A 57,671-nucleotide genomic window follows, 5' to 3' on the forward strand; every position below is an offset into this window, starting at 1 on the left:
GAGGTGTTGAGCTCGGGGATCGGCATCATCTTTTCGGACAGCACGGTGATCAGCGTATCCTGCACGTCCGAACCCATGCGCGTCAGTTCCTCGAGGCGGCAGAGCTTGCCGCCTTGCATGGCGCGATAAAGCGGTGTCGGCACCAGCGCCTCCTCGCTCGGGCCCTTGGCCAGGAGCTGTGCGTAGTTCCAGCCATAGCGGATCTGGTTTTCGTCGGTGCCGGCGGTGCACTGCACGATCAGCGTCGAGTCGCCCATGATGGCGGCGGCGAGATGCTCCGACACCCAGGATTTGGCTGTCCCGGGAACACCAAGCAGCAGCAGGGCGCGGTCGGTTGCGAGCGTCGCCACCGCGGTTTCCATCAATCGGCGACGGCCGACATATTTCGGCGTAATCGGCGTGCCGTCGTCGGCTTTTCCGCCGAGGAGATAGGTCAGCACCGCCTTTGGCGACAGGCTCCAGCCGGCGGGCTTTTGCCGATCGTCGTTACGCGCCAGCGCCTGCAACTCGCCGGCATAGGCCTGCTCGACCGGAAGACGGATGACTGCGTTCATTTGCTGTTCTCCGGATTTGATCATTTTCGAGATTCGGACTGATATTCGGCCAGCGCCGCGTTGAGGCGCAGCAAGCCGAGCGAAGGGGCTGCCGGCGGCATGCCGGCTGTTACCATCTCGTCGATCAGCCGCTTTGCCGTGGCTGACGTGGCAAGAAAGCCAAGCATTTCGAGGACGTTGTCGGCGGTCCGCCTGGCGGCGTCATCGCTTCCGCCAACGGCCGGACGCAGCGCCTGCAGGACCTGCCCAAGGTCGCCCCACTCCACCCAGCCCGCCTCGGCGGCTTCAAGCAGGCTGAGCGAGGCGAGATATGCTGCGTCTTTCAAGATCAGCCGGACGAGGACCTGTTTTCTTCCGGTATCCAGGCGCGGCATCAACTGGAGCACGAAAAGCGCCGGCTTGCCGCCTTCCGCGACAAGCGTGTCGGCCATGTGCGCCACCGCGCCATCGCTGCCCGAGGCGGCCACCATTCGCGCGAAAAAGATATCGGCATTGTTGTCGGCGCCGAACTGCCAACCGGCGATGAATTCGGTTTCGCCAACGCCAAAGCGTGCGGCGAGATCGACGAGATTGCAGGTGCCGAACAATTCGGCGCGGCGCTGGTCCTGCGCCGGGGATTTTGGTTTCACCGGCGTGTAGGTCGCGCGACGGCGGATGAACCCGGATTTGCCCGCGCTGACGAAGGCAGCAAGTTCGGTGACCGGATCTTCGCCTCCGCCCTCACCTGGAAGGCCGTGCTGACCCAACCTTGCCAACAGCCGGCCGGCGAGTTCGCGCACCTTGCCTGAGCGATCGGCGGAGAGCCCCTTCAGAAACGGCACGTCATACGGCCCCAGCCCGAAATGCATGAGTTGGATAAGGGCAAGCCTGATCTCCGCAGGCTCGCCGGATCCCTTGGTCTCGATCAGCAGCCGGGCCGAAGCCGGTTCGCGGCGGCGCATCTCGGCCAGTGCCGTACGCCGCGCCGCGGGGTAGAAATCATCCCAGTTTTGCGCCGTCAGCCTGTCTTGGCTGATATGGCTCTGCCCTTCGACGCCCGCCTGCCAGTCGACCCAGGGGGCATAGACATCAGGACTGTCCTGATCCGACGCGGCCGGCATCCAGTCCATTGGATGCAGCACCAGGCCATGGCTGGCGACAAGCGTCACCACCCGTGCCTTGCCCCTTGTGTCGGTCGCCTGTTTGAGTGCGGCCCTGACAAGCGGCCGCAGCCGGTCGGGCAACATCGGCAAAGCGAGTTCTGGTAACGGGGGGCGGCGTTTCAGCGCCGACGGCGCGGCGGGCCGCAAGGCGATTTCAAGCGCCTGCGCGGCGATCGCCAGCAGCCGGCGCTCCTTCTCGTCGGCGTCCGTACCGCCGGCGATTTCCCGCCACGCCACCGGGGCCAGGTCGAAGCTCGCTCCGCCGGTGATCCAGCAGTCACGCATCGTCGCCAAGCCTATCTGCTCAAGCTCGTTCACGACAGGTCAAGCCTCCCGAAACTGCTCCGCGCCGCCAGGAGGTCGAGCCGGCTGCCATTCCAAAGCGCGACCGTGGCCGCGAGATCGATGCCGAGCAGGGTTGGACTGACAGCCTCGTTGATCGGCAAGGCGATGCCGTTCGGGTCGCCAGCCGCCTGCCACCAGGGCGCGCCCCGGTCGTCGAGCAGGATCGCACCTGGCGGCAGCATGACAGGACAATCGGTGAGCCACGGCGCGGCGTCCTGACAGGCAAGATGCGTAGCGAGCGGATCCGGTTCGCTCGATGCGACAGCAGGCCATTCGCCCGACGAAACCTCACCCCTGCGGTCCATCACCAGGGCACGCAGCGGCTGGCGTGACGGATAGAAGATCAGCCGCGCGTCGAAGCGGTCGCCTGGCGTGAAGGCGTTGGACCGGCGGCCGGCCGAAGCAGGGAAATAATCGAGCAGAAGCGCGAATTGCGGAGCGGCACTCCTGATATCGAGCAGCCAGGTCGAATGGCTGACGAGGCCATCGCGGCGGGTTTCGATCTTCTCGCCGAGAACCTCCCATGCACTTTCGACCTGGACCGCGTGGGGGCTGGCCAGAACCTGCTCGCGCGTTTCGGAAGTCGACACCAACCGCTTCAGTTCGGGATCGTCGGGCGCGGCACGCCAGGCCTTGGCCAGCAGCACCAGCTTGCCAAGTTCGCGGATCGCCGCATCGGGCCGTTCTTCGCTGCGCAGCGACATCAACCGCGACGGAATCTCATCGAGACGGCCGGCAAGGGCCGTCGCCTTCATGTCGACCAGCCGCGCGGCAATCCGGCGGCAACGGTCGCTGCTGTTGTCGACAAATCCGGCAAGACCAAGCCGCAACTGATCCGATATCCACTGGTCCATCTCGTCCAGCGCCGCCGACACCGAAGATCGTGTCTCCTCGGCCCGCTTGCGCTGTGCCGCTTCGCGGCGTTCCACGGCCGCCGTGTCTTCCACCTCGGTGCTCTCGTCGGTCCGCGCGGCTTCACCGATGCTCTTGCCGCTGGCACCCGAGGCCTGTTGCGTGGGCGGCGGCGTGGTCTTCCTGCGGCGGCCAAGCCAATCATTCACCCACTCCGGCGTCGAATCGGCCGGGGTAAAACTGGTCGGCACCGTGGCGGCGATCCACATCAAGGCCAGGCTGTGCTTGCAGGGGAATTTCCGAGACGGGCACGTGCATTTATAGCCATGATCGCCGGTGTCGACGACCACACGATAGGGATTGGAGCCGGATCCCTGACACTCGCCCCACATAAGGGCCAGCGCTTCGTTCTTTTCGAGGCGTGGCCAGTTCGATCGTTTGGTCAGCTTGGAAGCGGCGCTCAGCGATGCCTGGTCAGGGGCAAGCGCCTCGATCGTTTTCAAGTCAAATTCCAAGCCGCGCCTCTGGTCGCCAGAACGAATGCCAGTTGCCAGTATAGATGGCCGTCTGTGACGGATTCTTGTAGCAGCGGCGGACTGGAGATCAATACAGGCGCTGCGTGCCGATTGTCCCTACCAGCCCGCTGCGCACGCAAAAAGGCGATATTGGCGAGGCCGCCAATAAATCCTATTGGAGGATTCGTGTGGGCGCGTGGCCTGGATGGTCCCGCGCCATATCGGCATGGACCTCCCCCTCGGCCAGCGAACGATCGAGCCCCGTCGCCACCACTGAGACCCTGAACCGGCCTTCCATGCTCTTGTCGAAGATGGCACCGACGATGATGTCGGCGTCCTCGTAGACTTCCTCGCGGATGCGCGTGGCCGCCTCGTCGACCTCGAACAGGGTCATGTCCCTGCCGCCCGATATCGACACCAGGACGCCCTTGGCGCCCTTCATGGACATTTCGTCGAGCAGCGGGTTGGCGATCGCGGCTTCCGCCGCCTTCATCGCCCGTCCGTCGCCGGACGCCTCGCCGGTTCCCATCATGGCGCGGCCCATGCCGCGCATCACCGATTTGACGTCGGCGAAGTCGAGGTTGATCAGGCCTTCCTTGACGATGAGGTCGGTGATGCAGCTGACGCCGGAATAAAGCACCCGGTCGGCGATCACGAAAGCGTCGGCGAAGGTGGTCTTGGCATCGGCGATGCGGAACAGGTTCTGGTTGGGGATCACGATCACCGTGTCGGCGGCCTCGCGCAGCCGCTCGATGCCCTCTTCGGCCATCTGCATGCGGCGCCTGCCCTCGAAGGTAAAGGGCTTGGTGACGACGCCGACCGTCAGGATGCCGGCCTTGCGCGCCGCCTGGGCGATGATCGGAGCCGCACCCGTTCCGGTGCCGCCGCCCATGCCGGCGGTGACGAAACACATATGGGTGCCGGCCAGATGATCCATGATCTCGTCGAGCGATTCCTCGGCCGCGGCACGCCCAATCTCGGGCAACGAGCCGGCGCCAAGGCCTTCCGTGACGTGCGCGCCAAGCTGGATCAGCCGCGTCGCCTTCGACATGGTCAGCGCCTGCGCATCGGTGTTGGCGGCAATGAACTCGGTTCCCTGAAGCTGTTCCACGATCATGTTGTTGATCGCGTTGCCGCCACCGCCGCCGACGCCGACAACGGTGATCTTGGGTCTCATCTCGGAGATTTCCGGCTTCTTGAACTCGGCCATGCCTGCTTCTCCTTCGCCAATTGCGTGCGCTTCACGACCCACAAGCAGACTGCCCGTAGGACATTGCAATCGAGCGGCATGACGCGAATCAGTCCGTTCGGATGGGTATCCCAAAAAGCCAGAGAGCGGCCGCACGTGCAAGTGTGTGAAGGTCAAGTTTTGTGATGAAGAGGCCGACCTGCGAGAACGCGATTGTCCGGTCCCGGGTGATCGCGATACTGTCGTCGCGGATCAGGCGCCACGACGGATGCCTGGCGATGGCCGGGCGGAACCCGCCTTTGCCGATCGTCTCAATGGCCAGGACGAGATCTCTGCGGAGTTCGACATCAATCAAAGCTGGAGGGGTATATCTCCCTTCCAGAACCCAAAAAGGCATGAAAGAGTTGTCCAGTTTGCCACCCATGAGATTGCGTCAGCCGGGATTGCGGCGCGGACTTTCGCGGCGATGAAACGCCTCGTCGATCACGGCGCCATGGCCGTCTCAGGCTACACCGTTCCCTGGCATACAGCGGCCGGAACACCGGTCGCCCTTCATGTCTCGTCGTCGCGGCAGCTACGCGACGTGCAGGTCGTGCGGCTCGACACGCCCGCGGCCGAGCCGATGGACTGGCGCGTCGAGCCGACGGGAAATGGGGTGTCCCACCGCGATTTCGATCATGGATCCTTCCTGAAGATCGCGGCGGCGGAACTGGCCAAGGCCACCGAGATCGAAGGCGTCGCCTTCGAAGTGTATTTGACGCGCAACGATGGCGCCCGCGTTCTGTTCGAGAGCGGAAACCTGCGCCTGGGCTTGCAGGACGGGCGGCTCACGTCAGGCCACGACGGCAAGCCGCTCGAAACCGACTTGGCCTTGCCGGCAAAGACCTGGCTCAAGGTCGAGATTTCGGCAAACGACGGCGTGACCGTGCTGCGCATCGGCTCGGACGATCTCCTGTCGCCGTTTCGCCTGCATCGTCAATTCGACCTGCCCTGGCGGCCCCTGTCCGGAGACATGGTCTTCGGGACCAGCGCGGCAAACGACCTCAGGTCGCTCAACGCCAAGTTCTCGGCAATCGCGCTGCGAACCGCGGCCGGTCGCATCGCCTGGGCGTTTCCTACTCTGCTGCCGAGCGGCCCGCTCGCTTCGACAGGCGCCGATCGCGGCCTCTTGCTGGAAACGGTCAACCAGCCCGCTTTCTGCATGACCTCGCGGCGCTGGGACGGGTCGAGTTTCGACCCCCGCCTGGTGCCGTCGCATTACGACGCCGTGCATTGCCACGACGACGACATGGGCGCGCTGCAGTGGCCCGCCTCCCACCAGTTACAGGTTCCCGCCGAGACGCCGTCCGGGGTCTATGCCTTCGAGGTCGGTCACGATGCCGGATCGGAGCGCGTCGCCTTCTTCATCACTTCGTCGGTGCGCCGGGCGCCACTGTTGTTCCTGGTGCCGACGGCCACCTATCTCGCCTATGCGGATGAATTCCTGCCGGCGCATCTCTACGAATGGATGTGCGAGGATCGCGGCCATCGCTTCGCGATCGACAACAATCTGAAGTCGCTCTACGACTACCACAGCGATCTCAGCGGCGTGTCTATCTGTTCCATCAGGAAGCCGAAGGCGACGCTGCGCGACGACTACAATTATCCGCTGTGCGGCTGCCCGCACAATCTGCCGGTCGACCTGCACTTTCTGCGCTTCTGCCACAGCAACGGCATTGCCTTCGATCTCATCACCGACCGCGATCTGCATGAGCGGGGCCTTGCCGGCCTGCAGGATTATCAGGCTGTCATCACCGGCAGCCATCCCGAATATATGTCGGTCGAGATGGAGCATGCGCTGCGCCAGTTCGCGGCGGCGGGCGGCAGCATCGCCTATCTCGGCGGCAATGGCTTTGCCGGCAAGGTCGCATTCAAAGACGATCTGATGGAACTGCGCCGCTCGCCGCTCGAGGCGGGCCGGACCTGGGACGGCCCCATCGCCGAACAGTCACTGTCGATCACCAACCAGCCGGGCGGCTATCTGCGCGCCAGTGGGCGCGGTGAATTCTCGCTGACCGGCGTCGCCATCTCGCTGATGGGTTTTGACGGCGCGCGACCCTTCACACGCACGCCGGAAAGCCATCAACCCTCGGCCGCGTGGTTGTTCGACGGCGTCACCAGCGAGACCTTCGGCGACGAGGGCATCGTGCTTGGCGGCGCCGCCGGCTACGAAGTCGATGCCACCGATCCGCATCTGGGCACGTCCCCCGACACCATGGTCATTGCCCGCGCGACCGGCTTCCCGGACAGCTTCGTCCATGATGCCACCCGTTGGTACGAGGGAGGTGACAGCGAGCGCGACGGCCGCCGCTGCGCGGAGATGACGCTGCGCCATCTGTCTTCGGGCGGCCTGATCTTCTGCGCGAGTTCGGTCGCCTGGTGCGGCGCCTTGCCGGCGGGCGATGCCATGAACGACGTCGGCCGGATCACCAAGAATTTGCTGACGCATCTGGCGGCGGAAAAGAGCCGGCAGGCCGGGGATCGATAGCCCGGAAAGGAAGGCAACCCACCGCACCGCGCCGGTTGGGGCAGTTGGCTTGCCGCGCAACGACCGAAGCGTCTATCATGCATGATCAATCGGCGGCTTGGGTGTTCCCGCCGTGCCCGGCTCAAGGTTTGTCCGCGGCGCGTGTCGTCAGGTCAATTTCAGAACGCATGAAGCAACGCCCCCGCCAATGGCCGACAGAACACATTTCGGTTTGACCGCCGTCGACACCGTGCCCTTGCACGAGAAGGTCTATCTGGAGCTCGTGCGGGCTTTGATGTCAGGGCAATTCCTGCCCGGCCAGAAGCTGACCTCGCGCAAGCTTGCCAGGGAACTGGGCACCAGCGACATGCCGGTGCGCAGTGCCTTCATGCGGTTGCAGGCCTTGCGGGCGCTGAGCCCGATGCCGAACGGCAGCGTCGAGGTGCCGGTGATCTCGGCCGAAAGGTTCTCGCAGTTGACCGCCGTGCGCACGATCCTCGAAGGCCCGGCGACCGAGCTTGCGACAAAACTGATCAACGGCAACAATCTGCGGGCGATCCGACGCCATTGCGCGGAATTGACCCTGGCCGCCCGCAAGGGCGACATCGGCGACTATCTCAGGAAGAACCACGATTTCAAATTCTCGATCTACCGTCATTGCGGCAACGAGCAGATGGTCTTCCTGATCGAGACGGTGTGGATGCAGGTCGGCCCGTTTCTCAGAAACCTCGCCATGGGGTTCGAGGACGACCTCTCCTCCATTCTGGACATCGACTATCACGAGGAAGTCGTCGCGGCGATCGAGGCACAGGACGGCGCGCGGGCGCGCGCGGCCATCGTTCGCGACATCGACGAGGGCGCCGCGCATATCCTGCGGCAGGCCAGGTTTCCGGAAGCGAGGAGCTAGACCAGGGTCTCCTGGACCCGTCACCAGATGCCACTTGGCTTTCCCTTGCCTTGCCGCTATGTTGCGATCGCAAATCGCGCAATTGGTTCCTGAAATGCCTCCTGACATCCCGGCTAATGATCTGAAAAAATGAAGGAAATTCTTCCGACTGATGTCGGAGATGCCTTCATGAACTCATCAGCTGTCTTGTCGTTAAATAGGGTGGCCGCCTCAGGCGCGGCACCGCAGGGAACCAGAGGTAACGGAAATTGAGCGATGCAATTGCGGACGTTCTGAGCTGGCTTGAAAGCAGAAACGACATCCAGAGCCTGAGGGCGGCGGTGTGCGACCTCAACGGCGTCATGCGGGGAAAACGCATCCCGGTAGAGCAGGCCCGCAAGGCGCTCGAAGGCAAGCTGCGCATGCCCTACTCGCTGATCGGGCTCGACATCTGGGGCGAGGATATCGAAGGCAACACGCTGGTTTTCTCGACCGGCGATGCCGACGGCCTTTGCCAATGGACGGGACGCGGCATCCTGCCGGTGGACTGGACCGCGCATCCGACCGCGCTTGTCCCGCTCTGGCTGGCCGACGAGAGCGGAGCGCCCTATCTCGGCGATCCCCGGCGCGCGCTTGCCCGTATCCTCGACCGTTACAAGGCGCTCGGCCTGACCCCGGTCGCGGCGACAGAACTTGAATTCTATCTGGTTGATCCGCAGTCGCAGCGGCCGGTCGGACCTGTCTCGCCGGTCACCGGGCGGCGTCTCGATTCCGACGCGGCATTGTCGATCGACGAGATCGACGATTTCGAGGCCTTCATCCACGACGTCTACGAGGCCTGCCGGGCGCAAGGCATTCCCGTCGACACGGCGATTGCCGAAAACGGCGTCGGCCAGTTCGAGATCAACCTCAACCATGTCGCGGACGCCCTGCGGGCCGCCGACGATGCGGTGTTGTTCAAACGCACGGTGAAGGGCATTGCCCGCAAGCATGGCTTTGCCGCCTGCTTCATGGCCAAGCCCTATGGCGACCGGGCCGGCAACGGCTTTCACGTCCATTTCAGCCTGGTCGACGCCGACGGTCGCAACGTGTTCGACGACGGCACCGATCAGGGCTCCGAAACCATGCGCAACGCGGTCGGCGGGCTGCTGGCGGCGATGGCCGAGAGCACGCTGGTCTTCGCACCGCACTTCAATTCGTATCGCCGCCTTCGCCCGCGCTCCTATGCACCGACCGCGGTCGCCTGGGGTTACGAGAACCGCATGGTCGCGATCCGCATTCCCGGCGGCCCGACCGGGGCGCGCCGCATCGAGCATCGCGTGTCGGGGGCGGATGCCAATCCCTATCTGGTGCTTGCCGCCATATTGGGAGCAGCCCTGATCGGCATTGAAAGACAGATGTCGCCGGGCGAGCCTACCGGGAGCGATGGCCAAGGCGCGGCGCCAGCCAAGCTACCGCCGGACTGGGCCTCCGCGATCGCCACTTTCGAAGGTGGAACGCATGTGGCGGAGATCTTCCCGGCGATCCTGCGCGACTCTTTTGTCGCCTGCAAACGCCAGGAGTTGAACACCTTTGCCCTCAATGTCAGCGACTTCGAGATCGAGACCTATCTCGAAAGCGTCTGAGTGTTTACGGCGATCATCCGGCCTTCAGCACCGAGACCGCCGCCTCGCTGTTGTGGACATAGTCGTTGGCGTCCGGCTGCCTCTGTACCAGCAGGATGAACAGAAGGTCGGTCAGCGTCAGCTGCGCGTCGCGCGCGGTGATGGAGGAGGAGCGCGCACGTTCCTCATCGGCGATGGTGTAGAGGCGGATGTCGGCGACGCGGCTCAGCGGATTGTCGTGCAGGCCGGTGACGGCGATCACCGTCGTGCCGCGCTTGGCTGCAAGCTCGGCGATGCGCAGGGTTTCGATGCTGGCGCCGGAATAGGAGAGCGCGAACAGCACATCGTCAGGACCCAACGTCGAGGCGTTGGCCATCTGGATGTGACTGTCGCTGTCATGCAGCACATTGCGGCCGAGCTTCATCAGCTTGTAGGAGAAGTCGCGCGCCACCAGCGAGGAGGCGCCGACGCCGACCAGATGGATGCGGCGCGCACCATCCAGCAGTTCCAGCGTCCGGGAGATGATGCGCTCGCTGTTGGCGGCGACGGTCTGCTGCATCGACAGCAGCTTGCTGCCGATCAGCTTCTTCAGGATGACCGGAAAGTTGTCGCCGACCTCGATCGAACCATGGATGACACCGGCCGGCACCTGCCAGTCCTGCGCCTTGGCCTCGCTGACGGCGAGCTTGAGCTCCTGGTAGCTGGCATAGCCGAGCTTCTGGCTGAACTTGACGACACTCGACTGGCTGCGGCCGATCTCGGCCGCGAGCGCCGCCGTCGACAGGCGCAGCATCTGGTCGGGATTGTCGACGATGTACCGGCCGATCTCGCGATCGCCGGGCGCCATGCCGTCGAGCTTCGCATTGATCCTGCTTAGGACGGACACGGGAATTCCTCGCTGTTCAGACTTGCAAGCCGAGGAATAAATTATTCCAATTTCGATTGACAGCCAAGAATGCAGAATTAATTCTCAACTCGACCCGGATCAATATCCGGGATTCGGAGCAGGCTTTCCCAGGCAGATCACGGGCGTGGCCCTCATCGTCAAGGTTTCAGTCATGGACAGATTGCGGATCGTCGGCGGACAGAGACTGCAAGGCGCCGTCACCATATCGGGCGCCAAGAATGCCGCTTTGCCGCAGATCGCGGCTTCGCTGCTCAGCCCCTACCCGCTGGAACTGACCAACCTGCCCGATGTGACCGACGTCGAAAACATGCTCGGTGTGGTACGGCTTCACGGCGCCGACGTGACGCGGTCCGCCCATGCCGCGACCATCGACACCAGTGCCGCCGTCTCCAAGGAGACGTCCTACGACACGGTGCGGAAGATGCGGGCGACGGTGCTCGTCCTGGCGCCGTTGCTGGCGCGGTTCGGCCATGCGCGGGTTTCGCTGCCGGGCGGCTGCGCGATCGGCGCGCGGCCGGTCGACATGCATGTCGCCGCACTCGCCGCACTCGGCGCCAGGATCGCCATCGAGAACGGCCTGGTCGTTGCCTCGGCGCCGAACGGATTGACCGGCACCCGCATCGTGCTCCCCTCGCCATCGGTCGGAGCGACGGAAACCGCCATGATGGCGGCGACCACGGCCAAGGGCGAAACCGAAATCCTCAACGCCGCGCGCGAACCCGAAGTGGCCGATCTCGCGGCTTGCCTCAACGCCATGGGTGCGCGCATCGATGGCGCCGGCACGCACCGCATCCTGATCGCGGGCGAAACCAGCTGGCGCCCGGCCAGGCACGACATCATCCCGGACCGCATCGAGGCCGGCACCTATGCGATCGCCGCGGCGATCACCGGCGGCCAGCTCGAACTCACCCATGCCCGGCTCGAACACATGGCCTCGGTGGTGCAATTGCTGGAAGCGACGGGGGTCAGCGTCTGGCCGGGCGATCGCGGCCTGATCGTGTCGCGCGACCGGCCGCTCAAGGCCGCCGACCTGACGACCGAACCCTATCCCGGTTTTCCGACCGATCTGCAGGCGCAGTTCATGGCGCTGATGTGCTGCGCGGAGGGTGCGTCGCTGCTGCGCGAGACCATCTTCGAGAACCGCTTCATGCATGTGCCCGAACTGATGCGGCTCGGCGCCAACATCAAGCTGCAAGGCACCATGGCGCTGGTGCGCGGCGGCGCGAAGCTCCATGGCGCGCAGGTGATGGCCACCGACCTGCGCGCTTCGGTGTCGCTGGTGCTGGCGGCGCTGGTCAGTGAAGGCGAGACAACAATCAACCGCGTCTATCACCTCGACCGCGGCTATGAGCAACTGGACCGCAAGCTGCGCCTTTGCGGTGCCGACATCGAGCGGCTGGGCGCATGAATACCGAGGCGCATTATTTCCTCGGCGTCGATGGTGGCGGCACCGGTTGCCGCGCCCGCCTCGAGGACGCGCAAGGCGTGGTGCTGGGACAGGGCCTGTCCGGCCCGGCGACGACGCGGCTCGGTATCGAGGCAGCCTGGGCCTCGATCGCGAAAGCCTTCGGCGCGGCGGTCGAGGAAGCAGGTTTCGCGCCAGCCGAGACCGCCCGGATCCATGCCGGCATCGGCCTTGCCGGTATCGGCCGCAAGGGCGCGCTGGAGGCGCTGCGGGCAATCGCGCATCCCTTTGCCAGCATCGATTTCGTCAGCGACGGCGTCGGCGCCTGCCTTGGCGCGCACTCCGGCAAGGACGGCGCCATCGTCATTGCCGGGACAGGCTCGATCGGCCTTGGCTTTGTCGAGGGCCGCGACCTGCGCGCCGGCGGCTATGGATTTCCGATCTCCGACGAGGGCAGCGGCGCCGACCTCGGACTGAAAGCCGTGCAATTGGCATTGCGCGCCCATGACGGCCGGCACGAACGGACCGCGCTGCTGGCGGAGGTCATGCAGCGCTTCGCCGGCGACCCGATGGAGGCCGTCACCTGGATGGACCGCGCCAGCGCGACGGACTATGCCGCGCTTGCACCCATGGTGATGCGCCATGCCGACCAGGGCGACCCTGTCGGACGCCGCATCGTGCAAAGCGCCGCCGAACAGATCGACACACTGGTGCGGGTGCTGTTCGAAAAAGGCGCGCCGCACGTGACCTTGCTCGGTGGCCTCGCCAGCCCACTCGAACCCTGGCTTTCCCCTGACGTGCGCCGACGCCTGAAGCCCGCCGACGGCGACGCCGTGTCCGGCGCGATCATTCTTGCCAAGAGGTCGGTTGGCGGAGGCTAGGTCGACAAGATAGGAATAAAATATTCCAAACTTCGATTGACGATGTGAATATTGAATTCTAAAAAGTTAACAAAGAAAACTGCGATGGCGGACCCAGGATCCGGACCCGCTCCGCCCGTCGAGCGATGCCCGGCGCCGTGCAGCATGATTTTGAAAGGCTGGAATGACCGAGCAAGGGTTGATGTCTGAGCTGGACCGGCTGGTTTCCGAAGGCCGGAACCCAAGGACCGTCGACATCGACCTGTTGCCGACCATCGACGTCCTGCGCAGGATCAATGACGAGGACAGGCTTGTCCCGGCGGCCGTCGATAAGGTCATGCCGGAAATCGCCGCCGCGGTGGATCGCATCGTGCTCGCCTTCCAGAAAGGCGCGCGCCTGATCTACATCGGCGCCGGCACCAGCGGCCGGCTTGGCGTGCTCGACGCTTCGGAATGCCCGCCGACCTTCGGCGTACCCGAAGGCATGGTCGTCGGCCTGATCGCCGGTGGATCCGACGCGCTGGTGCGCTCGACGGAAGGCGCCGAGGATGATCCGAAGATGGGCGCCAAGGCCTTGCAGGACATCGGGCTCACACCCGATGACGTGGTGGTCGGCATCGCGGTCAGCGGGCGCACGCCCTATGTGATCGGCGGCCTGACCTATGCCAAGCAGTTGGGCGCGGCGACGGTCGCGCTGTCCTGCAATCCGGCATCGACCATTACCGGCATCGCCGACATCGCCATCTCGCCTGTCGTCGGCCCGGAGGTTCTCACCGGCTCGACGCGTCTGAAATCGGGCACCGCGCAGAAGCTGGTGCTCAACATGCTGACCACGGCCTCGATGATCCGCATCGGCAAGAGCTACCAGAATCTGATGGTCGACCTGAACCCGTCGAACCGGAAACTGGTCGCCCGGGCGATCAGGATCGTCATGCAGACGACCGGCTGCACCGCGCCGCAGGCGCGACAGGCGCTCGACCGGACCGGCAATGACGTCAAGCTGGCGATCCTGGTGACGATTACCGGCCTCGACGTCGAAGCGGCGCGGGCCGCGCTGTTCAAGGCCGGAGGGTTCCTGCGAAAGGCGATCAGCGACGAAGCGGCCCGAGGCCGCCCGGGACATGACGGCTGAAAGCCGCTTTAGACATGACGGCAAGAAGCCGCATGGGACAAGACGGCGTCAAGCCGCATAGACTGGGCCGATACTCCAAAGCATGTGTGCCATGGAAGCGGCCGACGGAAACTGCAAGGCATCGAGTTCAATAATGGGAGACGAGAATGGTTCATCTTACAAGAAGGCTGCTTTCGGGCATTACCCTTGGCGCGATGCTGGGCATCGCGACGGTTTCGACGCAGGCGGCGACGCTGCACATGGCTTGGTCGCAGGACGCCACCGGGCTTGACCCGCACAAGCAGACGGCGTTCTCGTCGCTGCGGCTTTTGGAGCTGATCTACGAGCCGCTGGTGCGGGTCGATGCCAGCCTGCAGATCATCCCCGCCATCGCCAGCTCCTGGGAGTTCTCCAAGGACGGCAAGGAGCTGACCTTCAAGCTCGATCCCAAGGCGAAATTCCAGGACGGCACGGCCGTGACCTCCGCCGACGTCAAGGCCTCGTTCGAGCGCATCCTCGACGAGAAGACGGGTGCCGCCGCCCGCGCCAACTTCCTGTCTATCGCGAGCATCGACACGCCGGATGCGGCGACCGTCGTGTTCCACCTCTCGCAACCCGACGTGCCGATCCTGACGGCGATGAGCGACGTCAACGCGGCCATTGTTCCGGCGGCCGAGATCAAGGCCGGTTCGATCGGCACCAAGGCGGTCGGTTCCGGCCCGTTCAAGCTCGACAAATGGGACCCCAACGCCAAGGAAGTTCTGAGCGCCAACAAGGACTGGGCCGGGGGTGCTACCGGCGTCGACGGCATCGAGATCAGCGTACTGCCGGACGAAGCGGCGATCCTCGCCGCCATGCGTACCAAGCAAATCGATTTTGCCCTGCTCAATGATCCGCTCGTCGCCACGCTGGTGCCGAAAGAACCCACCCTGCAGCTCAACCGCGTGCCGGTGCTGGCCTATCACGTTCTGCAGCTCAATCCGTCGCGCAAGCCGATGACCGAGCTCAAGGTGCGCCAGGCGATCTCATGCGCCATCGACCGGCAGGAGGTGCTGGACACCGCTTCGCTCGGCGAAGGCAAAGTCACCGGGCCGCTGACCATCCCGGCGCTCGCCACCGATCCGACCCAGTTGTTCTGCTACAAGCGCGATGTCGAGAAGGCCAAGAAGCTGATGGCCGAGGCCGGCTTTGCCGACGGCTTTTCGGCGACCGTGATCGGGGCCACCGGCGAGCCGCCGACGGCGGCGGCGGAAGCCCAGGTCATCCAGTCGCAGCTCGCTGAAATCGGCGTCAAGCTCGACATCAAGATGATGGAGCTCAACGTCTATGTCGACGCCTGGCTGAAGGGCGATTTCGACATGGCGATCGCGCTCAATGGCGGCCGTGCCGACCCTTACACCATGTACAACCGCTACTGGACCAAGGCGGGCAACCTTCAGAAAGTGGCGAACTACATCGACGACACGCTGGACAGCCAGATGCAGCAGGGCCGCGCCGAGACCGACCCGGCCAAACGCAAGGCGATCTTCGCCGCGTTCGAGAAGCATCTCGCCGAGATGTCGCCCTGGATCTGGCTCTACACATCCTACAGCTATACGGCCCAGCAGAAGAACATCGCCGGGTTCGTGCCGACGCCGACCGGCACGCTGTTCAGCCTGAGCAAGGTTGCCATCCAGCAGTAGCCACCTCAGGCATTGGACGAGAGGACTTCTTCGCGTGGACTATCTCTTGCGACGGCTGGCGACGTTTCCTCTCGTCCTGCTTGGCGTGTCCATCCTGGTCTTCGTCGCGATCAGGATGGTGCCCGGCGATTCGATCACGGCGATGCTGGGCACCGAAGCCGGCCTGCTGACGCCGGCACAGCGGGATTCGCTCGCCGCCTATTTCGGCATCGACCAGCCTTGGTTCATCCAGTACTGGCGCTGGGTCGGTGGCATCCTGCACGGTAATTTCGGCATCTCCGTCACCTATGGCAGGCCGGTTCTCGACGTTATCCTCGAGCGCTTCCCGCTGACGCTCGAACTGGCTCTGCTGTCGATGGTCATCGCGCTCGCCGTCGGCATGCCCGCGGGCATCTACGCGGCCACCCACAATGAGAAGCCGTCCGATCTCGGCGTGCGTATCGTCGCCATGATCGGCCAGTCGACGCCGAGCTTCGTGCTTGGCCTGCTGATCATCTACACGCTGTCGGCCGGCTTCGGCGTGCTGCCGGCGATGGGCGAATTCGCGCCGCTTTGGCGGGATCCGTTGCGCAATCTCAGCCAGCTGATCCTGCCCGCCATCACGCTTGGCTTCGCCTTCGCGGCGTCCGTCACCCGCATAGCGCGCTCGGCGATGCTCGACGTGTTGAGCGACGACTATGTGCGCACGGCCCGCAGCAAGGGCGCTTCGGCAAGCAGCGTCATCTGGCGGCACGCTTTGCCCAACGCGCTGATCCCGGTGGTAACGCTGAGCGGCATAGAATTCGGCTACCTCCTCGGCGGCGCCGTCATCGTCGAGCAGATCTATGCCCTGCCCGGCCTCGGGCGCATGGTGCTCGACGCCATCCTGCAGCGCGACTACGCGCTGGTGCAGGGAAGCGTGCTGTTCATCGCCTTCAACTTCATGATCGTCAATCTTCTGGTCGACCTCGCCTATGTCGCGCTCGATCCACGCATCCGGCTGGGGGAACCGTGATGCGCATCCTGCGCGCCGTCTTCCGGCATGGCAGCGGCCGCATCGGCGGCGGCATCGTCTGCGTCTATCTGCTGCTCGCCATCCTTGGCCTGCTCGGGCTGACGCCGCACAATCCGATCACGCAATACCGCATCGACCGTCTGCACGCGCCGAGCGCCGGCTACTGGATGGGCACGGACCTGTTCGGCCGCGACGTCGCCAGCCGGCTGATGGCGGGCATCGGCCAGTCCTTCACGGTCGCCTTCTTCTCGGTTGCCTTCGCCACCCTTGCCGGCACGGTGCTGGGGCTTGCCGCCGCCTGGCTCGGCCGCCGCTGGGACGGCGTGGTGATGCGGGTCATGGATGTGCTGCTGGCCTTCCCGGCGATCCTGCTGGCGCTGCTCATCGTTACCGTTGCCGGGCCGGGCACCTGGACCAGCGTGGTGGCCATCGGCATCGTCTACACGCCGATCTTCACGCGGGTGGTTCGCGGCCCCGCGCTGTCGCTCAAGACACGCGAGTTCGTCGATGCGGCGCGTACCTTCGGCAGCAGCTCGTCCTACATCGTGACGCGGCATCTGCTGCTCAACCTTGTGGCGCCCTTGACCGTGCAGGTGACGCTGGCGCTCGCCTGGGCGTTGCTGACGGAAGCCGGCTTGAGTTTCCTTGGCCTCGGCACGCAGCCGCCCGCCGCCTCGCTCGGCCTGATGCTGAGCGACAGTCGCAATTTGATGGAGACAGCGCCCTGGCTGATGATCTTCCCGGGCCTGGCGATCATGATCAGCATTCTGGGCTTCAACCTGCTGGGCGACGCCTTGCGCGACATTCTCGACCCGAAGATGCGAAGGGCGTTGGCATGACCCTGCTCCTCTCGGTTTTAGACCTGCGCGTCGGCTTCGGCCGCAATCCCCAGGCCAACGAAGTGGTGCGCGGCGTCAGTTTCGATGTCGCCGACGGCGAGACGCTGGCCATTGTCGGCGAGAGCGGCTCGGGCAAATCCGTCACCGCGCTGTCGATCAACCGGCTCGTCGACTTCGGCGGCGGCCGCATCACCGGCGGCTCGATGAAGCTCAAGCGGGCCGATGGGACCATCTTCGAGTTGGCGACCGCAACCGAGCCACAACTAACCGGCATTCGCGGCGCCGAAATCGGCATGATCTTCCAGGAACCGATGACGTCGCTCAACCCGGTGCTGACCATCGGCACGCAGATCGAGGAATCGTTCCGGCTGCATCGCGGCCTGACGGGCCGGCAAGCCACGGCGGCAGCCAGGGACGCGCTTGACCGCGTGCGCATTCCCGATGCCGCGCGACGGCTGAAATACACACCCAACCAGCTGTCCGGCGGCATGCTGCAAAGGGTGATGATAGCCATTGCGCTCGCCTGCAATCCGCGCCTGCTGATCGCCGACGAACCGACGACGGCGCTCGATGTGACGGTGCAGGCACAGATCATGGCGCTGCTGGCCGAGCTGAAGCGCGAAAGCGGCATGTCAATGATCTTCATCACGCACGATATCGGCCTGGTCGCCGGCATCGCCGACAAGGTGATGGTGATGCAGAACGGCCAGGCCGTGGAACACGGCGAACTGAACCAGATCCTCGACAGCCCCCAGCATCCCTACACGCAGCATCTGCTGCAGGACGTGCCGCATTTCGCCAGCGGTCGGGCCACGCGCGCGGACGGGCTGCGCGACAAGGGCGCGAACACGCAGCCGGCCTTGAAGGTCGATGGGCTCGTGGTGCGGTTTCCGCTCAAGAGCAGTTTCTTCAGTCGCGCGACCGGCGCGGTGCATGCCGTCGACGGCGTCGACTTCGACCTCATGCAAGGCGAGACGCTGGCCATCGTCGGCGAGAGCGGCTCCGGCAAATCCACCACCGCCAAGGCGGTGCTGGGGTTGGTGCGATCGACGCGTGGCAGTTTCTCCGTCGCCAGCCGAATGGCGTCGGCGGAGCGCAGTGCCAAGCCCGTGCAGATGGTGTTCCAGAACCCCTACGCGTCGCTCAACCCGAGGCTCACCATCGAGAGCATCCTCGCCGAGCCGGTCATCGCCACCGGTGGGCGGGTGGATGCCCAAACACGGGCCAGGATGGCGAGCCTGCTCGAACGCGTCGGCCTGCCCAAGAACAGCCTCGAGCGCTACCCGCATGAATTCTCCGGCGGCCAGCGGCAAAGGCTATGTATTGCCCGCGCACTGATGCTCAACCCGTCCGTGGTCGTTCTCGATGAAGCGGTTTCGGCGCTCGATGTCTCGGTGCAGGCGAAGGTGCTGGAGCTGCTGGTCGACCTGCAGCGCGAGTTTGGGCTGGCTTATCTGTTCATCTCGCACGATATGGCGGTGGTCGAACGGATCGCGCACCGCATCGCCGTCATTTATGCCGGCCAGATCGTCGAGATCGGCGACGCGCAGTCCGTGCTATCGCAGCCGAGGCATTCCTATACGAAGAAGCTGATATCAGCCGTTCCGGCCATCGATCGGCGGCACGAGCATTTCGAGATCGACACGCGTCAGGTGCCTTCTCTGGTCAGGCCGCAGGGATTTGAGCCGGCGCCGGCGAGATGGGAGCAGTTCGGCGGGGATCATATGGCGAGGGTGGAGACCTAGACATGTTAGCGGGACAGCGCCCCCCTCTGCCCTGCCGGGCATCTCCCCCTCTAGGGGGGAGATCGGATGTCACATTGGCCTTCGCCAATCTTCAACGTCTGAGGGCTGGCGCCGCGCACGAACTGCCAATCTCCCCCCTTGAGGGGGAGATGTCCGGCAGGACAGAGGGGGGCGCCGTAGGACGCCACCTCTCCGAAGGAGGCCGGCATTGAGCGACCTCGCCCAGATCTTCGATCGCGCATTCGCGCCCTTGGCAACGGCCGTCTCGGCCAAGTGTATCCCCGGCGGCGTGCTCGGCATTGCCGACAAAAGTGGCGAACGCATCGTCCGCGCAATTGGCTCGGCACAGCTCGTGCCCAAGGTCAGGCCGATGCGGGAAAACACCTGGTTCGACCTGGCGTCCCTGACCAAGGTGATCTTCACCACGCCACGCATCCTGGCGCTGGCGCAGGACGGCACCATCGATCTCGACGCGCCGCTGATCACCCTGCTTCCCGACCTTCGCCAGTATGACGCGAACGCCTGGGAGCGGAAGGTGACCTTCCGCCAGTGCCTGGGCCACCAGACGCCCTTCCCTGCCGTCGAGCCGATCTACACCTATGGACGCGATCCCGAACTGCTGCGCGCCTTCATCCTGCAGCGCGAATGGCGCGCCCGTGATCCCGTCTATTCCGACATCAACTTCATCGTGCTCGGCTTCGCGCTGGAGCGGCTGTCGGGCAAGAGCATCCGCGACATGGAGCCCGGGCCGGGTTTTGCCTGGTTCGCTGAACCCGATGCCGCCGCCGCGACCGAGGACTGCACCTGGCGCCATCGCGTGCTGTCGGGCGAGGTGCACGACGACAATTGCTCGGCCCTGCAAGGTGCGGGTCATGCCGGCCTGTTCGGAACGGCCGCTTCGGTGCTCGATTTCGCGCAACGGCTGCTGGACGGCACCGGCGCATCTGAGCGTTCGATCTCGCTGATGCGTACGCCCTTTTCGGCCACCCGCACCCATGGCTGGGAACGCCCCTATGAGGGGTGGTCCGGCGGTGCGCTGTGCGGTCCGGGAACGATCGGCCATACCGGCTTTACCGGCACCGGGCTGTGGATCGACTTCGACAGAGGCAAGGCATGGACCTTGCTCACCAACCGCATTCATCCGACACGTCATTTCGACAGCGGCATCGTTTCGCTGCGGCAGGCGGTCGGCGATCTCATCAACAGGGACTAGGACCATGGAACCAATCTGGGCCGTCGGCCTGATGACCGGCACCGTACTTGACGGCAATATCGACGTGGCGCTGATCAAGACCGACGGCGAGCGGATCGACGATTTCGGTACCTACCGGCTGATGCCCTATCCCCAATCGATCCGCTCCTTGCTGGAAGAGACGCTGACGGCGGCCAGGGCCTGGAATTTCACCGGGCCAGAACCGGCGATCTTCCGCAAGGCCGAACAGGCGCTGACGCGCGCCCAGTCGGCGGCGGTCAAGGAACTGGTCGAGGGCCACGGCATGACGATGGCCGAGATTGGCGTCGTCGGCTTCCACGGCCAGACCGTGCTGCATCGGGCGCCGCAGGTCGGACGGCTCGGCCAGACCCGGCAGCTCGGCGATGGTGAGCTGATGCATGAGATATTGGGCACCAAGGTTGCCTATGATTTCCGCTCGGCCGACATGCGCGCCGGCGGACAGGGCGCGCCCTTGGCAGCCGCGTATCACACCGCACTGATGCGCAGCGCCGGCGCCAGTGGCGAGGTGGCCGTGCTCAATCTCGGCGGCGTCGCCAACATCACCTGGTGGGACGGCGCCGACAATGTCATCGCCTTCGACACCGGCCCCGCCAACGCGCCGCTCAACGATTTCATCAAGTCGAAAGGGCTCGGCGAAATGGACCGCGACGGCGCGCTGGGCGGCGCGGGCAAGGTGGACGAAGCCCGGCTCGCCAAGCTGTTGCAGCATCCCTATCTGAGCAAGCCCTATCCGAAATCGCTCGACCGTTTCGATTTCGGCGCCGCCATGGCCGACGGCCTCGATGCCGAGGATGGCGCCGCCCTGCTCACCGCCTTCACGGCCGGCGCCGTAGGCAAGGCGCTCGACCTCCTGCCCAGCCGGCCGAGGAAACTGGTGGTCAGTGGCGGCGGCCGCCACAACCCGACGATGATGGCGATGCTGGCCAGCCGCGCCGGCGTCGAGGTGGTGCTGGCCGAAAGCCTCGGCTGGAGTGGCGACGCAGTGGAGGCGGAGTGTTTTGCTTTTCTCGCGGTCCGCGTCCTGCGCGGTCTGCCGATCAGTTTCCCAAGCACCACCGGGGCGCCGCAGCCCATGCGCGGCGGTAAGCTCGCCGGCTAGGCGGGCGACAGCTTCTTCTGCAGGAAGATGCGGCTGCGGCCGACGGGGAAATCGGCAAGCGTGCCGAAAGGCTGGTAGCCTTGCCGTTGGTAGACCTTGTCGGCGTTCGGGTTGAAGGTGTCGATCAACGCGCCGTGGCAGCTGCGCGCCACGGCTTCCTGTTCGGCCGCCTCGAGCATCTGGCCAGCCATGTGCCGGCCGCGCAGCCTTTCATCGACCCACAGCCATTGCACATAGAGCCAGCCCCAGGCGGTATAGCCGGAGATCCCGGCGACGATCGCACCGGCCTCGTCGCGGACGAAAACGGCCAGTGCCTTCCTCTGGGAAGCGCCGACATCGCTATCGTTGAACGCCGTCAGCCGTTCACCGAGAAAGGCGAGTTCTTCCGGGCGGGGATTGGCGGTCGTTTCGAGCGTGGTGTTCATGGCTTTTCCGGATTGCGGGGTTGGAAGCATCAAGAGGGGCGGAAGTCGGATGCGGCGATGCCATAGCGCTTGAGCTTGTCGTAGAACGTCTTGCGCGGCACGCCGAGCGCGTCGATGGCGCCGCGCACGTCGCCGCCATGGTCGCGTAGCGCGTCGCGGATGAGCTGCGCCTCGTACTGCCCAACCCTTTCGGGCAGCGCGGCGGCAGGCCCCGGCAGCGCGGGGCTCGCGCCGGCCTCGTCATCGGGCCCAAGGCCGAGCGCGACGCGATCGGCGAAATGCGCGAGTTCACGCACATTGCCCGGCCAGTCGTGCGACTGGAGATAATCGCTCACGGCGGCATTCACCTTGCCGACAGGCCGGCCGAAGCGTTCCGCGGCCTTGCCGAGGAAATGGCCGAACAGCATCGGGATATCGCCGCGCCGCTCGCGCAGGGGCGGGATGCGCAGCGTCACCACGTTGAGGCGGAAATAGAGGTCCTCGCGGAAATCGCCGCGTTGATCCGGCCGGCCGAGATCGACCTTGGTCGCCGCGACGACCCTGAGATCGAGGCGCCGTGTCTCGTTCGAGCCGAGGGGGGTGAGGCTGCGCGTTTCCAGCACCCGCAAGAGCTTGACCTGCAGGGCCGGCGGCATGGATTCGATCTCGTCGAGAAACAGCGTGCCGCCGCTGGAGTGCTCGACGCGGCCGATGCGTCGCCGCTGCGCGCCGGTGAACGCGCCGGCCTCGTGACCGAACAGTTCGCTCTCGATGACGGTCTCCGGCAGGGCGCCGCAGTTCAGCGCCACGAACGGCTTTGCACGGCGCCTGCCCCATCTGTGCAGGAGGTCGGCCACCACTTCCTTGCCGGTTCCCGTCTCGCCTTCCACCAGCACGTCGACATCCATGTCGGCGATCTGGCGCAAGGTCTCGCGCAATCGGCGGATGGCGGGCGCCTCGCCGATCAACGGCATACCGTCGGCGGCAAGTGCCGCGGCTTCGCGCAGCCGCCGGTTTTCCATCACCAGCCGCCGCTTCTCCGATGCCCGTTTCAGCGCCTCGACCAAGCGCTCCGCCGCATAGGGTTTCGGGATGAAATCGTAGACGCCATCCTTGAGCGCGGCGACCGCAAGATCGACATCGCCATGCCCGGTAACCAGGATCACCGGCAAGTCGGCGTCAACTGCCTTGACGCGGTCGAAGAGCTGCAGACCGTTCATGCCGGGCATGCGGATATCGCTGACCACCACGCCTTCGAAACTCTGGTCGACAACGCCGAGCGCCGCTTCGGCGGCCTTCAGTGCAATGACCGTGAAACCGGCAAGTTCGAGCAGTTGCGTGGTGGCATGCAGCAGGTCGGCATCGTCGTCCACGAGCGCGACCAGCCCTGATCCCTCGGTCATTCGATCCGCCTCAAGTCGATGGTGAAGGATGCGCCGCCGGCGGTGTCGGGGTCGAGCCGCAGCGTGCCGCCCAATTCCTGGGCGATCTCTTGCGAGATCACCAGGCCGAGCCCAAGCCCCTTCTCCTTGGTGGTCTGGAACGGCATGAACAGATTTCCGGCGGCTTCCGGCCCGAGGCCGGGACCATTGTCGCGCACCGAAATCAGCACCCGGTCGTCACGTTCGGCGAGGTCGATCTCGATGCGGGGATCGGGCCGGTCCTTCATGGCGTCCAGCGCGTTCTGCAACAGGTTGACGAGGATCTGCTCCAGCCGGATGCGGCTCGCCATCACCAATGGCGAGGCGGTGCCGCGCGGCTTGACGATGGTGACGCCGGAATCGCGGATGCGGCCGGACAGGAGCGACAGCGCACCTTCGATCGCCTCACGCACCGGCAGTGGCGATGCCGCGACGCCGGGCCGGCGGGCGAAACTGCGCAAGGTGCTGGTGATGGCGCCGATGCGTTCGGTCATCGAGACGATCGACGTCAGATTGCCGCTCGCCGGTTCGGTCTTGCCGGCGTCGAGAAAGCGGCCGGCATTCTCGGCATAGGTACGGATGGCGGCGACCGGCTGGTTGATTTCATGCGCGACGCCGGCGGCGATCTGGCCGAGGATGGAGAGCCTGTTGGCCTGGGCGAGATCGTCGCGGAGCCGGCGGACCTTGGCCTCGGCGTTTTCGCGCTCGGCGATTTCGCCGGCAAGCGCCGTATTCGATCGCGTCAATTCGGCCGTCCTTGTGCTGACCCGGCTCTCCAGCTCGATGTTCATGCGGGCCAGCGCCTCCTGCCGCAGCCGGCTTGTGCGGCGGCGCCGGGTGAGCACATAGGCAAGCAAGCCCGTCAACAACAGCCCGAGCAGCGTCGTCAGGCGCGCCGTGTTGGCGGCGGCGGTCAGGGCGGCATCGGCGGGCGTCAGCAACCATAGGCGCCAACCGGGGACGGCACCAGGCAAGTCCTGCACCACCTCGACGAACCGGCGCGATTTTCCAGCCTCCTCGATTGTCGCCAGGCCATCACCGGCGCCACGCCGTATCGGCAGCGGTTCGAAGGCTGCGTCCAACTGAAGCTGGGCATGCGCGGCGGCTGCATCCGCGGCGGAGAGCGGCGCCAGCGCATGGAACCGCCAGTCGGGCTGGCTGGTGGCCAGAACGATGCCGCGCTCGTCGGTGACGAAAACGCGAAAGCCGCTTGCGCGCCAATTGGCTTCGACACCGCCGAGTTCGACCTTCAGGACCGCGACGCCAAGCGGTTTGCCGGCATCGTCGACACGGCTGGCGAGGTAGAGGCCCGGCTTGCCGCTGATCGTGCCGAGGCCGTACTGACTGGCAGCGCCCTTGGCCATCGCATCGGTGAAATAGTGGCGAAAATTATAGTCGATGCCGACAAAGCTGTCCGGCTGGCCGGCATTGCTGGCCGATATCGCGATGCCCGCAGTGTCGATGACATAGATGGCCGAGGCCAATGCATCGCCGGCTATCGCCTTCAGCTTGGCGTCGAGAGCCGTTTCCTCGACCTTCCCGGCGCGGCGCAGCGCATCGCGCACCGCATCGTCGCGCGCCAGCACCAGCGGCACGAGACGCTGCTTTTCGATTTCGCCGGTCAAGGTTCCCGCCGCCAGGGGCAAGGCGGCCAGTGCCCCATCGCGCAGCTCGCCGGCCGCCTGGCCCGCGGCGATGCGGCCGGCAATGGCAACCGCGCCGGCCAGCACCGCGAGCGCGATTGCCGCAAGCAGCCAACGGCCATCACGCAGGCGCGCTACCGCTTCGCGCAACAGGTCGCGGCCGGCAAACCCAGGGGTTTCGCTATCGATGCGCTGTCGCGGCGTCGGCCCTCTCCCTTCCCTGCACGGCTTTGGCCCCCAGTCTAATGCGAAATTCCGCCAGGGCAAACAAGACGTGTGCGGAAATCCGCACACGTCTCCGTCGAAAGCGGGGGCAGGAACGGCCGAAACCCGGGGATTCCGGCCTTCCTCCGATTTGGCACGGCGCTTGCAAAAGTTCTTCCAGCGGCGGGCAACCGGAGCGCCGCGATGGGAGAAGTCACGCAGGACGGCGCATGTCCGTCCCTTCCGGCCAGGGAGAGTTCCATGCATATCGCAGACCAATCCGCCGCGCCCGCCGCGCAGCGCAAGCCCCTCTATGCCCAGCTTTACGTCCAGGTGCTGGTGGCGATCACCGTCGGCATCCTGCTTGGCCACTACTATCCGTCGATCGGGGAGAGCATGAAGCCGCTCGGCGACGCCTTCATCAAGCTGGTCAAGATGATCATCGCGCCGGTCATCTTCCTGACGGTCGCAACCGGCATCGCCGGCATGAGCGACCTGCAGAAGGTCGGCCGCGTCGCCGGCAAGGCGATGCTTTACTTCCTCACCTTCTCGACGCTGGCGCTGATCATCGGCCTTGTCGTGGCCAATGTCGTGCAGCCGGGCGCCGGCTTCAACATCGACCCGGCGACGCTCGACGCGTCGACCGTCAACACCTACGCCGCCAAGGCACATGACCAGTCTGTCACCGGCTTCCTGATGAACATCATCCCCGGCACGATCGTCGGCGCCTTCGCCGATGGCGACATCCTGCAGGTGCTGTTCTTCTCGGTGCTGTTCGGCATCGCGCTGGCGCTGGTCGGTGACCGGGGTGCGCCGGTGCTCAACTTCCTGCAGGCACTGATGGCGCCGATGTTCAAGCTGATCAGCGTGCTGATGAAGGCAGCCCCGATCGGCGCGTTCGGCGCCATGGCCTTCACCATCGGCAAATACGGCATCGGCTCGGTCATCAACCTCGCCATGCTGGTCGGCACTTTCTACGCGACCTCGTTCCTGTTCGTCTTCGTCGTGCTGGGTGCGGTCTGCCGCTACAACGGCTTCTCGATCCTGTCGCTCATCCGCTACATCAAGGAAGAGCTGCTGCTGGTGCTCGGAACATCGTCCTCGGAAGCCGCCCTGCCCTCGCTGATGGAGAAGATGGAAAAGGCCGGCGCCAAGCGCTCGGTGGTCGGGCTGGTCATCCCGACCGGCTATTCCTTCAACCTCGACGGCACAAACATCTACATGACGCTGGCCGCGCTGTTCATCGCCCAGGCGACGAACATCCATCTGTCGATATCGGACCAGATCCTGCTGCTGCTGGTCGCAATGCTGTCCTCGAAGGGTGCCGCCGGCATCACCGGGGCCGGCTTCATTACCCTTGCCGCAACGCTTTCGGTGGTTCCCTCCGTGCCGGTCGCCGGCATGGCGCTGATCCTCGGCGTCGACCGCTTCATGTCGGAATGCCGGGCGCTGACCAACTTCGTCGGCAATGCGGTGGCGACGCTGGTGGTGGCGCGCTGGGAAGGCGAACTCGACGAGGCCAAGCTGGCCCGGGCACTGGCTGGCACGGCCGACGACAGCCTGCCGGCGGACATCGTTCCCGCCGAGTGATCCACGGTTTCATGCCAAGGAGCATGGCCGCAAGCACACCGCTTGCGGCCATTGTCATGTGTCATCGCTGCCAGGCGGCTTTGCCCAGCGGCGCCAGGGCCTTGCCATCGGCAGCGAAAAGATGGCAGCGCGACGGATCGACTTGCCGCGAGACAGGCCCGGGCAGCTTGACCTCAGCCATTGAAGTCCCTCCTCCTCTCCGGATATGTGCTTGGGCCGGCAGGCATGCGGGCCGTCAACGTTCCGCCATCGTTGAACAGGACGAGGCTCGCCGCGCCGACCAGTCCGGCGTGGCGGCCGAGCTGGGCCTGGACCACCGGCACGTCGCGATAGGCGCGCATGGCGCGCTGGCGGATGGTCGCCCCGATGACGGGCGCCATCAGGTCGAGGCCATTGGCGATTCCGCCGCCGACGACCAGCACATCGGGCGAATAGAGATGCAAGAGATTGGTGAAGCCGACGCCCAGCCAGCGGGCCTCCTCCTCGAGCAAGGCCACGGCGAGGTCGTCCTGCAGCCGTGCCGCTTCGACCACGTGACGACCGGTCACCTCGGCGTTGGCCGAGAGGCGGCGCAGCGTCGAGCCGTCCAGGGGCGACGTCGCGGCGTTGGCGCGGCGGCCGAGCGCGGTACCCGAGGCGATGGCTTCGAAACAGCCGACGACGCCGCACACGCAGCGCTCGCCCTCGTTGGTAATGGTCATGTGGCCGATCTCGGCGGCAAGGCCGCGGCGGCCGTGCAGGATGCGGCCGTCGGCAACGACACCGCCGCCGATCCCGGTCGAGACGGTGACGAAGACCAGCGAGCGAGCGCCGTGGCCGGCGCCGAAACGCCATTCGCCGAGCGCTGCCGCATTGGCGTCGTTCTCCAGCCGTACCGGCAGGCCGAGCCGGCGCTCGAGTATGTCGGCCAGCGGCACGTCCTGCCAGCCGGCCAGCGTCGGCGGTCCGACCGCGATGCCGGCCAGCGGATCGAGCGGACCCGGCGCGCCGACGCCGACGCCGAGGATCGACAGTGCCGGCGCCTCGGCATGGATGGTCGCGGCCAGCGCCTCGATCTGGCCGATCACCACGTCGGGGCCGGCCTGCGCCTGCGTCGGCACCGCCGCGAAGGCCAGGATCTTGCCGTCACGGTCGACCAGGGCGGCACGAAGCTCCGTGCCGCCAAGATCGATCGCGAGGGCGGCTTCAATGCTCATGCCGCGACCTTCAGCCCATGCAGCCAGCCGATGCGGCCGGCGAGATCCTTGTCGCCGAAAGCGAGCGAACCCAGCACCACCGTCTCGGCGCCGGCGGCGCGCAGCAGCGGCACGGTTTCGTGGCGGATGCCGCCGTCGGCGGCGAGTACCACCGCCGTCTCGCGGCCGGCCTTTCGCAGGATGGCGCGGGCCTCGCCCAGCCTGTCGCAGGCTTTCTCCGACAGGCCCTGGCCCTTGACGCCGATCGCAGTGCCGAGAAGCGTGACGAAAGCGACCTCGGAGGCGAAAGGCGTCACCGCCTCGACCGGGGTCTCCAGCCTCAGCACGACGCCGGCCTCGGCGCCGAGTTCACGCGCCAGCCGCACGGCGCGCAGGCCCGCCTCGCCATTCTCGGCATGGACGCTGATCATGTCGGCGCCGGCCTCGATGAACTGACGCGTCTGTTCTTCGACGATTGCCCCATCGACCATCAGATGGACATGGATGGGCTTGGCCGTCAGCTTGGCAATGCGGGCGACGAGATCGGGGAAAAACAGGAAGGACGGAGCGAAATGGCCGTCCGCGACGTCGATGTGGTGCAGATCGACATAGGGTTCGATGCGTTTGAGGTCGCTCTCGAAATTGGCGAGATTGGCCGACCACGAGGAGAATTCGGCGATCAGACGGTCGCGCGGCAATGCGGCGATGGCGGCCGGGCCTGACAAAGGTTTCGAGATCATGACTGGTCCTGGTTGTTGAAATTTCTGTCGAAAAAACCGCCGATGGCGGCACGGATTTCGGCGAAGTGGCGATCCTTGTCAGTGGCCTTCGGTGTCACCTCGGTGAAGATCGCCTTGGGGATGGTCTCAGCGAGTTCGCGGGCGGTCGCCAGGGGATGGACGAGATCGATGCCGCTGCCGATGACGAGCGTGGGCATCGCAAGGCCGGCAGCTTCGGCTCGCGTCACGCCGGGTCCATCATTGGCGATCGCCTGCATCACCTCGGCAAAAACGGTCGCGTTTTCGCGCGCGAAGAAGCCGAGCAGCGAGGCGAGATTGTCCGGCGCCTCGTCTCGAAAGCGGGCAGCAGTCGCGGAGGAAGTGAAGGCCGCGCGTGCCTCGTCCACCGGAAGCCGGTTGATGAGTTGCGCCACTTCGACGTAAGGGCGCATGTTTTGCGGGGCCGCGTCGAAGGCCCAGGCGGGGCGCACCAGTACGAGGCCAGAGACGCGATCGGGATGCCGGGCCGCCAGGTGCAACGCAATCGCCGCTCCCATCGAGATGCCGCCGGCGACGAAACGCTCCATTCCGGCTGCGTCGGCCGCGTTCATTACATCATCGGCGAACATCGCGATCGAGAACGGACGCTTGCTGCCGGCACTGGCGCCGCCTTGCGCGCGGCATTCGACGGTCAGCCGCCGGCGCGAAGGGCTGTCGGGAAAGTTCAAAGCCACCTGGGCGGCATCGCCGCCGAGACCGTGCTGGAAGACGATGGGAAGGCCCTGCCCCGTATCGAAGACACGGAGCGCTGCATCGTCGCGCAGCATGATCGTCGGCGCCGCGCCCATCAGAGCAACCTTCGCAGGAAGGCGGCGACGCCGGCAGCCTCGTCGGCGGACAAGCCGTGCGTGACGAGCGCGCCATCGAAACCCACGCCCTTCAGCCGCGCGACGAAATCCGGGAAGTCGACAACGCCTTGCCCCGCGGTGGCAAAGCGGCCGTCACCGTGCCGGTCCTTGGCGTGCGCCATGGCGATGTGGCCGGCGGCCTGGTCGATCGCGGCGGCGACGATGGCGCGGGCCCCGTCGGGTGTCGCGTGCTCGAACAGGTTCGCCGGATCGAGCACGATCTTCAGATGCTTCGAGCCCATCTCGGCGATCAGGCGCCTTGCATCGCTTGCCGACGTGACGATGTTGGCCTGTTCGGGCTCGATGCCGAGATCGACGCCGGCGCGTTCGGCCAACGCCAACGCCTTCTCCATCTCGGCGGCCATGTCGGTCCAAGCCGCCGGCGCGGCGTTGTCGGGATGATAGGCCCACTGGTCGGCGGTATTGCGCGAGCCGGTGCAGAGCGTGACCAGCGGAATGCCGAGGGCGGCGGCAGTGTCGATGACCACCCCCAAGCGCCTCAAGCCCTCGTCGCGGACCGTCCTGTCGGGATGCGCCATGTTGTAGGTGCCCGACAGCGCGGCGAGCGAAACGCCTGACGACCGCACGGCGGCGCGGATGGCAGCGACGGCATCCGCCGGCACCGCATCCGGCATCGACGGCAGGCCGGCGCAGGCGAGATTGAACTGCGTCGTCTCATATCCGGCCTGCTTGACCGCGGCCAGCACGACGGCCGGGTCGGTGCCGGGAAAAGTCTTGGCGAAGATGCCGAGGCGCATCAGACGGCACCCGAAACCGAGGCGAGCTCAACCCGTTCGCCTGATACAACAGAGCGGGCAATGGCCACCATGGTGCGGATCGAGGCGATGCCGTCCTCGACATTGGCGCCGCGCATCGGCGCGCCAGTGAGCACGGTGTCGGCAAGGCCTTCGAGCTGGCGGCGGAAGAAATGGCCGTCGGCGCCGAGCGGTTTGCGCGAGGTCGCGTCCTTCTCATGGAAGATGTCCACCTCGCTGGCGCGGAAGTACCAGGGGTTGAAGGTCTTGGCGATGACCGAGCCATTCTCGCCATAGAGCTGGAAGCCCTCGTGCCAATCCATGCGCACGGCGACGGTCAGATCGAGATGGCCGAGCGCGCCGCTGGCGAATTCAGTCTCGACAAACCAGCAATAGGCGCCGAAGCGCTCGTTGAGGCGGGCGCGCACGGCGACGATGTCGCCACAGAGGAAGCGGGCCGTGTCGACCAGATGCGATCCGTGCGCCAGCATAAAATATTGCCTGAGATCGGCCTTGGGATTTCCCGCCGGCTTTTTCGCCAGCTTGCTGGTGACGGGCAGCGGCTGCACGGCATCGGTGTTGGTGTAGCGGTGGGTGGAATCGCAATACCAGGCCTTCAGCGCCAGCACCTCGCCCATCTCGTCGCGGACGAAGTCGCGCGCGGCCTCCAGCGCCGGGTCGAAGCGCTTCATGTGGCCGACCTGCAGCACCTTGCCGGAGCGCCTGACCGCCGCCGCCAGCGCCTCGCCTTCCTCCACCGAGGTGCCGATCGGCTTTTCGCAGAGAACATGCTTGCCGGCATCGAGCGCCTTGATCGACATCGGCACGTGATAGGCATCCGACGTGGCGACGATCACCGCTTCCAGCTCCGGATCGGCGAGCATGGCGTCATAGTCGGCATACATCTTCTGCGGTTCGTAGGTGGCGCCCATGCGGGCGAGCAGATCGGGGGCCGCGTCGCAGATGGCGTAGAGGTCGGCATTGCCGGCCTTGACGCAGGATTCCAGATGCGCGAACTGCGCGATCGGTCCGCAGCCGAGCACGCCGACCCTGAGGCGTCTGTCCTGTTTCTTGATCATCGCTCAGGCCCCGTAGCCGCGCATGGTCTGGCGGTTGGTCTTGACCGCCGCGGCCGGATCGGCGGCGGCCGTGTCGGATTCTTCTTCCAGCACCAGCCAGCCGTTGAAGTGCGGCGCGGTACCGGCGATTTCGATGACTTGAGGTGTGTCGCAGACGCCTTCGCCCAGCATCGCCCAGGTGCCGCTGGCGTCGACGTCCTTCAGATGGATGTAGCGGATGCGGTCGCGGTAGGTGGTGAGCGTGTCGGCCATGTCCTTGTGGCCGCGCAGGATGTGACCGGTGTCCGGCACCCAGCCGACCAGGTCGGGATCGAGCAAGGCAAAAATCGCGTCGTAGTCGGCGCGGTCGAACAGCAGCGTGTTGTGGTGCGAACTCGGATGCACCGCCACCTGGACGCCAGCCTTGCGGCCGAGCTCGCCGGCCTTGTTGTACACCTCGGCGGCAATAGCGAATTTGCCGTCGCGCGGCCCGTCGGAGACGAGGGTCGCCGAGCCCATCGACACTAGCGCGCCAGGAAAGGCGGCGACGAAGTCGATCCAGCGTTTGGCGGTTTCGAGATCGGTGCCGATCTGATCCTTCAGCGTGAAGCCGCTGCGTGAGCCGAAGGCGAAGGAGACGAGCGTCAGCCCAGACGACTTCAGGGCAGCGGCGAACTCGGCCGGCTTGCCGGCATAGCGGCCGATCATGGTGTCGGTGATCTCGATGCCTGCATAGCCGCCATCGGCGATCGCCTTCAACAGATCGTCGGGACCGCCGGTAAACCGGTCTCCCAGCATTTCCCAGGTGAAGGTCTGGCAGCCGACTTTGAGGTCTTTCACGTTCATCCTTTCATTCCTTGATACCGCTTACTCTTGATGCCGCCCCGCGATGATGTGGCGCTAGAAGAACAACACGAGTAGCGGAGCGGTGATGACGGACGAGGCCGCGGCGATATCGCCTGCCAGCAGACAAGGTCCAATCATCGATTGCAATACGCGGGTCAGTTCTCCTGGGGATGGACATCCTACTTGACCGAGCCCGCGGTCATGCCGGCGAGGAAGTACCTCTGGGCAACGAGGTAGATGAGCAAGAGCGGCAGCGAGCCGAGCACGCTCATCGCCATCATCTGGTTCCATTCGAAGGCGTGCTGCCCCATCAACAGCTGGATGCCGATCGGGACCGTGCGCATGGACGTCGACTTGGTCAGCGTCAGGGCAAAGAGAAATTCGTTCCAGCACAACAGGAAAGTATAGACCGAGGTCGCCACGATACCGGGCAGCGAGATCGGGACGATCACGCGCCAGAGCGCCGTCCAACTGCTGCCGCCGTCGACGGCCACCGCTTCATCGAGATCGCGCGGCAAGGTGTTCAGATAGCCCGTCATCAAAAGGATGGCGTAGGGCAGCGTGAAAACGAGGTAAGTCAGGATCAGCGCGACATAGGTGTCGAAGATGCCGTACGAGACGACAAGCCCGAAGAAAGGGATCAAAAGTGTGATCGGCGGGATCGTCTGCGTGCTGATGATGATTGTATTCAGGCTGCCCTTGCCGCGGAAGTTGAAGCGGCTGAACCCATAGGCCGCCAGCAAGGCGATCAGCACCGTCAGCACGGTCACCGCTCCCGCCACGAAGTAGCTGTTGAAGAAGAAGCGCAGCTTTACCGGGTCGCCAAGGATGGCGGCATACGCTTCCAGCGTGAAAGCCTTCGGCAGGATGGTTGGCGGCAGGGCAAAGATTTCGGTGTTCGACTTGAACGAGCTGCTCAGCATCCAGTAGATCGGGAAGGCCGCGAAGAACAGCCCTGCCGCAAGAGCGACATGCAGCGCGACGGTGATCAGCTTGTCTTTGCCAGAGTTTCGTTTCCTCATGGTGACTACCGAGCCTTCTGATAACGGATATAGAACAGCGTCAGGCCAAGCGAGATCAGCAGGATGACCACGGCGCTCGCCGACGCTTGAGACAGGTTGTAGCTCGAGAACGCCAGCTTGTAGGTGTAGGTGCTGAGGACCTCGGTCGCGTAGATCGGACCGCCGCCCGTGGTTATCCAGATCAACGGGAAGACCTGCATGGTCCAGATGAAATCGAGCAGCGAGATGCTGATGATGATCGGCATCAGCTGCGGGATGGTGATGAAGATCAGCTTCTGGTAGGCCTTCGCCCCGTCGATATCGGCGGCCTCGTAGAAATCCTTGGGAATGCCTTGCAGGCCCGCGAGCAGGCTGACCATGAACAGCGGATAGCCCGCCCAGATATTGGCGAAGGTGACGGCGTGCAGCGCGGTCTGCGGCGAGGAAAACCACTCGACCTTGGAACCGATGATGCCGATCTGCATGAGAATGCTGTTCACCACGCCATTCGGCTCGAGCAGCAGGCGCCAGATCACGGCGATGATCACCGCGGTAAACAGCCAGGGCAAGATATAGAGCACGCGCAGAATGTTGCGCAGCGTCGGGTTGATGCGGTCGCTGTTCAGCATGAGCGCGAAGACCATGCCGATGGTCATGTGGAAAACGACGCTCATGCAAGTGAAGTAAAGCGTATGCCAAAGCGACGCCCAGAACACCGGGTCGTCGAAGATCGCCTGGTAGTGCTTCAGTCCGGCAAAGGATGGGTCACGACGCAGCACGGCGCTGTTCTGGAACGAATAGGCAATCACCGTCACCATCGGCAACAGCATCAGAAGGCCGATGATGAGCAGCGAGGGCGACAGATAGAGGTAGGGTGCGACCGCTCGTTTCAGCTTGTGGTGGGAGCGCTTTTGCCGGGTCATGTGCCAACCTTGGGATACGCCTTCAAGAGAAGGTAAGCTTCAAAAACAGGTCCATCTCAAATTGCCGATCCGTTGTTGCCGGGTGGCCTGCCCGAAGCCGGGCCACCCGGTCGAAGATAGCAAAGGGGAACAGGCCGATCAGAATTTCGCCATCCAGCCCTTTTGCGCGGCAGCGGCCGCCTCTTCCGGTGTCTGCTCGCCGGCAAGCATCTTCTGGGCTTGCACGTCGAACTGGGTCATCAGGTCTTCGGCCACCGGCAGGCCCGTGAACTCGTTGGCGAGATAGCCGTTCTTGAAGATCTCGAAGGCCTTGCCGAAAGCCTTGTCGGACGTCACGAAGTCGGGCTTGGCGTTGACGTTGCCCGGGAAGGCGTTTGCAAGCGAAACGAGCTTGGCGTTCACCTTTTCGCTCATCAGATACTGGACGAGTTTCCAGGCCTCCTCCTGATGTTTCGAGGCGGCGGAGATGCCGATGCCCCAGGACGCATAGGGAAGGCCGCGCTTGCCGGTATAGTTTTCCACGACCGGGACCGGGATCAGGTCGAAGTTCAGCTTCGGATTGCGCTTGCGGATGAGGTTCACATGCGCGAGCGAGTCGATCATCATCCCGACGCGGTCGTTGACGAATTCCTCGACCTTTTCCTGCTCGGTCTTGGTGGCGATGCCGGGCGAGATGGTGCCGGCGTCATTGAGCGATTTGACGAAGGAGAGCATATCGACCACCGGCTTGCCCTCGAGGGCGGGCTTGCCGTCCGCCATCATCGACTGGCCCGAAGCCCAGACCCACGACATCATGTCGTTCTGGACTCCGCCGGGAGACTGCAGCGACAGCGGCAGCACCCAGCCATACTGGTTCTTGTTGGCGTCGGTCATCTTCTTGGCGGCGTCGAGAAATTCCGCGCGGGTCGACGGCAGCTTGGTCACGCCGGCCTTGGCGGCGAGATCCAGATTGACGAAGACCGGATAGACGAAGGAGGCGACCGGAAACATCACCGCCTTGCCGTCCACCTTGATGATATCGGCGACCTGGCCTTTGTCGAACTTGCTCGCATCCATCATCGGATTCATGTCGGCGAGCGCGTTCTGCGCATTCAGATTGTTCACCCAGGCACCGTCGAGACCGACAACGTCGCTGAGCGTTCCGGTCGCAGCACCAACCGAGATCTGGTCTCGCGTGGTCGCGTAGGGGCCGCTGACCAGCGTCACCTTTATGCCGGGGTTCGCGGCCTCGAACTCATCCATGATTGACCTGAGCGAGCCAGCCGGCAATTCGGGCTCCCACCATTGGGTGAATTCCAGCGTCGTGTCCGCCAGGGCGCCGGTTGCGCCGAGCAACCATGCGGCCGCGGCTATTTTCAGCATTGCGGGTTTAATACGAAACGTCATTTTCTCCTCCTTCTTTGGGGATCGACCGCACAATGCGGACGACCGTCTGGTTATTCAGAAGTCTTCTTACGCAGGCGCCTCACCCTCGCCTGCGGGCCTTGCCGCGGGTCTTCAGATCGCCAGATGCGTCTCGGGATCGAAGAAATGGAGCTTGGCGTCATCCAGGGCCAAGCGGATTTCCGAGCCGGCGCGGACCGTGCTGGCCGGTTCGAATCTCGCCACCGCGTTCGACGCCAGGCCGAAATCCTGCACCGCGTCCGGGTCGCCGGAGTCCACCCGGACCGCATCGATGTTGAGATGGACGATGTGTTCGGATCCGAGTTCTTCGATCGAGGTCACCTTTGCCGGTATGGTCTGATACTTGCGGCCGGATTCGAGGCTGCTGTCATAGAGATCCTCGGGTCGGATCCCGAACACGACCTTGCGCCCCGCATACGACTTCAACCCCGGCCTGCGGACGAAGGCCGCATCCTGCAAACGGATGGCCAAGGCGCCGGACGTCAGTTCGTCGCCCGTCAGGCTCGCCTCGAAAAGGTTCATCGAAGGAGACCCGATGAAGCCCGCAACGAAAGCGTTCACCGGCGATTCATAGAGCCTCTTGGGTGTGTCGACCTGCTGCAGCACGCCGCCTTTCAACACCGCGACCCTGTCCCCCATCGTCATCGCTTCGGTTTGATCGTGGGTCACGTATATGGTCGTTACGCCGAGCTGCTTTTGCAGGCTGGTGATTTCGGCGCGCATTTGCACGCGCAGTTTCGCGTCCAGATTGGAAAGCGGTTCGTCCATGAGAAAGGCGGCCGGCTCGCGCACCATGGCGCGGCCCATGGCAACCCGTTGACGCTGCCCGCCCGAAAGGTTCGCGGGCTTGCTATCCAGCAGCGACGTCAGTTGCAGGGTTTTGGCGATCTCGTCCACGCGCTTCTTGCGCTCGGCCTTGGACTTGCCTGCCAGACGCATCGAGAAGGCGATGTTTTCGAACACCGTCATATGCGGGTAAAGCGCGTAGCTCTGGAAGACCATCGCGATGTCGCGGTCCTTGGGCGGCATGTCGACGACGTCGATACCGCCGATCCGAAGGCTGCCGCTGGTGACGTCCTCCAATCCCGCGATCATCCGCAACGCGGTGGATTTGCCGCAACCGGACGGCCCGACGAGAATCAAGAACTCGCCGTCCTCGACCGACAGATTCAGCTGGTCGATTGCGTGAAAATTGTTCCCGTACGTTTTGCAGATATTCTCAAGAACGACTTCTGCCATCTTCCTCCCTCCACAAGTCCAAGCCACTGATTTTTATAATTATCCTCGGCTTGTGTTCACCTGCGAGATATTTCCTCGGATAGTTCGGGCTCTGTTGCGGTATCGAGCCGCGCATGCTTCAGTTCGACTGCCGACGGCGCGTTCGTCGATGCCAGGAGTTCCGTAACCTGGTCGTCGGTCGGAAGCGCTTCGCGCCCGCCCCGCCCCGTTATCGAAAGAGCCGCAGCAGCGGCCGCGAATGCGACCCGGCGCGCGGTGTCGGCGCCGCGCGTCAATGCAAGGGCGTAGGCGCCATGAAAGCAGTCGCCGGCGCCGGTCGAGTCGACGACTTCAACCCGGTGCGGAGGCAGGTGCCACAGCCCGGCTTCGTCGCGTCCGCGATAGTAGACGCCCCTGCCGCCATCCGTCAGAACCACGGCGGACCGCGACGGCAACCACAATGCATCGAGTATCTCGGCCGGCGATCGGCGGCCCGTGGCGGTCCGCGCAAAGCCGAGGGGAAGAATGAGATGGTCGCAGAGCGCGATCAGCCTCTCGGTGGCTGGACCGCCGTTCCATTCGACGTCGCCGAGGATCGCAAGGCCGAGGTCGCGAGCCCGAGCCACGACATCCAGCGACCCGATCGCATAACTATCGACGATCAGGACGGTCGCGCGGCTGAGGACCTCGTCCGGAAAGTTCGGTGCGGTGCCCAGCATCGCTTCGTCGTCATAGGCGATGAACCGGTCTCCATCCGAACCAACCGTGATCCGTGAGCGCACCGGGCGCGCATCGGCGTGGCGCGGCGCGAACGCGGTTTCAACGCCGCTCGCAACGAGATCGCACAGCACGGCGTCGTCCACGGCACTGCCAAGCCATCCGATGAACCCGGCGCTTCCGTCGAGCCGCGCGACGGCGGCAAGCGCCGTCGCGACATTTCCGCCGAAAGTCCGGGCGCTTTGCAGAACCTTCCCCTTGCCCGCCGACAACGGCTGATCGACATAGACGATGTCGTCGATCGCAATAGCTCCGAAGCCGAGGATTGCAGGGACGGTGGGCATCGGTCAGGCACCCGCCTTCGCCAGGGCGTCCTGCGCCGAAAGGCCGTCATGGATGACGCCCCGGAAGGCAATGGCCGCCTTCTGCGGATCGCCATGCCCCCAGAGATTGCGGCCCACCACGGCACCGCGCGCGCCGGCACGGATGGCGTCCGCCGTCTGCTGAAGGGCACCGAGCAGCGTATCGGTCTTCGGGCCGCCGGCGATGACAACCGGCACCGGGCAGGTCCGAACGGTCTCTCGAAACGACTCGAAATCGCCGGTGTAACCGATCTTGATCACGTCGACGCCGGACTCATAGCCGATGCGCGCCGCATAGGCGATCTCGTCTGGAGTGAAGACGATCTTTGCACCGTCGGTGAAATCGCGAGGGTAGATATGCGCCACCACGGGCATGCCGTAACGGGCCGCCGCGTTCACCGAGTCGGTCAGCCAGCGTATGTATTTGCCCTCGGTCGCGCCGCGCACCGGAATGGCCACGGCCAGCGCGTCGGCGCCAGCCCGCACCGCGTCCTCGGGCGTCGCAATCAGTTCGCTGATGCGATCGTCCGGGGTGAAGCAGCCGGCTTGGATCACCAGGGAAGCCTTGCCTGCGTATTGCGGCCACAGATGGCGCGCGGTGCCGGGCTGGATGCTGACGTAGTCGGGCTTACCTTCCATGACGCGAGCGAGCGCGCCCGGCAGGTCGGCAAGGCCGCCTTTACGCACGTCGCCATAGCCGACGAAGTGGTCGACCGCGCCGCCAAAAAGGTTCCCCGATGGATGTGAGAAGAGGCGCGCAAGGCGCACCTGGGTTCCAAGGCTCATGAGTGCAAAATTCTCCAATCGGTTGGTTTCAAAATCCCAAATCCAGTGTTTTCGAAAGAAACCACAAAAGCAATCTTTCGAAAGCTTTCGAATTCGCGTATTTTTGGCATGACGAACCGAGACCAGGGCGATCGCCTGGCGCATAGAGGCGAGGACAGGGCAATGTTGTCAGAGCAGAGACGCCAATCGATCCTGGGCGAGGTACAACGCAGCGGACAGGTTCGCATCAAGGACCTGTCGGACGATTTCGGCGTGTCGGAAGTCACTGTGCGCTCCGACCTCGAGATACTGGACCGCAAGGGACTGCTGACCAAGACCCGTGGAGGCGCGGTGACCCGGACCACGGATTCGACCACGGCCGCGTTCGCCCGGCGGATGCAAACCAACCTCGAGGCAAAGAAACGCATCGCCCGGGCAGCGGTAGCGCTGTTCGAGGACAACCAGTCGGTCATCTTCGACGGCGGCTCGACATTGATGCAGCTTGCCATGCAGTTACCGCCGCTCAGCAATGTCGTGGTCGCGGCCACGGCGATGAATATCGTGCAGCATCTGATGCATCGGCCCGGGCTCGACGTTCACATGATCGGTGGCCGGGTCTATCCAGACACGGTGACCACGCTGATCACCGATGCCGACACGGCTCTCGGCGGCTTGGTGGCCCATCAGGTCTTTGTCGGAGCGCATGCGATCGACTCCTCACTGGATGTGGTCGACGTCAATGAAGACATGGCGCGAACGAAGCGAAACCTGGTGCGCATGGCCCGGCGCGTTGTCCTCCTTGCGGATTCGAGCAAATGGGGCGTCAGCGGGACCTCCAAGGCATTTTCGCTGTCGGGCGTCGACGTGGTGATCACCGACGATGGCCTGTCCGGCCCGATACGCAGCCAACTCGACAGGACCGTGGCCAAGGTGATCTATGCCTGAACCCGTCGCGATCCCTGGCCGCGCGGCAAAGATCCAATGTGCGCCTGATCCATGGGATTCGCGTCGGCGCCCAGCCGATTTTTCATGCCTGTCATTTTCTCCTCCTACGGCTGGGCAGCCTCCCGATATCGCGCCAGCATTTCCGCATGTTCTATAAAAATTTTACGCGCGTCAATATTTAAAATGCTGTATAGCGATTTCGATAGCGATCCGTAGCCTTGGCGGCGGATTCGACAGTCCATGACCGCGTTGGGAGGCACGACAGAAATGCAGGCAAAATCACAGGCGAAGCTCGGTATCGGCGTCGTCGGATGCGGCAACATCTCGATGACCTATCTGCGCAACGCCGCGCTGTTTGGCGGGGTCGAGTTGCGCGCCTGCGCCGACATCTCGGCCGACATGGCGGCGCTGCGGGCTAAGGAATATGGCATCCGGGCGCTTGGCGTCGATGCGCTGCTGGCCGATCCCGAGATCGACCTCGTCCTCAACCTGACCATTCCGGCGGCGCATTTCGACATTTCGATTTCAGCCCTGTCGGCGGGAAAGCATGTCTTCACCGAAAAGCCCCTGGCGACGTCGGCCAATGACGGGCGCCGCCTGGTGGCGGAGGCGGCGAAGCGCGGCGTGCTGCTCGGCTCGGCTCCCGATACCTTCCTTGGTGCGGCCGGACGCAGAGCGCGCCGTTTGATGGATGAGGGCGCGATCGGCCGCCCGGTCAGCGGCACCGCCTTCATGATGGGACGCGGCATGGAACACTGGCATCCCAACCCGCAATTCTACTACCAGCCTGGCGGCGGCCCGGTGTTCGACATGGGGCCCTACTACCTGACCATGCTGGTCAACCTGCTCGGTCCGGTCGCGCGCGTCATGGCGATGGCGACGAAGGGTCAGGAAGAACGGTTGATATCGGCCGAAGGGCCGTTCAAGAACACGACGTTCAAGGTCGGCACCCCGACCAATGTGCTGTCGCTGCTCGAATTCCGCTCCGGCGCCACCGTCACCTTCGGCGCATCGTGGGACGTCTTCAGGCATTCCAACCATCCGATCGAACTGCACGGCACGGAAGGCTCACTGCGCCTGCCCGACCCGGACACGTTCGGCGGCACCGTCTCGCTGTCCGAACGCGGCGCGGAGTGGAAGGATTTCGCCAGCGAAGGCGAACTCTACGGCGCCCGCAACTGGCCTTACGCAGCGCCCGACCGCGCCAATTACCGCATGCTCGGCGTCGCCGATCTCGCACGTTCGCTGCAGACAGGCGCGGCGCCTCGCGCTTCCGGCAATCTGGCGCTGCATGTGCTGGAGATCATGGAAGCGATCCTGCGATCGGGCGAGACGAAAAGCTCGGTCGCCATTGCCGGTGACGTCGTCCAGCCGGCCCTGCTCGGCGAAGACGAGGCACGCGGCCTGCTCGCCTGACCCCGCGGCGGAGATGACGATGACACTCGATTCGGATGCTCAGCGTGCCCTCGAAATCGGCCGGGCCGCCGGCGGCGAACCGTTCGAGAATGGCAGCGTGGCGGCGGCGCGGGCCGCTTATATCGCTTCGTTCCCGACTCAGCAGGGCGACCGCGAGCCGGTCGCGGCAACCGAGCAACGGCAGGTCGACGGGCCGAACGGCCCGGTGACGATCCGCATCCATCGCGGTATCGGCGCGCCGCGGACCGGGGCGCGCGCCGTGCTCTATCTGCACGGCGGCGGCTGGGTCATCGGCAATCTCGATTCGCATGACGAGATCTGCCGCTGGCTGGCCAATCTCGGCAACGCGGTCGTCATCTGTCCCGACTACCGGCTGGCGCCGGAGCACAAATTTCCCGCCGGGCTCGAGGACTGCGCGGCAGTGCTGCGCTTCATGGCCGGGAATGCCGGAGACCTTGGCATCGACCCAGCCCGCATTGCCGTCGCCGGCGACAGTGCCGGCGGCAACCTTGCCGCCGTGCTGACGCTGCTTGCCCGCGACGGACTGGCGCCGCCGCTTGCCGCCCAGATCCTGATCTATCCCAACACCGATGCCCGCCAGATCGCGGACAGCTACCGGCGTTTCGGTGACGGCTTCGGGCTCACCGCCGCCACCATGGCCTGGTTCCGCGACCGCTATGTGCGAACGCCTGACGACATCGCGGACTGGCGCGTTTCGCCGCTGCTGGTCTCCAGCCTTGCCGGCGCGGCGCCGGCCTTCGTCGCGGTCGCCGGCCACGACATCCTTGCCGACGAAGGCACGGCCTATGCCGAGCGCCTGCGCGCCGACGGAGTGCCGCTGGTGTTGCGGCACTGGCCGGGTCAGATCCATGGCTTCGTCTCCATGGGCCGCCACATCCTGGCCGCGCGGCAAGCGGTGAGCGAGGCGGCGGCCTGGCTTCAACTGCAGACGCGTGCTCAGGCCGACTGACGCATCACCAGGGTCGCGCCGAGCTTGACGTTGCGCGCCATGTCGTGGCCGGGCGGATCGGCCTCGTCCAACAACGCCAGCAGGATCTCGACGCTGCGGCCAGCCATGGCAGCGAAGTCCTGCGCCATGGTGGTCAGCGCGGGACAGGTGTAGCGGCTCAGCGGATGATCGTCGTGGGCGGCGACGCGAAAATCACAATCGGCGCGGCGGCCGATCTTCAGCCCGCGCGAAAAGGCGGCCGACATCACGCCGAAGGCGAGACGGTCATTGGCGCAGAGCAGCGTGCGGGCCGGCAGGCCGCCTTTCTCGAGCGTCCTGTCCATCCATTCGTGGCCGATGCGCTCGAAGTCCCAGCTGTAGTCGCCAGCCGCCTTGAGAACGGTGGGCTCCAGACCCGCGGCCTGCATCGTGTCGACATAGCTCTGCAGGCGTTCGCCCGAATTGTGGTTGACATGCGGAATGTCGACATAGACCGGCGGTTCGCCGGACCGGCAGAGATAATCGACGATCGTCGAGGTGCTCTGGTGATTGTCATTGCCGACGAACGGCGTGTCGCCTTCGATGTAAGTGTCGAAATAGACGATCGGGATGTCCTCGCTCATCCGCTCGAAGACGCCGGGTTCGGAGACCCGTCCCAAAGGAGCGACGATGGCGCCGGCAACCTTCAGCGACATCAGCGTCCTGACCGATTCCGCCTCCAGCTTCGGCGAACCGTGCGATGAAATGACGATCGGCCAAAACCCTTCGTCGCGGCAGCGCAGTTCGATGCGGCTGACCATCTCGGCGTAGAACGGATCGGTGATCGTCGGCACGACGATGCCGACATTGCGGGTGCGCTTGCGGTTGAGATTGCGGGCGAAAACATTCGGCTGATAGTCGGAGGAACGAAGCGCCGCCTCGATGCGCGCCCGTGTCGCCGGCTTCACGCTGGCCGGATCGTCGAAATACTTCGACAGGGTCGGCCGCGACACGCCGGACGCCCTGGCGAAATCATCCATCGTCCGGTGGGTCTTCTCCGCCATCTATATTTAGCCCTTTACCTCAAAGCCGCCCTTCGCGCTCTGGCCAGAATCAGCCTTGCGACCGTCGCGATGAGGCAGCATTGCTTGACCGAACTTATTCAGTCAAATTTCCACGTTTCCAGTACAACGCAAAAGTATTGCGCACGTCAAATTATTTATTGACGCTCTGAAAACAACAACTTAGGTTTTGAACTCGCACGGACATGGGGGGAGCGTACGGCAACCAGAGTCCGGCAGATGGTGAGGACATGAAGAAACTGGTTTGCGCCGGCGAGATCCTGGTCGAGATCATGGCCGAGCGGATCGGCCAGAGTTTTCGCGCCGCCGGCCCGCTGGTCGGCCCGTTTCCGTCAGGCGCTCCCGCCATCTTCATCGACCAGGCGGCGCGGCTCGGTCAGCCGGCGGGGCTGATCGCGGCAGTGGGCGACGACGATTTCGGCCATTTGAACATAGAGCGCTTGCGCGCCGACGGCGCCGACATCTCGGCCATCACCGTCCATCGGGGTGCCGCGACCGGAACCGCCTTCGTCACATATGAGACCGATGGCAGCCGGCACTTCGTCTACAACATCAAGCAAAGTGCCGCCGGGCTGCTCGAGATCGGTGCGGAAGCGCGCGCGCTGCTGGCCGGCGCCGACCATTTTCACGTCATGGGCACATCGCTGTTCTCGCCCGAGGTGATCGAGGTTGTCCGCAACGGGATCGAAGCCGTCAAGACGCGCGGCGGCACGGTCTCCTTCGACCCCAACATTCGCAAGGAGATGCTCGATCTGCCGGGCATGCGCGACGCCTTGCATTTCGTGCTCTCCAAGACTGATGTTTTTCTGCCGAGCGGGCCGGAACTCTTCACCTTCGCCGAGGCAACCGACGAGGAGAGCGCGGCGCGCGAAATGCTGGACCGCGGCATCTCCGCCGTGGTCGTCAAGAAGGGCGCGCAGGGCGCCGTTCACTACGACCGGTCGGGGCGCATCGCTTCACCCGGCTTCGTCGTCGAGGAAATCGACCCGACCGGCGCCGGAGATTGTTTTGCGGCGGCCTTCGTCTCCTTCTGGCTGCGTGGAGAAGCACCTAAGAGGGCGCTCGAGATCGCCAATGGCTGCGGCGCGCTGGCGGTGACGAAGAAGGGCCCGATGGAAGGCATCGCCTCGCTGGCCACTGTCGAGGCGTTCGTCGCGACCGCCAGGACCGGAGCACCGGCATGAGCCAGGCGACCGACAGGCTGGCCGCCATAGCAAAGCGTCGTACGGCCGGCGAGCGCGCCGGCATTGCCTCGATCTGCTCGGCCCATCCGTTGGTCATCGAAGCGGCGCTGCGCCACGGCAAGGCGCGCGGCGCCGATGTGCTGATCGAGGCAACCTGCAACCAGGTCAACCACGAAGGCGGCTATACCGGCATGACGCCGGGCGATTTCCGCCGCTTCGTCGAGACGATCGCCGGCAAGGCCGGGTTTCCCCTGGACAGGCTTGTGCTCGGTGGCGACCATCTCGGCCCCAATCCCTGGAAGCACCTGCCGGCGCCCGAGGCGATGGAAAAGGCAGCGCGCATGGTGGACGCCTATGCCGAGGCCGGCTTCACCAAGATCCACCTGGACGCCAGCATGGGCTGTGCCGGCGAAGGTGCCGCACCACCCGACGCGACGATCGCCGCGCGCGCCGCCGAACTGGCCGAGGTGGCGGAGGCCGCGGTTGAACGAACAGCCGGCGCCGAGCCTGTCTATGTCATCGGCACGGAAGTGCCGGTGCCGGGCGGTGCCCTGGAAGCGATGGGCCATCTGGCTGTGACGACACCGGAAGCGGCTGGCGAGACGGTGCGCATCCACCAGCAGGCCTTCCACCAGCGTGGCCTCGACCATGCCTTCTCGCGGGCGATTGGCGTCGTCGTCCAGCCCGGCGTCGAATTCGGCAATGCCGAGGTCATCACCTACCGGCCCGAACGCGCCCGGGCGCTGGCCGGCACGCTGCGGGACCTGCCGCAATTCGTCTTCGAGGCGCATTCGACCGACTACCAGCCGGTCGCGGCGCTGACGGCACTTGTCGACGATGGCTTCGCCATCCTGAAAGTCGGACCTTGGCTGACCTTCGCGCTGCGCGAAGCGCTCTACGGTTTGAGCCACATCGCCGACATTCTTGCTCCCGACCCGGCTCGGGAAAGCCTGCCGGCGGCGATGGAGCGCGTCATGCTGGCGGCGCCCGGCAACTGGAAGAATTACTATCACGGCAGCGAGGCCGAGCAGCGGATCGAGCGGCATTTCTCCTACAGCGACCGTATCCGCTACTACTGGCCGGCGCAGACGGCGCAGCAGGCAGTGGACTCGCTGATGCAGGCGCTGGGCGAGCGCGACATCCCCTCGCCGCTGATCAGCCAGTATCTCGGCCGCCTCGACGGCGCGGTAGCAAGCGGATCCGTCGCCCCAAGAGCCAGGGAACTCCTGATCGCAGCCGTGACGGATGTTCTCGACATCTACGCCAGCGCAACCGGCTGATCCCGACAGTCATGCCCGTGGCACCAGAACGAGGGCACCCGTCGTGCGACGATCCTCCAGATCGCGATGCGCGCGAGCGGCATCGGCAAGATCGTAGTGCGTCGGCGCCTCGACCCTGATCACACCCTGGCGCAGCGCCTGAAAAAACCTGGTGACATGGGTGCCGAGCTTTTCCGACGTGTCGGTGTAGTGGGCATAGTTGGGGCGTGAAACGGTGATCGATTTCGATGCAAAGCGGCCGATATCCCAATTGCCGATCGGTCCCGAAGCCTGGCCGAAGCTGACGAGATGGCCACGCACGGCAAGCGCCGCCAGCGAACCGGCGAACGTGTCGTTGCCGACCGCGTCATAGGCGACGTCCGCGCCCCTGCCACCAGTCAGCCGCATCACCGCCTCGGCGAAATTATCGCGGGAATAGACGACTACGTGGTGGGAGCCGAGCCGTTCGACGATCCGCGCCTTGTCGTCGCTCGACACTGTGGCGATGACGGTCGCGCCGAGATGGCGCGCCCACTGCACCAGCAACTGGCCGATGCCGCCTGCCGCGGCATGGATGAGGACGATGTCCCCCCTCTTCACGGCATGAACATCGTGCAGCAGGAAACTCGCGGCGACCCCCTTGAGCAGGCCGGCAGCCGCGGTCTCGTCCGAAATATCGTCGGAAAGACGAACCAGCAGTTCGGGCGCCATGTTGCGCCGCTCGCTGTAAGCGCCGACCGGCGGACAGGCATAGGCGACGCGGTCGCCGATTGAGAAACCCGATACCGCCGGACCAACCGCCTCGATGATGCCGGCGGCTTCCATGCCCGGCACGCCGGGTGGCCGCAGCAGGTCGAAGAAGCCGGTGCGGCAGTAGACGTCGATGAAATTGACACCAATCACCGTGTGACGGATCCGCACCTCGCCCGGCGCGGGCGGAGGCAAGGCGATGTCCCTGAGCTGCAACTCCTCCGGTCCGCCATAGCGTTCGACGACGATCGCGTGGGTCGTTTCGGCGGCAGCCCTTGAAGCAACGAGCGGCACGCTTGCGGATGAGGTCGGTGCGACGATCGCTGGCGATGGCCGCGCCTCCACCGGCGCGCCGGCGTTGCGCCGCCGCAGAAGAGCGCGCACGGCGGCGAAACCGGCCTGATATATGCCTTCGGTGACTAGCTTGACCAACTCGTCGCGGCGATGCGCCGGCGGGTTGAACTCGGAGCGCCATTCCCAGAAGGTGGCGTCGCCGTCGGTCACCGGCTTCAGCCGAAGCGAGGCGACATAGCCCATCAGCGGCAGCGGCGCTTCGAGCAGGCAGTAACTCAGCCGCCGGTCCTTGTCGGACAGCGCCAGCAATTGCTCGCGCAATTCGCCGCCGTCGTTCAGCCTGAAATGGCGCACCGAGCCGACGGCATCGACCGGCTCGCTGCCTTCGATCTCGCTGAAGGCGATCGCCGGGTGCCAGCGATCATGGCCGTTGAAATCGCGCAGGATCGCCCAGACCTCGTCGATCGGCGCATCGATGATCGTGCTCTGGCAAACCCTGACCATCGGCCGGCGTCAGCGCCCGAACCGGTGCTTTAACGCGGTGAACGCGGTCTGGAACACGCCATTGCCGATCTGTTGCATGAGTGCCGCCTCGCGATCGTCAGCGCAGTCGAACTCCGCCTGCCATTCGGCGAGCGTCAGATTGCCGTCGGTGATCGGCGTCAACGATAGCGTGGCGACATAGTTCTCCACCGCCATCGGGCTTTCCAGAATCGCATAGCTGCAGGACAGGTCGTAATCCGACAGCGCCAGCAGCCTTTCACGGATGCGACCGCCGTCCTTGAGCGTGAAATTCCTGATGCAGCCGATCTGGTCGGCCTGCGCATTCTGTTCGATGCGGCTTTCGGCGACGAACGGCGCCCAGCCTGCCAGACCGTTGAAATTGCGCACGATCTTCCAGACCTCCGCCGCCGGTGCGGGAATGACCGAAGAGACATAGACCTTGGTCATGCTTGCTGGCCGAGAGTGGAACGATGGAGGCCGAGCTTGGGTGTGCCCTCCCTGTTGATGTCAGCGCCGACCCTCATTGTCCTGCCGGACATTTCTCCCCGTATAGTGACGGGGAGAAAGAGGCTGGCCGCTACCTCGGCGCCCACCTTGCAACGCTGGCTGCTGGCGAAACCGTCGATGACGGCGCCCCTCTCCCCGTCACTATACGGGGAGAGGATGCCGGCAGGCAGGTGAGGGGCAGCGCAGATGTTCACCTCAATGATCGCGGTCGTCATCGTCGTCCTTGGCGCCCTTGCCCTTGCCCTTCTTGTCGCGGGTCAGGCTGGAAATGTCCTTGGCGTCGCGCAGCACGTCGGTCATGCGGCCGAGCGAGCCGCCCTCGATGCCGATCTCCTTCATCAGATTGTCGATCATCGGCGCCTGCACCCGATAACGCAGCGCGGAGTCGATGACCTCGTCGGTGACGTTGCGGTTACCGCCCTGCCCGCCATTGATGCCATCGACATGCAGGATCTTGATGCCGTCGATCTTCTCCATCGGCTTGACGCTTTCGCGGATGATGCCTTCCATGTGGTCGAGCAGCTTGCCGCGCAGGCGGCCGGCGCGTGCCTCGCTGGACAACAGGTTCTCGGCCTCATTGAGCTGGCGGTTGCCGGCGGCGTCGACTTCGTAACGCTGTGCCGCGGCAAGGGCATGGATCTTCTCCGCTTCGGCCGATGCCAGCGCCGCGATCTTCTGCGCTTCCGCCAGACTCTTGGCCGCCTTCATCTCGGCGTCGGCAGCGGATGTGACTCGCAGCGCCTCGCGCTCGGCCTCGCGCTGCGCGCCGATCAGGTCGGTCAGCTTGCGGCGCTCGGCGATTTCACGTTCGCGGGCAGTGAAGGCCTGTTCCTCGGCCTGGATGGCCTTGGCGCGCACGGCTTCGGACGCCGCGATCGCGGAAGAACGCTCCTGCGTCTTCTTGGCGATGTCGATCGCCTTCTGGATTTCGGCGATTTCGATCTTCTGGTCGCGGTCGACGCCAAGCTGGCGGATGTCGCGTTCCTTGATCAGCCGCGCTTCCTCGATGCCGCGCTCGGTGGTGATGCGGGCCCGTTCGACCTCCTCTCCGGCCGAAATCTCGGCCTCCTCGAAGGCCTGCCGCTTGGCGATCTGAAGCGCTTCGAGATGCCGCTCCCTGGCGATCCGCACTTCATCAACCGCACGCTCCTGCGCGATGCGTGCGGTCTCGGTCGCCTGGTTCTCGGAAATTTCGGCGCGGCGCTTCTCAGCTTCCGCCTTCGTCACCTCGAGCGCCTTTTCGGCGAGTGCGATCTGCCGCTCCAGTTCGGCCACCTCGAGCAATTTCTTGCGCTGGATTTCGAGTTCACGCTGCGCGCCTTCGCGTTCGATGCGGGCTTTCTCCAGCGACAATTCGAGTGCGATCTGCTCGCGCTCGGTCAGTTCGCGCATCTTCATCTCGGTCTCGTCGAGCGAGCGGCGGCGGGCGATCTCACGGCGCTGCGTCTCTTCCTCGCTGTTGATGCGCTCCTGCGTGATGTTGCGCTCCTGATTGAGGCGCGATTTCTCGACCGCCTCGCGCGAGGAAAGCTGCGCCTGTTCGGACTCCTGGTCGCGCAATGCGCGCTCTATGGCGAGTTCGGAACGCTGCGCGGCGCGGCGGATCTCGACCTCGCGCTCCTGTTCGAGGCGCGCATATTCGGTGTCGCGGTCAATCTCCAGCACTTTGCGCTGGGTGTCGAGGTTCTGGTTGCGGATATCGACCAGCGTGCGTTGCTCGATCTCGTTGCGCATGCGGCGCCGGGTCTCGATCGATTCGGTCAGTTGCGTCAGGCCCTCGGCGTCGAAGGCGTTGGACGGGTCGAAATATTCAAGACTGGTCTGGTCGAGATCGACGATGGCGACGCTTTCGAGCTCGAGCCCGTTGGCGGCGAGCGACTCCTCCGCCAACCGGCGCACCTTGGCGGCGTAGTCGCCGCGCAGTTCATGCATTTCTTCCAGCGTCATCTGGGCGGCGACGGTGCGCAGCGCGCCGGCGAATTTGCCTTCCAGCAATTCGCGCAGGCTGTCGGGCTGCAGCGTGCGGCGGCCGAGCGTCTGCGCGGCGGCGGCCACCAGTTCGCGATGCGCGCCGACGCGGACGAAGAACTCAGCGATCAGGTCGACGCGCATGCGGTTGCGGGTGATCAGCGCCAGCGCGTCCTCGCGGCGCACCTCGATGCGCAGCACGTTCATGTTGACCGGGGTGATCTCATGCAGCACCGGAATGACGAAAGCGCCGCCATTCACCACCACCTTCTCGCCCATGAAGCCGGTGCGCACGAACGCCGTCTCCTTGGTCGAGCGGCGATAGAGCCAGCGCAAGATGTAGACGGCGATCACGACGACGATCGCCGCAATGATCAGCCACAACAGGAAAGCGCCAAAGGTCTGCGCGTCCATGATCTATCCTCCCCAAGACAATGCGGTCGGCGCGAGGCGACCGGCAGTATTTTCAAACATCCACCCGTCGGGCGGCGAAGTCCAATTCTTCATGCCCGCCTCTGCAGCTTCGGCGTGATGGCGTGGAACGCTGAGATCACCGCGTCGACAAAGGCCGGGTCATTGATGTTGGCCGGCACCCGCTCGACGTTGCGCTGCGGCGTCTGGCGAACGGTCCTCTCGATCGCTTCGAACAAAGCGTTGTCAGCCTCGGGATCATGAAAGGGCTGGCTGGGCGCACCGAGCATGGAAACGCCGCCCTCGGGCAGCAGGAACCGCACCGGGCCGTTCATGGCGTTGAGCCGCGCGCCGATCCATTCGCCGAAGGCGCGGTTCTCGTCACGCGTCGTGCGCATCAGTGTGACGTTGGGATTGTGGATGACGAATTTGCGGCTGCGGAATTTGTCCGGCACGCTGTCGCGCGGGCCGAAATTGACCATGTCGAGCGCGCCGGCCGAGCCGACATAGGGCAGTCCGGTGCGGATCGCCGCGCCAAAGCGATCCTGCGTCGCCGGGAAGACGCCCCCGACAATCATGTCGGCCACTTCGGTCGTGGTGAGATCGATGAAGGCTGACAGCAGCCGGGAATCGCCGAGGTTTTCCATCGCCCGCCCGCCTATGCCGGTGGCGTGGAAGACGAGGCAGTCATAGTCGGCTTCGAGTCGTCTGGTCACCGCCTGCACGGCAGGCGTGGTGACGCCGAACATGGTGATGCCGACCGCCGGCCGCGCCAGCTTGCGCTTGGCTTCCCAGGCCTCGGCATCGGGCAGTTGCGCGACCATGCCGGCCATGGCGTGCGCGGCATTGGAGAGCACCTGTTCGGTAATCGAGTTCAGCCCCTGCACATCGGCCACGGAATGGAACATCATGATGTCGGCGCCGCCCACATATTTGGCGACATCGCCGGCCGCCACCGTCGACACCATCAGCTTGGGAATGCCGACGGGCAGCACGCGCATGCCTGCGGTGGCCAGCGTTGTGCCGCCGGAGCCGCCGGCGGAAATCACGCCGCCGATGCGCGGCTCGCGCTCGATCCAGCGTGCGAAGGCGTCCGCCATGGCGCTGACCGAACCCCCGCGGTCATTGGTGAAGACGGCGGAGGATCCGCGCACATGCATGCCGGCGACCTGCATGGCCGGAACGTCGGCGCTGGTCGGTTTTCCCGAGGTCGACAGGTCGACCGTACGCGCCGGCAGGCCCAGCGCCTTCAGCCGGTCGGCCATGAAGCGCAATTCCTTGCCCTTGGTATCGAAGGTGCCGACAACCAGCACGGTCCTGCCGATGCGCTCGGCAAAGGGGATGGCGAAGATTTTTTTCGGATCGTCCTGCGGGGCGGTTTTGTCGACCGCCGCCTGGCGCAATTCGGTGACCGGGACGTTCCAGCGGTTGGGCAGTTCGACGACCGGTCGGTAGACGCCGTCTTGAGGCATCGGCTCGCCCGATGCGGTGCCGGTACGGTCGACGCGATAGACTTTCGCCAGTTGCTCCCTGGCCTGCGCGGCTTCGGCCAGCGTGACGGGCGCTTCCTCGGCGTGGCGGCCGACGCCAAGCAGCCGCTGCTGCAGTTCGCGGTCGGCGGCCAGCGCCTTGGCGTCCATCAGCCGGTTGATGCGGCCGTTGACCATGATGGCGACCTGGTTCGACACCGAGGTCGCCACGCCGATGTTCTGCTCGATGACCAGCACCGCCATCTCGCCCTCGGCGGCGAGATCGACCAGCATTTTTTCGACCTGGTCAACGATGACCGGCGCCAGCCCTTCGGTCGGCTCGTCCATCACCAACAGCTTGGGATCGCTGAGCAGCGCACGCGAAATCGCCAGCATCTGCTGCTCGCCGCCCGAAAGCTGCGAGCCGCCATTTGTCCGGCGTTCGGCCAGACGCGGAAAGGTCTGGTAGACCCGTTCGACCGTCCAGGAGGCGTCGCGCCTGTTGCCGGCCGCGAGGCGCAGATGCTCGTCGACCGTCAGGCTCGGCCAGACGCGGCGGCCTTGCGGCACATAGCCGACGCCGAGACGGTGAATCTCGTGCGGCTCAAGCGAGGTGATTTCGCGGCCGTCGAGGCGGATCGAGCCGGACTTCGCGCGCTTCAGGCCGACAATGGTGTTGCAGAGCGTCGACTTGCCCATGCCGTTGCGGCCGACCACCGACAGCACGCCGCTTTCCAGCGTCAGCGAAACGCCCTGCAAGGCATGGCTTTCGCCATAAAAGACCTGGAGGTCTTCTATGCGCAGCATTGCCTTGGCGGTCTTCCCGGCACGCTCAGCCATGCTTGCCCCCGAGATAGATCTCCTGGACTTCCGGGTCGGCTTCGATCTCCTGCGGCGTGCCTTCCTTGAACAGGCGGCCATTGTGCATCATCGAGACATATTCCGAGACGCGCAGCGCGACGTCGAGATCGTGCTCGATGATGATGTAGCCGATATGCCTGGGCAGTGCGTTGAGGATGGCGACGAGGTCGCGGCGCTCGGTTGGCGACAGGCCAGCCGCCGGCTCGTCGAAGAGGATGAAGCGCGGCGCACCAGCCAGCGCCAGGGCGATCTCCAGCTGGCGCTGCTGGCCATGGCTCAGCGTCGCCACCAGCGTGTCGCGATAGGTTTCCAGATGCACGGCGTTGAGGATCGATTCCGCCTGCACCATGTTGACGTCCGACGCGGCCGGCCGCAGCAGCGAGAAGCGCCGCCTCGAGACGCCGCGACAGGCAAGGAAGATGGAATCGAGAACCGACAGGCCCTTGAACAATTGCGATATCTGATAGGTGCGCCGCAGGCCGCGCCGGATGCGCTCATGCGGCGGCAGGTCGGTGATGTCCTCGCCGAAGAAGCGTATGCGCCCTGACGTCGGCATGAAGTCGCCGGTCACGGCGTTGAACAGCGTGGTCTTGCCGGCGCCGTTGGAGCCGAGGACCGCGCGCCGTTCTCCGGCCGCGATCCTCATGGTGATGCCCGAGAGCGCCACCAGCGCCCCGAAATGCCGCGCCACGCCATCGAGCTCCAGCGCATAGGCACCGGTGCTCTGGAGGCGGTTTGCTGCGAGGCTTTCGGTCACTGGCGGCTGCATTCGATATTGGCTGTTACGGGCAGCTCGGATTGTCGCGGTTGACCGCGCCGAGCTTCATGAACTCGTCTTCGGGAATGCCGAGCGTCTGGTTGACCTGCGGCACGACCTTGACCAGCTTGTTGAGGAGATTGCCGTCGGCACCTTCGGTGACCTCGGTCAGGAAGATGTCGGCGATGGCGTTGCGGTTCTTGTCGAGCGACACCTTGCCGGTCGGCGTGTCGAAGGAGAGCTTCGACAGCGCGTCGCGCAGCTTCTTGCCGCCGTCGGAGACATCGCCGCCGACCTGGTCGAGGCCGAGCAATGTCGCCTTCATGTCGACATAATAGCCATGGGCGAAGAGCGAGGGCGACGGAAAGGCGCCAGGCTGCTTCTTGTAGGCCTCGACGAACGCCTTCCACGCCGGCGCGTCATTGGTGTCGGCGGTCGGTCCGGCCGATGGCGTGCCCTTGAGCACGTCCTTCAGCTTGCCCTTCGAAGTCAGCACCGTCTGGTCGACGGTGATCGAACCGCCGATCAGCGGCGCGGTGCCGCCGCCCTGCTGGTACTGGGTCAGGAAGTTGACGGCGTCGGCGCCGCCGAGCGCGACATAGATCGCATCGACGTCCTCGGGAATGGCTGCGATGACCGACGAAAAATCCTTGTTGCCGATCGGCACCCACGACTTCGACGGCACATGGCCGCCGGCCTTGCAGAACTCGGCCATGAAGCCGAACACCTGCGTGTAGGGGAAGGAATAGTCCTCGGCGACGGTGGCGACCTTCTTATAGCCCTTGTCCTTGAAGGCATAGGTGCCAAGGCCGGCCATCCACTGCGCGCCGTCGGTGGAGAAACGGAAGAAGTTTTCCGCCGGATTGCGCAAAGTGGTGTCCTGCGCGGCCGACGTACCGTTTATGAAGGTCACGTTCGGCTGCGTCTTGGCGTAGTCCTTGACGGCGATGCCTTCGTCGCCCGAAAGCGGGCCGACCAGCACCTTGACGCCGTCCTGCTCGACCAGCTTGCGCGCCGCGCGCACCGCGCTGTCGGGCGAGGCGTCGGACGAGCCCTTGACGATCTCGATCTTCTTGCCGGCGATCATGCCCTTCATCTCTTCGACCGCGGTCATGGCGCCGCGTTCGCCGTCCTCGCCAAGCACCGTGAACGGTCCCTCGAAGGTGGCGAGCAGGCCGATCTTGACGGTGTCGTCGGCGGCCAGCGCCATCGACGGCGCGGTCAGCCCGGTGAACACCGCGAGCGCCAGTAAGGTACGTCTATGCATCCTCATGTTTTTTCCTCCCGTTGATTTCGTTTTGCAGTGGTTCATTCCATCCCGGTCGCTAGGCGCCGGGACGCAAGGACTCCTGGGCAAGATGTGGCTTGATCCTCCCCCACAACCCAAGAATTCCGTCCGGTGAGACGAAGACGATCACCAGGAACACAAGGCCGATCAGCGTGTTGAACCGCTCAGCGCCGACGATGTCGATGGCGAAGGTCTGCATCAGGACGACGACGAGCGCGCCGAGGAACGGCCCAATCGGATGGCGCAGCCCGCCGATGACGGCGATGATCAAGACATCGATCGCGGCATCGACGCCGATAGTGCCTGGCGAGACGCGGCCGTTGAACCAGACCAGCAGCACGCCCGCCAGACCGGCGATGACGCCGGAGAGCAGCCAGGCGAACACCTTGTGCGCGGTGACATGGTAGCCCAGCGCGCGCATGCGGCGCGGGTTGTCGCGGATCGCCTGCAAGGTCATGCCGAAGGTCGAGCGCGAGCCATAAAGCACCGCCGCGTAGCACAGCGCCGCCAGGCCGAGGCAAAGGTAATAGAAGGGCTTGGCGTCGCGCCAACCGATGCCCCAGAAGGCCGGCGCGCGGATGCCGGCATAGCCGGAATGGCCGTTGAAGATGGCGTAGTTCTGCTGGGCGAAATAGTAGGTCGCGGTGGCAATCGCCAGCGTGATCATGATCGTATAGATGCCCTCGGTGCGCACCGAGATCCAGCCGATCAGCGCCGATGCCAGCGCCCCCGCGAGCACGGCGAATGGCACCACCAGCCACCACGGCCAGCCGAAACCGAGGATATTGGAATTGTTGTTGCCGAGGATGGCGATGGCATAGGCCGATATGCCGGCAACGGTGATCTGCGCCAAGCTGACCATGCCGCCATAACCGGCGAGCAACATAAGCGAGAGGCCCAGCATGCCGAAGATCAGCGAATAGCCGCCGATCTGGGTCAGGAAGAAGTCCGACGCCACGAGCGGGTACAGCACCAGCGCGACGCCAAGGATGATGTGGCCGGCGCCGAGCTTCTCCACCCAGCTCTGCTGCGTCGTGCCGTCCGTGGCGATGGCGAGGCTCATCGGGCCTTCCCCATGATGCCTTGCGGCCTGACCGCCAGCGTCACCACCATGATGACGAAGGTGAGCACGATGCCGTAGGTCGGGAAATAGACGAGGCCGATCTGCTCGGCGAGACCGATGAGCAGCGCGCCGATGGCCGCGCCCGTGATCGAGCCCATGCCGCCGACGATGACCACGACCAGCGACGCCAGGAGGTAGCGCACGTCCTCGCCGGGCGCGACCGACAGTGCCGACCCTCCGACGACGCCGGCAAAACCGGCAAGACCTGCGCCAACCGCGAAGACGATGGCGAACACCGCGTGCACGTTGACGCCGGAGGCCTGCAGCATGGCGCGGTCGTCGACGCCGGCGCGGATCATCATGCCGACGCGGGTCTTGTGCAGCATCAGCCAGAGGCCGACGCCGATGACGATCGCCGCCGCCAGCACGACGACGCGGTAGAGCGGATAGGTGAGGAAAACCGAGGCGCCGTTGGAACGCACCGCCGTGATGACAGGCAAGGTCAAGGCGCCGTCGAGCCATTCCGGCGTCGTGATCTGGTAAGTGCCGCCGGCCCACACCGCCAGCATCAGGTCGGCGGCGACGATCGAAATGCCGATCGACACCAGGGTCTGCCGCAGGTCGTCGCCTTCGAGGCGACGGAAGACGAAGACCTGCATGACGACGCCGACGATGGCCAGCACCGCGAAGCCGGCGGCGACGCCGAGCAGCCAGTAGCCGGTGCGGTTGGTGACCTCGTAGCCGATATAGGCGCCGAGCAGATAGAGCGAGCCATGTGCGAGATTGACGTTGCGCATCAGGCCGAAGATCAGAGTGAAGCCCGAGGCGACGAGGAAATAGAGGCCGGCCAGCGTAATGCCGTTGAGGATGGCGCTGACGAAAGCCTTCTTCGAGATCAGGATGGCGTTCAGCCAATCGGGCCAGACGGCAAAGACCAGCCATGCGATGACAGCGGCGGCGAGCAGGCCAACAAGGCCCCACGCTTGCCCGCGCGTCATGCCATCGCCCGAGGACAGCCCGGACGACGAGGATGGCTGGTCGAGCAGGCTCATGCCGTCAGCCGCCGGCGCTGCTCGTTCATGCGCGGCGCCTTGTGGAACTTGCCGTCCTTCATGATGGCGAGGATGCGGTTCTTGTCCTGCAGGATGCGCACATCCGAGATCGGATCGCCGTCGATGAGCAGGATATCGGCGAGGTAGCCTTCCTTGATCAGACCGAGCTCGTCGCCCATGTTCATGATCTGGCCGCCATATTTGGTGCCGGCCTGGATCGCTTCCATCGGCGAGAAGCCGAGCATCTCGACGAAGGTCTGAATGTCCTTGGCGTTGGTGCCTTGCGGCGTCCAGGCAAAGCCGTAGTCGCCGCCGATGCACACACGAATGCCGCGCCGATGCATCTTCTTCATCGTGTCGATGCACATTTCGAGTTCGCGCTCATATTCGAGCGAGAGTGGCGAGCCGGGCTTGATGCCCCATTGCTCGGCATGGCGAGCGGTGTTGATCAGCCAGGCAATGCCGGGCGCGACGAAGTGCTTGTCCTTGACCGCCTCGAGCATGTCGAGCGCCTCCTCGTCGGCGAAGGAGGCGTGATAGATGTTCTGGATGCCGTGGCGCACGCATTGCTTGACCGAGCCGGACGAGCGCGCATGTGCCGACAGGACCTTGTTGCGGCAGCGCGCCTCGGAGGCGGCCATAGCAACCTCCTCCTCCGACATCGGCGTTTCCTCGGCGCCCATGCCGGTGATGCTCTCGCCGGACAAATTGAGCTTGATGGAATCGACGCCGTATTTGATCAGCTGGCGGACGGTGCGGCGGATTTCCTCGGGGCCGGAGACGACCAGGCCGAGGTTCAGCCCCTCATGCGGAATGTGCGAGGGCGCTGAATCGCCGAGACCGCCGACCGTGGTGATCTCGGGACCAGCCGCGAGATAGCGTGGTCCGGGGAAACGGCCCTGGTTGATGAATTTCTTGGCCACGACATCGAGGCGCGGCTTGGCAGCGGCAGCGCCCCGGCCGGCGGTGAAGCCGGCGTCGAGCACCAGCTTGGCCATCTCCATGGTGACCAGCATGTGTTCCTCGACCTCCATCATCTGGATGGGATCGATGCCGGGCGCGTTGTTCCAGGACAGGTGCAGATGCGCGTCGATCATGCCGGGCATAAGCGTCGCGCCCATGCCGTCGATGATAGTTGCTCCCCCCGCCGCACCACCGCTGTAGGAGGACGACGAGGACGAGCCGAAGCGCGACGAACCCTTGGTGATCTGCTTGATGCGGTTGCCCTGCACCAGCACCTCGCCGGTGTAGGGATATTCACCAGTTGCGTCGAGCACGCGCACATTGGTGAACAGCGTGCTGCCCGAGCCGTTGCCGTTCCAGCTGTCGTCTGCCATCACAAGCCTCCCAA

Annotated in this window: 49 protein-coding genes (1 of these 49 only partly in view); 18 read left to right on the forward strand and 31 right to left on the reverse strand. The window is 64.9% G+C overall.

The window, feature by feature from the left end; genetic code table 11:
- The 5 genes from EN804_RS21420 to EN804_RS21440 all read right to left on the reverse strand — a co-directional run.
- Positions 1-554 carry the 5' portion of an AAA family ATPase gene (locus tag EN804_RS21420; RefSeq protein ID WP_135865188.1) on the reverse strand. It extends 526 nt beyond the left edge of the window, so the window shows 554 of its 1,080 coding nt (coding positions 1-554); the start codon lies at positions 552-554; its stop codon lies off the left edge, out of view.
- Positions 555-574: 20 nt separating this feature from the next.
- Positions 575-2,014, reverse strand: a complete 1,440-nt coding sequence (locus EN804_RS21425) for a DUF5691 domain-containing protein (RefSeq protein WP_135921251.1) — start codon at positions 2,012-2,014, stop codon at positions 575-577.
- Positions 2,011-3,396: an SWIM zinc finger family protein gene (locus tag EN804_RS21430; protein WP_246693461.1), complete on the reverse strand. Its 1,386-nt coding sequence runs from the start codon at positions 3,394-3,396 to the stop codon at positions 2,011-2,013. The genes EN804_RS21425 and EN804_RS21430 overlap by 4 nt, the downstream gene beginning before the upstream one ends.
- 184 nt (positions 3,397-3,580) lie before the next feature.
- A complete protein-coding gene (gene ftsZ / locus EN804_RS21435) occupies positions 3,581-4,618 on the reverse strand; it encodes a cell division protein FtsZ (protein WP_135921256.1) in 1,038 nt (345 codons plus the stop codon).
- An 88-nt stretch (positions 4,619-4,706) separates the two neighbouring features.
- Complete coding sequence (locus EN804_RS21440) at positions 4,707-5,021, reverse strand: hypothetical protein (protein WP_135921258.1); 315 nt, start codon at positions 5,019-5,021, stop codon at positions 4,707-4,709.
- A 42-nt stretch (positions 5,022-5,063) separates the two neighbouring features.
- Between EN804_RS21440 and EN804_RS21445 the strand changes: the two genes are divergently transcribed.
- From EN804_RS21445 to EN804_RS21455, 3 genes are all read left to right on the forward strand, one after another.
- Positions 5,064-7,124 (forward strand): N,N-dimethylformamidase beta subunit family domain-containing protein, encoded by a 2,061-nt coding sequence (locus EN804_RS21445; protein WP_135921260.1) that lies wholly within the window; start codon positions 5,064-5,066, stop codon positions 7,122-7,124.
- A 187-nt stretch (positions 7,125-7,311) separates the two neighbouring features.
- Complete coding sequence (locus EN804_RS21450; protein WP_127870614.1) at positions 7,312-8,010, forward strand: GntR family transcriptional regulator; 699 nt, start codon at positions 7,312-7,314, stop codon at positions 8,008-8,010.
- A 248-nt stretch (positions 8,011-8,258) separates the two neighbouring features.
- Positions 8,259-9,614: a glutamine synthetase family protein gene (locus tag EN804_RS21455; protein ID WP_127870613.1), complete on the forward strand. Its 1,356-nt coding sequence runs from the start codon at positions 8,259-8,261 to the stop codon at positions 9,612-9,614.
- A 13-nt stretch (positions 9,615-9,627) separates the two neighbouring features.
- Here EN804_RS21455 and EN804_RS21460 read toward each other — a convergent pair whose 3' ends face one another.
- On the reverse strand, positions 9,628-10,479 hold the full coding sequence (locus EN804_RS21460; protein ID WP_135921263.1) for a MurR/RpiR family transcriptional regulator: 852 nt from the start codon (positions 10,477-10,479) through the stop codon (positions 9,628-9,630).
- 172 nt (positions 10,480-10,651) lie between these two features.
- Between EN804_RS21460 and murA the strand changes: the two genes are divergently transcribed.
- The 9 genes from murA to EN804_RS21510 all read left to right on the forward strand — a co-directional run bounded on the left by murA (position 10,652) and on the right by EN804_RS21510 (position 21,469).
- Entirely contained in the window at positions 10,652-11,908 is a 1,257-nt protein-coding gene (gene murA, locus EN804_RS21465; RefSeq protein WP_135921265.1) for a UDP-N-acetylglucosamine 1-carboxyvinyltransferase, read from the forward strand.
- Positions 11,905-12,786: an N-acetylglucosamine kinase gene (locus EN804_RS21470; protein WP_135921268.1), complete on the forward strand. Its 882-nt coding sequence runs from the start codon at positions 11,905-11,907 to the stop codon at positions 12,784-12,786. Before murA ends, EN804_RS21470 begins: the two co-directional genes overlap by 4 nt.
- Before the next feature lie 163 nt (positions 12,787-12,949).
- Positions 12,950-13,897 carry an N-acetylmuramic acid 6-phosphate etherase gene (gene murQ, locus EN804_RS21475; RefSeq protein WP_135921270.1) on the forward strand — a complete coding sequence of 316 codons (948 nt, stop codon included), beginning with the start codon at positions 12,950-12,952 and terminating at the stop codon, positions 13,895-13,897.
- 146 nt (positions 13,898-14,043) lie between these two features.
- Positions 14,044-15,558 (forward strand): ABC transporter substrate-binding protein, encoded by a 1,515-nt coding sequence (locus EN804_RS21480; RefSeq protein WP_135921273.1) that lies wholly within the window; start codon positions 14,044-14,046, stop codon positions 15,556-15,558.
- A gap of 34 nt (positions 15,559-15,592) precedes the next feature.
- Positions 15,593-16,552, forward strand: coding sequence for an ABC transporter permease (locus EN804_RS21485; protein WP_135921275.1), 960 nt, complete (start codon positions 15,593-15,595; stop codon positions 16,550-16,552).
- Positions 16,552-17,391 (forward strand): ABC transporter permease, encoded by an 840-nt coding sequence (locus EN804_RS21490; RefSeq protein WP_127870608.1) that lies wholly within the window; start codon positions 16,552-16,554, stop codon positions 17,389-17,391. Before EN804_RS21485 ends, EN804_RS21490 begins: the two co-directional genes overlap by 1 nt.
- Positions 17,388-19,136 (forward strand): ABC transporter ATP-binding protein, encoded by a 1,749-nt coding sequence (locus tag EN804_RS21495; protein WP_135921278.1) that lies wholly within the window; start codon positions 17,388-17,390, stop codon positions 19,134-19,136. Before EN804_RS21490 ends, EN804_RS21495 begins: the two co-directional genes overlap by 4 nt.
- Before the next feature lie 208 nt (positions 19,137-19,344).
- Entirely contained in the window at positions 19,345-20,349 is a 1,005-nt protein-coding gene (locus tag EN804_RS21505; RefSeq protein ID WP_135921280.1) for a serine hydrolase, read from the forward strand.
- Positions 20,350-20,353: 4 nt separating this feature from the next.
- Positions 20,354-21,469 (forward strand): anhydro-N-acetylmuramic acid kinase, encoded by a 1,116-nt coding sequence (locus EN804_RS21510; protein ID WP_135916199.1) that lies wholly within the window; start codon positions 20,354-20,356, stop codon positions 21,467-21,469.
- Here the strand turns inward: EN804_RS21510 and EN804_RS21515 are convergent.
- The 3 genes from EN804_RS21515 to EN804_RS21525 are packed head-to-tail and all read right to left on the reverse strand — an operon-like array spanning position 21,466 to position 25,090.
- The gene (locus EN804_RS21515) at positions 21,466-21,894 is read right to left on the reverse strand and encodes a GNAT family N-acetyltransferase (protein ID WP_135916198.1); all 429 of its coding nucleotides are present in this window, start codon (positions 21,892-21,894) and stop codon (positions 21,466-21,468) included. The two genes, EN804_RS21510 and EN804_RS21515, sit on opposite strands and share 4 nt — an antisense overlap.
- Positions 21,895-21,923: 29 nt before the next feature.
- Positions 21,924-23,276, reverse strand: coding sequence for a sigma-54 dependent transcriptional regulator (locus EN804_RS21520; RefSeq protein ID WP_135921283.1), 1,353 nt, complete (start codon positions 23,274-23,276; stop codon positions 21,924-21,926).
- Positions 23,273-25,090 carry a sensor histidine kinase gene (locus EN804_RS21525; RefSeq protein ID WP_135921409.1) on the reverse strand — a complete coding sequence of 606 codons (1,818 nt, stop codon included), beginning with the start codon at positions 25,088-25,090 and terminating at the stop codon, positions 23,273-23,275. Before EN804_RS21525 ends, EN804_RS21520 begins: the two co-directional genes overlap by 4 nt.
- 312 nt (positions 25,091-25,402) lie before the next feature.
- Between EN804_RS21525 and EN804_RS21530 the strand changes: the two genes are divergently transcribed.
- Entirely contained in the window at positions 25,403-26,731 is a 1,329-nt protein-coding gene (locus tag EN804_RS21530) for a dicarboxylate/amino acid:cation symporter (protein ID WP_135921286.1), read from the forward strand.
- A gap of 173 nt (positions 26,732-26,904) precedes the next feature.
- On the opposite strand, the gene EN804_RS21535 is transcribed toward EN804_RS21530, so the two are convergent.
- The 12 genes from EN804_RS21535 to EN804_RS21590 all read right to left on the reverse strand — a co-directional run bounded on the left by EN804_RS21535 (position 26,905) and on the right by EN804_RS21590 (position 38,603).
- A complete protein-coding gene (locus EN804_RS21535; protein WP_135921288.1) occupies positions 26,905-27,927 on the reverse strand; it encodes an ROK family protein in 1,023 nt (340 codons plus the stop codon).
- Positions 27,924-28,646 carry a ribulose-phosphate 3-epimerase gene (locus EN804_RS21540; RefSeq protein WP_135921290.1) on the reverse strand — a complete coding sequence of 241 codons (723 nt, stop codon included), beginning with the start codon at positions 28,644-28,646 and terminating at the stop codon, positions 27,924-27,926. Before EN804_RS21540 ends, EN804_RS21535 begins: the two co-directional genes overlap by 4 nt.
- On the reverse strand, positions 28,643-29,473 hold the full coding sequence (locus tag EN804_RS21545) for an alpha/beta hydrolase (RefSeq protein WP_135921292.1): 831 nt from the start codon (positions 29,471-29,473) through the stop codon (positions 28,643-28,645). The genes EN804_RS21540 and EN804_RS21545 overlap by 4 nt, the downstream gene beginning before the upstream one ends.
- On the reverse strand, positions 29,473-30,291 hold the full coding sequence (locus EN804_RS21550; protein WP_135921294.1) for a sugar phosphate isomerase/epimerase: 819 nt from the start codon (positions 30,289-30,291) through the stop codon (positions 29,473-29,475). The genes EN804_RS21545 and EN804_RS21550 overlap by 1 nt, the downstream gene beginning before the upstream one ends.
- A complete protein-coding gene (locus EN804_RS21555; protein ID WP_127870600.1) occupies positions 30,291-31,367 on the reverse strand; it encodes a Gfo/Idh/MocA family oxidoreductase in 1,077 nt (358 codons plus the stop codon). Before EN804_RS21555 ends, EN804_RS21550 begins: the two co-directional genes overlap by 1 nt.
- Positions 31,368-31,370: 3 nt before the next feature.
- Entirely contained in the window at positions 31,371-32,192 is an 822-nt protein-coding gene (locus EN804_RS21560) for a sugar phosphate isomerase/epimerase (RefSeq protein ID WP_127870599.1), read from the reverse strand.
- A 179-nt stretch (positions 32,193-32,371) separates the two neighbouring features.
- Positions 32,372-33,214, reverse strand: a complete 843-nt coding sequence (locus EN804_RS21565) for a carbohydrate ABC transporter permease (RefSeq protein ID WP_127870598.1) — start codon at positions 33,212-33,214, stop codon at positions 32,372-32,374.
- A 5-nt stretch (positions 33,215-33,219) separates the two neighbouring features.
- Positions 33,220-34,116 (reverse strand): sugar ABC transporter permease, encoded by an 897-nt coding sequence (locus EN804_RS21570; protein ID WP_135921297.1) that lies wholly within the window; start codon positions 34,114-34,116, stop codon positions 33,220-33,222.
- A gap of 138 nt (positions 34,117-34,254) precedes the next feature.
- Positions 34,255-35,502, reverse strand: coding sequence for a sugar ABC transporter substrate-binding protein (locus EN804_RS21575; RefSeq protein ID WP_135921298.1), 1,248 nt, complete (start codon positions 35,500-35,502; stop codon positions 34,255-34,257).
- Between the two features lie 111 nt (positions 35,503-35,613).
- Positions 35,614-36,759, reverse strand: a complete 1,146-nt coding sequence (locus EN804_RS21580; protein WP_135921300.1) for an ABC transporter ATP-binding protein — start codon at positions 36,757-36,759, stop codon at positions 35,614-35,616.
- A 56-nt stretch (positions 36,760-36,815) separates the two neighbouring features.
- Positions 36,816-37,799: a PfkB family carbohydrate kinase gene (locus EN804_RS21585; protein ID WP_135921302.1), complete on the reverse strand. Its 984-nt coding sequence runs from the start codon at positions 37,797-37,799 to the stop codon at positions 36,816-36,818.
- A 3-nt stretch (positions 37,800-37,802) separates the two neighbouring features.
- Positions 37,803-38,603: a class I fructose-bisphosphate aldolase gene (locus tag EN804_RS21590; protein ID WP_135921410.1), complete on the reverse strand. Its 801-nt coding sequence runs from the start codon at positions 38,601-38,603 to the stop codon at positions 37,803-37,805.
- A gap of 162 nt (positions 38,604-38,765) precedes the next feature.
- On the opposite strand from EN804_RS21590, the gene EN804_RS21595 reads away from it, so the two are divergent.
- From EN804_RS21595 to EN804_RS21605, 3 genes are all read left to right on the forward strand, one after another.
- Positions 38,766-39,527, forward strand: coding sequence for a DeoR/GlpR family DNA-binding transcription regulator (locus EN804_RS21595; RefSeq protein WP_135921304.1), 762 nt, complete (start codon positions 38,766-38,768; stop codon positions 39,525-39,527).
- Positions 39,528-39,794: 267 nt separating this feature from the next.
- Positions 39,795-40,943: a Gfo/Idh/MocA family oxidoreductase gene (locus EN804_RS21600; protein ID WP_135921307.1), complete on the forward strand. Its 1,149-nt coding sequence runs from the start codon at positions 39,795-39,797 to the stop codon at positions 40,941-40,943.
- A 19-nt stretch (positions 40,944-40,962) separates the two neighbouring features.
- Complete coding sequence (locus tag EN804_RS21605; RefSeq protein WP_135921309.1) at positions 40,963-41,913, forward strand: alpha/beta hydrolase; 951 nt, start codon at positions 40,963-40,965, stop codon at positions 41,911-41,913.
- On the opposite strand, the gene EN804_RS21610 is transcribed toward EN804_RS21605, so the two are convergent.
- Positions 41,901-42,935, reverse strand: a complete 1,035-nt coding sequence (locus EN804_RS21610; protein WP_135921311.1) for a LacI family DNA-binding transcriptional regulator — start codon at positions 42,933-42,935, stop codon at positions 41,901-41,903. The two genes, EN804_RS21605 and EN804_RS21610, sit on opposite strands and share 13 nt — an antisense overlap.
- A gap of 248 nt (positions 42,936-43,183) precedes the next feature.
- Between EN804_RS21610 and EN804_RS21615 the strand changes: the two genes are divergently transcribed.
- Together EN804_RS21615 and EN804_RS21620 are read left to right on the forward strand one after the other, a co-directional pair.
- Complete coding sequence (locus tag EN804_RS21615; protein WP_135921313.1) at positions 43,184-44,137, forward strand: sugar kinase; 954 nt, start codon at positions 43,184-43,186, stop codon at positions 44,135-44,137.
- Positions 44,134-45,417: a D-tagatose-bisphosphate aldolase, class II, non-catalytic subunit gene (locus EN804_RS21620; RefSeq protein ID WP_135921315.1), complete on the forward strand. Its 1,284-nt coding sequence runs from the start codon at positions 44,134-44,136 to the stop codon at positions 45,415-45,417. Before EN804_RS21615 ends, EN804_RS21620 begins: the two co-directional genes overlap by 4 nt.
- Positions 45,418-45,426: 9 nt before the next feature.
- Here EN804_RS21620 and EN804_RS21625 read toward each other — a convergent pair whose 3' ends face one another.
- The 9 genes from EN804_RS21625 to EN804_RS21670 form a co-directional block, all read right to left on the reverse strand.
- On the reverse strand, positions 45,427-46,944 hold the full coding sequence (locus EN804_RS21625; protein WP_135921317.1) for a zinc-binding dehydrogenase: 1,518 nt from the start codon (positions 46,942-46,944) through the stop codon (positions 45,427-45,429).
- A gap of 9 nt (positions 46,945-46,953) precedes the next feature.
- Positions 46,954-47,391 carry an SRPBCC family protein gene (locus tag EN804_RS21630; protein ID WP_127275949.1) on the reverse strand — a complete coding sequence of 146 codons (438 nt, stop codon included), beginning with the start codon at positions 47,389-47,391 and terminating at the stop codon, positions 46,954-46,956.
- Positions 47,392-47,646: 255 nt separating this feature from the next.
- Positions 47,647-49,833, reverse strand: coding sequence for a flotillin family protein (locus EN804_RS21640; RefSeq protein WP_127870586.1), 2,187 nt, complete (start codon positions 49,831-49,833; stop codon positions 47,647-47,649).
- Positions 49,834-49,922: 89 nt separating this feature from the next.
- Positions 49,923-52,139, reverse strand: coding sequence for an ABC transporter permease (locus EN804_RS21645; RefSeq protein ID WP_127277811.1), 2,217 nt, complete (start codon positions 52,137-52,139; stop codon positions 49,923-49,925).
- A complete protein-coding gene (locus tag EN804_RS21650) occupies positions 52,132-52,917 on the reverse strand; it encodes an ABC transporter ATP-binding protein (RefSeq protein ID WP_245511735.1) in 786 nt (261 codons plus the stop codon). The genes EN804_RS21645 and EN804_RS21650 overlap by 8 nt, the downstream gene beginning before the upstream one ends.
- Positions 52,918-52,942: 25 nt before the next feature.
- On the reverse strand, positions 52,943-54,184 hold the full coding sequence (locus tag EN804_RS21655; RefSeq protein ID WP_246693462.1) for an ABC transporter substrate-binding protein: 1,242 nt from the start codon (positions 54,182-54,184) through the stop codon (positions 52,943-52,945).
- 58 nt (positions 54,185-54,242) lie between these two features.
- Positions 54,243-55,268 carry a branched-chain amino acid ABC transporter permease gene (locus EN804_RS21660; protein ID WP_135921321.1) on the reverse strand — a complete coding sequence of 342 codons (1,026 nt, stop codon included), beginning with the start codon at positions 55,266-55,268 and terminating at the stop codon, positions 54,243-54,245.
- Positions 55,265-56,266: a branched-chain amino acid ABC transporter permease gene (locus tag EN804_RS21665; RefSeq protein ID WP_167531366.1), complete on the reverse strand. Its 1,002-nt coding sequence runs from the start codon at positions 56,264-56,266 to the stop codon at positions 55,265-55,267. The genes EN804_RS21660 and EN804_RS21665 overlap by 4 nt, the downstream gene beginning before the upstream one ends.
- Before the next feature lie 50 nt (positions 56,267-56,316).
- Positions 56,317-57,657, reverse strand: coding sequence for an amidohydrolase family protein (locus EN804_RS21670; RefSeq protein WP_135881653.1), 1,341 nt, complete (start codon positions 57,655-57,657; stop codon positions 56,317-56,319).
- Positions 57,658-57,671: the final 14 nt, after the last annotated feature.

The organism is Mesorhizobium sp. M8A.F.Ca.ET.161.01.1.1, from assembly GCF_004792105.1.
Taxonomy (GTDB): Bacteria; Pseudomonadota; Alphaproteobacteria; order Rhizobiales; family Rhizobiaceae; genus Mesorhizobium.

Bases quoted from the DNA above. Each gene is read 5' to 3' on its own strand.
- ftsZ (WP_135921256.1), bottom strand. From the start codon at position 4,618: ATGGCCGAGTTCAAGAAGCCGGAAATCTCCGAGATGAGACCCAAGATC.
- EN804_RS21440 (WP_135921258.1), bottom strand. From the start codon at position 5,021: ATGGGTGGCAAACTGGACAACTCTTTCATGCCTTTTTGGGTTCTGGAA.
- EN804_RS21445 (WP_135921260.1), top strand. From the start codon at position 5,064: ATGAAACGCCTCGTCGATCACGGCGCCATGGCCGTCTCAGGCTACACC.
- EN804_RS21450 (WP_127870614.1), top strand. From the start codon at position 7,312: ATGGCCGACAGAACACATTTCGGTTTGACCGCCGTCGACACCGTGCCC.
- murA (WP_135921265.1), top strand. From the start codon at position 10,652: ATGGACAGATTGCGGATCGTCGGCGGACAGAGACTGCAAGGCGCCGTC.
- EN804_RS21470 (WP_135921268.1), top strand. From the start codon at position 11,905: ATGAATACCGAGGCGCATTATTTCCTCGGCGTCGATGGTGGCGGCACC.
- murQ (WP_135921270.1), top strand. From the start codon at position 12,950: ATGACCGAGCAAGGGTTGATGTCTGAGCTGGACCGGCTGGTTTCCGAA.
- EN804_RS21480 (WP_135921273.1), top strand. From the start codon at position 14,044: ATGGTTCATCTTACAAGAAGGCTGCTTTCGGGCATTACCCTTGGCGCG.
- EN804_RS21490 (WP_127870608.1), top strand. From the start codon at position 16,552: ATGCGCATCCTGCGCGCCGTCTTCCGGCATGGCAGCGGCCGCATCGGC.
- EN804_RS21495 (WP_135921278.1), top strand. From the start codon at position 17,388: ATGACCCTGCTCCTCTCGGTTTTAGACCTGCGCGTCGGCTTCGGCCGC.
- EN804_RS21510 (WP_135916199.1), top strand. From the start codon at position 20,354: ATGGAACCAATCTGGGCCGTCGGCCTGATGACCGGCACCGTACTTGAC.
- EN804_RS21515 (WP_135916198.1), bottom strand. From the start codon at position 21,894: ATGAACACCACGCTCGAAACGACCGCCAATCCCCGCCCGGAAGAACTC.
- EN804_RS21520 (WP_135921283.1), bottom strand. From the start codon at position 23,276: ATGACCGAGGGATCAGGGCTGGTCGCGCTCGTGGACGACGATGCCGAC.
- EN804_RS21530 (WP_135921286.1), top strand. From the start codon at position 25,403: ATGCATATCGCAGACCAATCCGCCGCGCCCGCCGCGCAGCGCAAGCCC.
- EN804_RS21535 (WP_135921288.1), bottom strand. From the start codon at position 27,927: ATGAGCATTGAAGCCGCCCTCGCGATCGATCTTGGCGGCACGGAGCTT.
- EN804_RS21540 (WP_135921290.1), bottom strand. From the start codon at position 28,646: ATGATCTCGAAACCTTTGTCAGGCCCGGCCGCCATCGCCGCATTGCCG.
- EN804_RS21545 (WP_135921292.1), bottom strand. From the start codon at position 29,473: ATGGGCGCGGCGCCGACGATCATGCTGCGCGACGATGCAGCGCTCCGT.
- EN804_RS21550 (WP_135921294.1), bottom strand. From the start codon at position 30,291: ATGCGCCTCGGCATCTTCGCCAAGACTTTTCCCGGCACCGACCCGGCC.
- EN804_RS21555 (WP_127870600.1), bottom strand. From the start codon at position 31,367: ATGATCAAGAAACAGGACAGACGCCTCAGGGTCGGCGTGCTCGGCTGC.
- EN804_RS21560 (WP_127870599.1), bottom strand. From the start codon at position 32,192: ATGAACGTGAAAGACCTCAAAGTCGGCTGCCAGACCTTCACCTGGGAA.
- EN804_RS21565 (WP_127870598.1), bottom strand. From the start codon at position 33,214: ATGAGGAAACGAAACTCTGGCAAAGACAAGCTGATCACCGTCGCGCTG.
- EN804_RS21570 (WP_135921297.1), bottom strand. From the start codon at position 34,116: ATGACCCGGCAAAAGCGCTCCCACCACAAGCTGAAACGAGCGGTCGCA.
- EN804_RS21575 (WP_135921298.1), bottom strand. From the start codon at position 35,502: ATGACGTTTCGTATTAAACCCGCAATGCTGAAAATAGCCGCGGCCGCA.
- EN804_RS21580 (WP_135921300.1), bottom strand. From the start codon at position 36,759: ATGGCAGAAGTCGTTCTTGAGAATATCTGCAAAACGTACGGGAACAAT.
- EN804_RS21585 (WP_135921302.1), bottom strand. From the start codon at position 37,799: ATGCCCACCGTCCCTGCAATCCTCGGCTTCGGAGCTATTGCGATCGAC.
- EN804_RS21590 (WP_135921410.1), bottom strand. From the start codon at position 38,603: ATGAGCCTTGGAACCCAGGTGCGCCTTGCGCGCCTCTTCTCACATCCA.
- EN804_RS21595 (WP_135921304.1), top strand. From the start codon at position 38,766: ATGTTGTCAGAGCAGAGACGCCAATCGATCCTGGGCGAGGTACAACGC.
- EN804_RS21600 (WP_135921307.1), top strand. From the start codon at position 39,795: ATGCAGGCAAAATCACAGGCGAAGCTCGGTATCGGCGTCGTCGGATGC.
- EN804_RS21605 (WP_135921309.1), top strand. From the start codon at position 40,963: ATGACACTCGATTCGGATGCTCAGCGTGCCCTCGAAATCGGCCGGGCC.
- EN804_RS21610 (WP_135921311.1), bottom strand. From the start codon at position 42,935: ATGGCGGAGAAGACCCACCGGACGATGGATGATTTCGCCAGGGCGTCC.
- EN804_RS21615 (WP_135921313.1), top strand. From the start codon at position 43,184: ATGAAGAAACTGGTTTGCGCCGGCGAGATCCTGGTCGAGATCATGGCC.
- EN804_RS21620 (WP_135921315.1), top strand. From the start codon at position 44,134: ATGAGCCAGGCGACCGACAGGCTGGCCGCCATAGCAAAGCGTCGTACG.
- EN804_RS21625 (WP_135921317.1), bottom strand. From the start codon at position 46,944: ATGGTCAGGGTTTGCCAGAGCACGATCATCGATGCGCCGATCGACGAG.
- EN804_RS21630 (WP_127275949.1), bottom strand. From the start codon at position 47,391: ATGACCAAGGTCTATGTCTCTTCGGTCATTCCCGCACCGGCGGCGGAG.
- EN804_RS21640 (WP_127870586.1), bottom strand. From the start codon at position 49,833: ATGGACGCGCAGACCTTTGGCGCTTTCCTGTTGTGGCTGATCATTGCG.
- EN804_RS21645 (WP_127277811.1), bottom strand. From the start codon at position 52,139: ATGGCTGAGCGTGCCGGGAAGACCGCCAAGGCAATGCTGCGCATAGAA.
- EN804_RS21655 (WP_246693462.1), bottom strand. From the start codon at position 54,184: ATGCATAGACGTACCTTACTGGCGCTCGCGGTGTTCACCGGGCTGACC.
- EN804_RS21660 (WP_135921321.1), bottom strand. From the start codon at position 55,268: ATGAGCCTCGCCATCGCCACGGACGGCACGACGCAGCAGAGCTGGGTG.
- EN804_RS21665 (WP_167531366.1), bottom strand. From the start codon at position 56,266: ATGACGCGCGGGCAAGCGTGGGGCCTTGTTGGCCTGCTCGCCGCCGCT.
- EN804_RS21670 (WP_135881653.1), bottom strand. From the start codon at position 57,657: ATGGCAGACGACAGCTGGAACGGCAACGGCTCGGGCAGCACGCTGTTC.